The following is a 56,684-nucleotide window of genomic DNA, read 5'->3' as shown; positions in this document are numbered from 1 at the left end:
GGTTTCGCCGCCGGCATCATTGCGGCGGGCGGCACCCTCGGCATCCTGCTGCCGCCCTCGATCACCATGATCCTCTACGCGGTGGCGGCCGAGCAGTCGCTCGGGCGGCTCTTTCTCGCCGGCATCGGCCCGGGCCTGCTGCTGGTCCTGCTGTTTGCCGCCTACGCGGTCTGGCGCTTCCGGCGTGAATTCGCCATGGCGCGCGCCGCCTACGTCACCGGCGGGCCAGAGCACCCGATCCTGGCCGAAGACCGCTACTCGATGGCGCAGCGCTTCTCGACCCTGCCGCGGGTGCTGCCCTTCGTGGTTTTGCTCACCGGCGTCATGGTGGCGCTCTACGGCGGCTACGCCACGCCCTCCGAGACCGCCGGCCTCGGCGGATTGCTGGCGCTCGCGCTGATCGCCGCGATCTACGGCGTGTGGCGGGCTAAGGACGTCAGCCCGATCCTGATCGCGACTCTTCGCGAGTCGACCATGCTGATGCTGATCATCGGCATGTCGCTGCTCTACGCCTACGTGATGAGCTACCTCCACATCTCGCAGGCCGCGGCGGCCGCGATCGTGGCGATGCATCTCTCGCCGTGGCTCCTGCTGCTGACCATCCTGCTGCTGGTGGTGGCCCTGGGCTTCTTCCTGCCGCCGGTCTCGATCATCCTGATGACCGCGCCGATCATCCTGCCGCCTTTGCGGGAGGCGGGGTTCGACCTAGTCTGGTTCGGCGTGGTCATGACGATCACCATGGAGATGGGGCTGATCCACCCGCCGGTCGGCCTCAACATCTTCGTCATCAAGAACATCGCGCCCGACATCCCGCTCTCCGAGATCATCTGGGGCACCCTGCCCTTCGTGATCCTGATGGCCGTGGCGATCCTGGTCCTGTGCGTCGCCCCCGGCATCGCGCTGTGGCTGCCGGATCTCCTCTTGCCCTCGACCAAGTAGAGGCGCCACCATGGCAGAGCCGCCGCCGGGACCCGCCCGCGACACCCGGCGGCGGTCCTCCCTCCTCTCCGCTGCCGCAGCGGAGCCCTATCTGACAACGGGCGGCGCGACGGATCCGGGCAGCGGATCCCGGGCGTCCGCGCAACGTGACGGTGAGCAAGGCCCCATGGCGGCGATCTCGTTCCTCGGCGACCTCCTCCAGAGCATCTCGGACCGGGGCCGCGGGCTGATCGCCTTCGGCCGCGACGACCCCGCCAAGGCGAGCGTCGCCGAGGTGGTGAAGCTCTGCGAGGACCTGATCTCCCGGCGCGGCGAGGCCTCGGGCGTCGCGCTGGCTCGCATCATCCTCGACCGCTACGACAGCTTCGGTCGCGCCGACCGCCACGACTTCCTGCGCCGCATCGCCCTCGATTTCGGGGCCGACCACGCGGCGGTGGAGGGCGCCATCGCGGCCTACGCCAAGGCGCCGTCCCGGGCGGCCCTCGGGCGCCTGCACGAGGCGGCCGAGCCGCGCTCGCAGGAGCTGATCCGCCGCCTCAACCTCGCCCGCGACGGCACGATCGCCCTAGTGCGGATGCGTGAGGACTTGTTCACCTTGCGCGACGCCGCCCGCAAGGCCGACAAGCCGGACCCGGCCCTGGCCGAGGCCGTCGAGAGCCTGGACTCGGACTTCGAGCACCTGTTCGCGTCGTGGTTCAACCGCGGCTTCCTGGTCCTGCGCCGGATCGACTGGACGACGCCGGCCCATATCCTGGAAAAGATCATCAGATACGAGGCGGTCCACGCCATCTCGGACTGGGACGACCTGCGCCGGCGCATCGAGCCGCCGGACCGGCGCTGCTTCGCCTTCTTCCACCCGGCGCTCCTCGACGAGCCGCTGATCTTCGTCGAGGTGGCGCTCACCACCGGCATCGCCGCGGCGATCGCCCCGATCCTCGCCAACGATCGCCGGCCGACCGACACGCGCGAGGCGACGACCGCGATCTTCTACTCGATCTCGAACTGCCAGAAGGGGCTGGCCGGCATCACCTTCGGCAACTTCCTGATCAAGCAGGTGGTGGAGGACCTGTGCCGCGAGATGCCGGCGCTGAAGACCTTCGTGACGCTCTCACCGGTACCGACCTTCCGCACCTGGCTCGACCGCGAGCGCCGGGCCGACGCGCCGCAGGGGATCACCCGCGATGACGTCGAGACCCTGCGCCTCCTCGACCAGCCCGACTGGCACGCCGACAAGACGAAGGCCGACGCGGTGAAGAAGGCCCTGCTGCCGGCCGCCGCCTACTACTTCCTGCGCGCCAAGACCCCGCGCGGCAAGCCGGTCGATCCGGTGGCGCGGTTCCACCTCGGCAATGGCGCCCGGCTGGAGCGCCTGAACTTCCTCGGCGATGTCTCGCCGAAGGGCTTGGCGCAGGGCTACGGCCTGATGGTCAACTACCTCTACGACCTCGCGGCGATCGAGAAGAACCACGAGACCTACGCCAATCTCGGCACGGTCTCGGCCTCGCTCACCGTCAACCGTGAACTGCGCCAGAACCTGCCGCCGGCGCGGTCGGTGGCGCTGGCGGAGGCGTGAGCATTTTCTCCTCTCCCCGCGGGCGGGGAGAGGGTTTCGCCCCCCTCGTCGGGGGCGGAACGAGGCGGCAGCCGAGGGTGAGGGGGAGGTGCCGGATGTGGCCCTTTCGGAAACACCCACTCACCCTCGCCCTTCGGGCTTGCCGTCCCCTCTGAACGAGGGCACGGCCCTCTCCCCGCCCGCGGGGAGAGGAGAGACCCGCGTTCTTCGAGTGGACAGCGTGGCCGCTCATCTCGCCGACGACTGAAGAGTCCCCCATGTCCAACCACTTCTTCGACATCATCCGCTCCCGCCTCCCCGCCGATCCTTCGGCCAAGGTCTTTCTGGAGACCCCCGAGGGCCTGCGCTGGAGCTACGCCGACCTGATCGCCGAATCCGGCCGCTACGCCGCGGCTCTGGTCGGCCTCGGCGTCGCGCCCGGCGACCGGGTGGCGGTGCAGGTCGAGAAGAGCCCGGCGGTGATCGCGCTCTATCTCGGCTGCGTGCGGGCCGGCGCCGTCTTCCTGCCGCTCAACACCGGCTACACCCCGGCCGAGATCGCCTACTTCCTCGGCGACGCCGAGCCGGCCCTGTTCGTCTGCGATTCCAGCAAGCTTGACGCCCTGAAGCCCGTGGCCGAGGCGGCGAACGTCAGACAGGTCGGCACCCTCGACGCCAAGGGCGAGGGCACCATGGCGGCCGAGGCTGCGGGCCAGACCGGCGACTTCGCCGACGTGCCACGCAGCCCGGACGACCTCGCGGCGATCCTCTACACATCAGGCACCACCGGGCGCTCGAAGGGCGCAATGCTGACCCACGACAACCTGTCGTCGAACGCGCTGACGCTCGTCGATTACTGGCGCTTCACGCCGGAGGACGTGCTGATCCACGCGCTACCGGTGTTCCACACCCACGGCCTGTTCGTCGCCACCAACACGGTGCTGATGTCGGGCGCCGCGATGATCTTCCTGCCCAAGCTCGACCCGCCGCTGATCCTGTCGCTGATGGGCCGGGCGACCGCGCTGATGGGCGTGCCAACCTTCTACACCCGACTGCTCAAGGAGCCGGGCCTGACCCGCGAGGCGACCGCCGGCATGCGCCTGTTCGTTTCCGGCTCGGCGCCCCTGCTCGCCGAAACCCATCGCGAGTGGCAGGAGCGGACCGGCCACCCGATCCTCGAGCGCTACGGCATGACCGAGACCAACATGAGCACGTCGAACCCCTATGACGGCGACCGGGTCGCCGGCACGGTCGGGTTCCCGCTGCCGGGTGTCTCGCTGCGGGTGGTCGATCCGGAGACCGGCCGGGCGCTGGCGGCCGACCAGGTCGGGATGATCGAGGTGCGCGGGCCCAACGTGTTCAAGGGCTATTGGCGCATGCCGGAGAAGACCGCCGCCGAGTTCAAGGCCGACGGCTTCTTCATCACCGGCGACCTCGGCAAGGTGGATGAACGCGGCTACGTCCACATCGTCGGCCGCGGCAAGGACCTGATCATCACCGGCGGCTTCAACGTCTACCCGAAGGAGGTCGAGACCGAGATCGACGGGCTGCCCGGCGTACTCGAATCGGCGGTGATCGGGGTGCCGCACCCGGATTTCGGCGAGGGCGTCACCGCCGTGGTGGTGCCGCGCGGGGCGGAGGCCCCGAGCGAGGCCGCGATCCTCTCGGCGCTTGAGGGCCGGCTCGCCAAGTTCAAGCTGCCGAAGCGCGTCATCATCGCGGATGAGCTCCCCCGCAATACGATGGGCAAGGTGCAGAAGAACCTGCTGCGCGAGACGCACAAGGGGTTGTACGAGGGCTGAAGGCCCATTTTCTCTGCGCAACCATATCAACACTCTCCTGGTCATTCCGGAGCCGCGCAGCGGAGCCCGGAATCCAGAACCGCGGGACTTTGAGGATTGAGCGGGACGCTTTCCGCTTTATTCTTGCACACCCGAGTGTCTGGATTCCGGGCTCCGCTGCGCGGCCCCGGAATGACGCGGAGGATTATGAGATCGTCGAGGGCTATCCGAAAAGCCTCCGAGCTTTCTCGACCGGGAGTGCGAGCCCCCTTCACCCCACCCCCGCAAACTCCGCCTCCAAAGCCGGCACCAGCTCCCCCAAAAAGTCCTCCGCCGCGGCCGGCAGCGTGCGCCCGGCCTTGGCGATCAGGCAGACCGGCCTGGAAAAACTCGCCTCGGCGATCGCGCGCGAGCGCAAGTCGGGCTCGGCCCGGATCTCGCGGGCGGAGCCCGGCAGGATGGTGAGGCCGAGCCCGGCCCGCACCATCCCGACCGCCGTCATCATGTAGGTCGCCTCGCAGGCGGTCACCGGCAGCCGGCCGGCAGCCACGAAGGCGGCGTCGACGACGGCGCGCACGCTGGTCTCGGCATCCATCAGCACCAGCGGGTATTCCGCCAAGGCTTCCAAGGTCACGGTCTCGACCCCGCCGATCAGGTGACCCGCGGGATAGACCACGTGCAGGGCATCCGCCGCGCGGGCGAGCACCGTGACGTCCGGATCGCGCACCTCGCCGCCGGTGACCCCGAGATCGACCTCCTCGCGCCGCACCAGGGCCAGCACCCGCTCGGCGATGGCGTCCTTGACGACGAAGCCCATCCGCGGATGCGCCGCCCGGAAGGCCGCGATCGCGTCCGGCAGCACGCCCGCCGCCACTGAGGGCAGGGCCGCGATCCGCACGATGCCGTGGCGGCGCGCGGCGAGGTCGCGGGTGTCGATCACGACGCTGTCGAGTTCGCGCAGCACCCGCTGGAACACCGGCAGCAACTCGCGCCCGACCCGGGTCGGCTCGACGCTGCGGCTGTTGCGGTCGAGGAGGCGCACTGCGAGCGCCTCCTCCAGCCGGCGGATCTGCACCGTGAGCGCCGGCTGCGACACGTTCAAGAGGGCGGCCGCCCGGGTGAAGCTGCGCAGATGCGCGACCGACACGAAGGCCCGGACGTGGCGCAGGTTGAGATCCATAACGGATGATTATTGAGGCGATCCGATCTTTTCAATTGCCGGATCGCCGACCTCTTGGTGTGATCCGGGGATAGTGAACGACGCCACGTCCGAGCGCCGAACCCCCGGAGGAAACGATGCTGGCCCTGCTCGGCCTGTGCACGATCGCGCTGCTGCTCGCCGCCATCCTGACCAAGCGCCTGTCGCCCCTCGTGGCGCTGATCGTCATCCCGGTCGCCGCCGCCCTCGTCGGCGGCTTCGGGCTCGATACCGGCAAGTTCGTCCTCGCCGGCATCCAGAGCCTGGCGCCGGTCGTCGGGATGTTCGTATTCGCGATCCTGTTCTTCGGCATCGTCAGCGATGCCGGCCTGCTCGATCCGATCATCGACCGGATCCTCGCCACCGTCGGCACCCGGCCGAGCCGGATCGTCCCCGGCACGACCATGCTCGCGCTGCTGATCCACCTCGACGGCTCGGGCGCGGTCACCTTCCTGATCACGATTCCCGCGATGCTGCCGCTCTACGACCGGGTCGGGATCGACCGGCGCATCCTCGCCTGCGCGGCCTCGCTCGCCGCCGGCGTGAACTTCCTGCCCTGGACCGGGCCGATGATCCGCGCTTCCGCCGCCCTGAAGCTGCCGATCCCCGACATCTTCACGCCGCTGGTGCCGGTGCAGGCGGTCGGCCTCCTCTTCATCTTCGCCGTCTCCTACTGGCTCGGCCTGCGCGAGGAGCGCCGGCTGAAGCGCGCCGGTGCCGGCACCGGAGAGGCGGTCGCCGCCGGCGGGCGCGCGTTGAGCGATGCCGAGCGGTCGTTGCGCCGGCCCGACCGGTTCTGGCCGAACCTCGTCCTCACGATCGCGGTGCTCGGCACCATGGTGTTGATGGCCGAAAAGATCCCGCCGGCGCTGATGTTCATGCTCGGCACGGCACTCGCGCTGATCATCAACTATCCGAGCGTCGACGCGCAGCGCCAGCGCATCGACGCTCACGCGAAGGCGGCGATCCTGATGGCGTCGATCCTGCTGGCAGCCGGCGTGTTCACCGGCATCATGCAGGGCACCGGCATGCTGAAGGCGATGGCGCAAGGAGCCGTGGCCTTCGTGCCGCCCGGCCTCGCCCCGCACATCCCCTTCGCGCTCGGCCTCGTCTCGATGCCGCTCAGCATGCTGTTCGACCCGGATTCGTTCTATTTCGGCGTGCTGCCGGTGGTGGCCGAGGTCGCCCACCAGCTCGGCGTGCCGCCGCTCCAGGTGGCGCAAGGAGCGCTGCTCGGCCAGATGACCACCGGATTCCCGGTTAGCCCGCTCACCCCGGCGACCTTCCTGGTCTGCGGCCTGTGCGGCATCGACCTCGCCGACCACCAGAAATTCACCTTCCCGTTCCTGCTCGCGGCCTCCGTGGTGATGACCTTCGCGGCCGTCGCCTTCGGGGTGTTTCCGCTCTGAGCCGAGGAGACCGATGATGAAGACTATCCGCCTGGGCGCCGGGGCCGGTTATGCCGGCGACCGGATCGAGCCCGCGGTCGAGCTCGCCGAGCACGGCGCCCTCGACTACCTCGTCTTCGAGTGCCTGGCCGAGCGCACCATCGCGCTCGCCCAGCAGGCCCGCCTGCGCGACCCCGCCGCCGGCTACGACCCGCTGCTGGAGGCCCGGATGCGGGCGGTGCTGGCGCCGTGCCGCCGGAACGGCACCCGTATCGTCACCAATATGGGCGCGGCGAACCCCCTCGCCGCCGCGGAAAAAACCCGGGCGATCGCCCGCGACCTCGGCCTCACCGGCCTCAAGGTGGCGGCGGTGATCGGCGACGACGTGCTGGAGGCGGTGGGCGCCGGCGACTACGAGATCCTGGAGACCGGCGGCCGGGTGCGCGACCTCGGCAACCGGGTGATCTCGGCCAATGCCTATCTCGGCGCCGGCCCGATCGCCGAGGCGCTGGCCCAGGGCGCCGATGTCGTCATCACCGGCCGGGTCGGCGACCCGGCGCTCTTCCTCGCGCCGCTCATCCACGCCTTCGGCTGGGCCATGGACGACTGGGAGCGGCTCGGCCGCGGCACGCTCGCCGGCCACCTCCTCGAATGCGCCGGCCAGATCACCGGCGGCTACTTCGCCGATCCGGGGGTGAAGGACGTGGCCGGCCTCGCCCGCCTCGGCTTTCCCATCGGCATCGTCGACGAGGCGGGCGGGATCGAGATCACCAAGGTGCCGGGATCGGGCGGACAGGTGACGCTCGCGACCTGCAAGGAGCAGCTGCTCTACGAGGTCCACGACCCCGCCCGCTACCTCCAGCCCGACGTGGTGGCGGATTTCTCCGAGGTGACGATGGAGGCTCTCGGCCCCGACCGGGTACGGGTCACGGGCGGGCGCGGCGCGCCCGCGACCGGGCTCCTCAAGGTCTCGGTCGGGCTGATCGATTCCTATATCGGCGAGGGCCAGATCTCCTATGCGGGCCCGGGCGCCGCGGCCCGCGGCCGCCTCGCCCTCGACATCGTGCGCGAGCGCCTGGAGCTCACCGGCGTTCGGGTGAGCGAGCTGCGCTTCGACCTGATCGGCGTCGATTCCCTGCACGGCGCTCGTCTGGCGGGTGAGGCAGAGCCCTACGAGGTCAGAATCCGCGTCGCCGGGCGCTGCGACAGCCTCGGCGAGGCGGCCCGGATCGGCAACGAGGTCGAGACCCTCTACACCAACGGCCCGGCCGGCGGCGGCGGGGCCTGGAAATCGGCCCGCGAGGTGGTCGGCGTGCTCTCGGTGCTGGTGCCGGCCGCGCTCGCCCGGCCGAGCGTGCGGATGATCGAGGCGTGAGGGAGACGAATATGAAGCTGCGCGCGCTCGCCCATTCCCGCACCGGCGACAAGGGCAACACCGCCAACATCTCGCTGATCGCCCACGATCCGGCCGATTACCCGCGTCTGGAGCGCCACGTCACCGCGGAGCGGGTGCGGGCTCATTTCGCCGGTCTCATTCAGGGTGAGGTGACCCGCTACGCCCTCCCCCGCCTCGGCGCCCTCAACTTCGTGATGACGGGGGCCCTGGGCGGCGGAGTCACGCGATCCCTGGCGCTCGACGCCCACGGCAAGGGCTTGAGCGCGGCGTTGCTCGACCTGGACATCCCCGAAGAGGCATAAGGCTCCGACCGGGGGAGGCCACGATGATGTGGAGCGTGGCCGGTCGGGGATTGCCGGCCGGCCCGTGATCGCGTCCCATCACCGTCATGCGGATCGAGATCGCGCGCAGAGGACAGGTCGTCAACGGCGGCTCAAGCTTAACCGGCAGTGAGTCGAACCTGCGCGTTTCTCGGCGATCGTCACGGCTTTCGCTGACCAGCCGAGCAGAGCCCAGGGGTTCGTCTTGGCTCAGCTTCATTTCGGGCTGGATCGGCGGTAACGCGCATGTTACCCGACAAATACGGAACCGAATCGGTTCACCTCCCTCCTTATCCGGAACTGCCATGCTCCTCCGGTTTCATCTGGGCCGGATGGCCTGCCTGACGGCGGCCATTCTTGCCGGTCATCTGGTTGCGGCCCAACCCGCTTCGGCCTGCCCGGCCGCCTTGCCGGCGGCGGTGGAGCGGATGAGTCTCGACGTGACTGAGGCGCACGTGGCGCGGCGCGAGGCGGTGCGGGTGCTCGCCATCGGTTCGTCCTCGACCGAGGGCATCGGCGCCTCCGCGCCGGACCGAACCTACCCGTACCTGCTGCAGCAATCTCTGCGCGCCGCCTGGCGCGGCACCCCGGTCGAGGTCAGCAATGCGGGCATCGGCGGCGAGACCGCCGACCAGACCCTGGCGCGCCTCGCCGAGGCCCTGAACCAGACGGTCAAGCCCGACCTGGTGATCTGGCAGGTCGGCACCAACGACGCGATCACCGGCGGCAGCGAGGCGACGTTCCGGGTCCGGCTCGAGCAGGGCATCGCCCTCGTCCGCGCCGCCGGCAGCGACCTGATCATCCTCGACCAGCAATATTACCCGGCGATCCCCGACCACGCCCGCTACGAGCGCTTCGTCGGCCTGGTCGCGGCGGTGGCGACCGGGGCCGAGGTGCCGGTCTTCTCGCGCTACGCCCTGATGAAGGACTGGAACCGCCAGGATCCGGACCTGCTTGCCGGCATGCTGTCCTCCGACAAGTTCCACATGGGCGACCAGGGCTATGCCTGCCTCGCCCAGGCGCTCGGCCGCGACATCCAGGACGCCGTGACCCCGCGGCCTGACCCGCTCCAGGCGGTCGCCCGGGCGAAGCGCCAGCCGCTGCCGGGGAATATCGGGCTGAAGCGGGGCTGAAGCGAGCCTCATCGATCGGTGTGGTGGAGTGGCGCCCTCGGACGGATCCCGTCCGGGGCGTCGTGCATTTTGAGCTTTCCGACTGCCTTTCGGACGATCCCACCCGCAACCTCATCCTGAGAGCCGGGTTGAACGGATTGGCGGACCGAATTGCCACCCTCAATGTCATCCCGGGGCCGCGCAGCGGAACCCGGGATCCATAACCGCCGACGCTGCAGAATGAAGCGGATGGCGTTCAGCCCGAGGCTGCACCGTCAGCGGTTATGGATCCCGGGTTCTCGCCTGCGGCGAGCCCCGGGATGACGTCGAGAGTTGTCAGCTCATGCACCGAGAATGATCGAAACGGACTGCCAAGTAAACTTGGAGCGAGCTTGCGGGCGGGATGGCAACATTCTCTGTGAGATCATAGAGACGCTACACTTCCGGCCCTCGCAGGTGCCACTCCGTCGCGCCCTGATACGCCTGCCCGATGCGGAGCGCCGTCGCCTCGTCGTAGCCGCGGCAGACGATCTGGAGCGAGAGCGGCAGGCCGCCCGCCGTGAACCCGTTCGGCAGCGCCAGGGCGCAGAGTTCGAGCAGGTTGCCGAAGCGGGTGAAGCGCGAGGGCATCACCGTCTGGTCGACGGCGTCGAGGGGGATCGCCGCGCTCTCGGTGGTCGGGGTGAGCAGCGCGTCGATGCCCTCCATCGCCCGGGCGAAGGCAGCCTTCATCTCCTGCTGCATCCGCTTCGTGCGCAGGTAATCCTGCGCGCTCACGCCAGCGCCGGCCAGCGTGCGCAGACGGACATCCTCGTCGAGGCGCGAGGCGCGGTCCTCCGACAGGGCGCCGTTGAAGAAGTAGCACTCGGCCTGCACGATCGCCGAGGTGGTCACGAGGTCGGCGAAGCGGAACGGCAGGTCGACCTCGACGATCTCGGCGCCGAGCCGCGCCAGCGCCTCGAGAGAGGCGTCGTAGGCATCCAGCATCTCGGACGAGATCCCCGCCCGCTCGACGGCGGGCATCCGGGCGAGGCGCAATCCGCGCACGCCGCGATGCAGGACCGGCATCGGGTCCTCGGGGGGGATGCCCCGGGTGTTTGGGTCGCGGGGATCGGGGCCGGACAGGATCGTGTAGAGCAGCGCCACGTCCTCGACGCTGCGCGCCATCGGGCCCGGCGTGTCGAGGGTGGTGCTGAGCGGCACGATCCCGGCGGTGCTGACCCGGCCGATCGTGACCTTGAGCCCGGTCAGCCCGCAGAACGAGGCCGGCAGCCGCACCGAGCCACCGGTATCGGTGCCGATCGCCCAGGGCGCCATCCGGGCCGCCACCGCGACGCCCGAGCCGCTCGACGAGCCGCCGGGCGTGCGCGGCGTCGCGAGGTCCCAGGGGTTCCACGGCGTACCCATATGCTGGTTGGTGCCCCAGCCGCCATAGGCGAACTCGACCGTGTGGGTCTTGCCGAGCACGATCATGCCCTGCGCCAGCATCCGCCTGGCGATGGTCGCGGTCTCGGTGGCGCGGCGCTCGCGGAAATGCGCCGAGCCGCCGGTGGTGATCCGGCCCTCCAGGTCGATCAGGTCCTTGAGCGCCACCGGCACGCCGTGCAGCGGGCCGACGGCGTGGCCGGCGCGGATCATCCGGTCGGCGCCCTCGGCGGCGAGCCGCGCGTCGTCGCCGTAGACAGCGACGAAGGCCTGCAGCTTCGGCTCCAGCCGCTCGATGCGGGCGAGATGCGCCTCCACGGCTTCGACCGGCGAGATTGTTCGGGATGCGATGGCGCGGGCGAGCTGGTGAGCCGGAAGCTCGACGGGATCGGTCACGGTGCGACTCCTCACTGTACGCTGATCCGGGTCAGGTCGACGAACCATGACTGGGGCGAGACGAAGTTCTTGACCCGCGGCGACATTGCCCGCGGGTTGAGATCATGCACGATGTACAGCCAGGGCGGATCATCGACCAGGCGCTCATGCGCCGCCCGCGTCGCCGTAGCGATCGCCTCCGGGTCGGTCGCCCCGGCGAGGTCCCTGAGCGCCGCGTCGAAGCGGGCATCCGTCCATTGCGGAAAGTTGAAGCCCTTCGGCGAGACGTTGGCAGAGGAGAAGTAGCGCGCCATCACGGCGACGTCCGAGGAGGGCGAGGAGACGTTGAGGGCGTTCGCCCCCTGGAGCGACGGCGAATCCGGCGCTGCCCGCCCGGCATTGAGCAGCACCTGCCACTCGACCACGTTGAACGTGACGTCGACGTTGCAGGTCTGCTTCAGGTTCTCCTGCAGGAACTCGTTCATCGGCAGCGGCTGCATCTGCCCCGAGCCGGAGGTCGAGATCATCACCTTGAGCGACAGCGGCTTCTTGTCGGTGAAGCCGGCCTCGGCGAGCAGCGCCCGGCCCTTGTCCGGGTCGAGGCGGTAGCGGTTCTCAGGGGAGCCGAAATCCGGATCGGAGGCCTTCAGCCAACCCACCGCCGGCTCGGCGGTGCCGTTCAGGAAGGTCACGAGTCCCTCCCGGTCGATGCAGTAGTTGAGCGCCCGACGCACCCGCACGTCCTTCAGCGGGCTGTTCGCCGCCCCGATGTTGTAGAACCACGGCCAGACATGCGGGTAGGAGCCGGTGGTGATGGCGAAGCCCGCCTGGCGCAAGGAAGCGAGCCCGTCCGGCGCCGGCGCCTCGATCCAGTCGACCTGGCCCGCGCGCAACGCGGCGATGCGGGCATTGGCCTCCGGGATCGGCATCAGCCGCACCTTGTCGACCTTCGGCAGGTTCTCCCGGTCCCAATAATCCGGGTTGCGCGCGAGCTCGACCGCCTCGCGCGGCCGCACCCCGGTGATGCGGAACGGCCCGGTGCCGGCGGCCGGCAGCATCCCGACCTTGGCCCAGTCCCGCCCGGCCGCCTCGAACGAGGCCGGGGAGGTGAAGAGCAGGTAGACCACCATGTAGGGAAAGTACGAAGCCGGGCTCGCACTGGTGATGGCGACCGTGCGGTCGTCGATCTTGCGGTAGCTCGCGAGCAACGGCGCCCGCGCCCGGGTGATGCCAGCGGCCGGCGGCTCGTATTGCGGGCTGTCCTGCTTGAAGTAGCGGTCGAGGTTCCAGATCACCGCGTCGGCATCGAAGGCGGTGCCGTCGTGGAAGCGCACGCCCTGGCGCAGGTGGAAGATCCAGGTCTTCGCGTCGTCCGGCGCCTGCTCCCACCTCTCCGCCAGGCCCGGCCGCAGGGTCGCCAGCCGGTCGGTGCGCGAGAGGTCCCACAGCACCAGCCCCTCGAAGACCGGGTAGCCGAGGAAGCGCATCCCCTCGAAGCCGTTATTCGGCATGCCGGTGGTGGTCGGCACGTCGGCGGCAGTCATGCCGATGCGCAGGACCGACTCGGCCTGGGCCGGTGCGGCGAGGAGGAGCGCCGAGAGGGCGACGGAGAGGCAGAGCGAGCGGGGCATGGCGGCGGGCTCCGTGAGGGCTCGTCCGCCGCCGCAAGAGCCGGGCCAGTCCGGCTCTTGCGAAGTCGAGTTGTTAGCTTTTGAGCCGGTACCCCGTCCGGAAGATCCACGCCACCGCCGCGAGGCAGCCAGCCAGGAACACCAGAGCCATGACGACGCTCACCGCCGGGTTGACGTCCGAGTGGCCGTAGAAGCTCCAGCGGAAGCCGCTGATCAGGTAGACGACCGGGTTGACGAGGCTGACCGTCCGCCACACCGGCGGCAGCATGTCGATCGAGTAGAAGCTGCCGCCCAAGAAGGTCAGCGGGGTGACGATGAGCAGCGGCACCAGCTGCAGCTTCTCGAACCCGTCCGCCCACAGGCCGATCACGAAGCCGAACAGGCTGAAGGTGACGGCGGTGAGGACCAGGAAGAACACCATCACGAACGGGTGCTCGATGCGCAGGGGCACGAACAGAGCCGAGGTCGCCAGGATGATCAGCCCGAGCATGATCGATTTGGTCGCCGCCGCCCCGACATAGCCGGCGACGATCTCCACCGCCGAGATCGGGGCCGACAGGATCTCGTAGATCGTGCCGGAGAAGCGCGGGAAGTAGATGCCGAACGAGGCGTTGGCGATGCTTTGCGTCAAGAGCGTCAGCATGATCAGCCCCGGCACGATGAAAGCGCCGTAGGGCACGCCGTCGACCGAGGTGATCCGGCCGCCGATCGCGGCGCCGAACACCACGAAGTAGAGCGAGGTCGAGATCACCGGCGCGACGATGCTCTGGAGCAGCGTGCGGAAGGCGCGGTGCATCTCGAAGCCGTAGATGGCGCGGATGGCGGGCCAGTTCATGCGCGGTCCCTCACGAGATCGACGAAGATGTCCTCGAGCGAGCTCTGACGGGTCTGGAGATCGCGGAAACGGATGCCGGCGCTGGCGAGGTCGGTGAGCAGCGTCGTGATGCCGGTGCGCTCGGCCTTGGTGTCGTAGGTGTAGGTCAGCGCGGCACCGTCCTCCGACAGCGTCAGCGGATGGGCGGCGAGCGCCGGCGGCAGCACGCCGAGGGGCTCGTGGAGCTGGAGCGTCAGCTCCTTGCGGCCGAGCTTGCGCATCAGCTCGGCCTTCTCCTCAACCAGCACGATCTCGCCCTTGGCGATCACCCCCACCCGGTCGGCCATCTCCTCCGCCTCCTCGATGTAGTGGGTGGTGAGGATGACGGTGACGCCCTGCTCGCGCAGGCGGCGCACCATGCGCCACATGTCCTGGCGGAGCGCCACGTCGACGCCGGCGGTCGGCTCGTCGAGGAACAGGATGCGCGGCTCGTGCGCGAGCGCCTTGGCGATCAGCACCCGGCGCTTCATGCCCCCCGACAGGGTCATGATCTTCGCGTCGCGCTTCTCCCACAGCGAGAGGTCGCGCAAGGTCTGCTCGATATGGGCGGGATCGGGTTTGAGGCCGAACAGGCCGCGGCTGAAGCTCACCGTCGCCCACACCGTCTCGAAGGCGTCGGCGGTGAGCTCCTGCGGCACCAGGCCGATGAGGCGCCGCGCGGCGCGGGGCTCGGCCAGGATGTCGTGCCCGCCGACCGTCACCGTGCCGGTGCTCGGCGTGACGATGCCGCAGATGATGCTGATGAGGGTCGTCTTGCCGGCGCCGTTCGGCCCGAGCAGGGCGAAGATCTCGCCCTGGCGGACGGTCAGGTCGACGCGCTTGAGCGCGGCGTGACCCGAGGCGTAGGTCTTCGACAGGTTACTGATCGCGATGATGGGCGTCATCCGGTCCCGGGGCGTGCTGGGGCGAGCGGTGTCGCGCCTCACCTAGGCCGGAGGGGGCGGGAGCGCCACCATCCGTTGCCAGCAAGTGGTCGCGCTCGGGCCTGAGCGCGACGGGAGACCGGCTCGATGCAGCGCCGCTATGCGCCCCTTCCGCCGCCGGGTTGGTGCGCCAGCGCACTTGGCGGTGCCGGTCGATGGGCTGTGCCGGTCAGGCGGCCTTTCCGGGGCCGTCCCGATCCGGGCCGTCCTCGTCGTCGAGGTCGTCGCCGTCATAGGCGTCCTCGTCGGATTCCGGCCGCTCGTCTTCGTCGTCCTCCGGCGCCCCGGAATCGTCCCGGCTCCGGACCTTGGTGTAGAAGTTGCCGACCTGCAGCGCCTCGCCGGCGGTGACCATCGAGCTCAGATAGGCGTTGATGGTCGCCGGCGCGGCGTCGGGCAGCGCGCGCAGGATCTGCGGCTGCGACAGGCCCTGCGGCCCGGCGCCGTCGATCAGCGCCTTGAGGCGGCCCTTGGTCGAGTTCGCCCGCGGTCCCCGCGGCCCGCGCCGCCCGCCCGCGCGGGGCTCGCCGCGATCCGGACCGGCGGCCGGGCCCGCCGAGGGCAGCGACAGCCCGAGATCCTCGATCGGCGTATCCTCGATGATCGCCCGGAGCGCGTTCTCGGCGAGCCGGAGCTTGGCCAGCTCTGCCCCGATCCGCTCGTACTCGGCCTCGAGCGCCGCTCTCCGTTGGCTCACATCAGCCAAGGCCTTCATGAGCGCATCATTCCCCGACATTGCCCCTCCAGATCATCCGGGCAGGGGCTCCTTGCACAGGCGGTCACGCCCGTCAACGAACGGGGCGCCGAAGTTTTCGATCGAAGGTCGGCGCGCGTGATCCGTCCTGTGCCGATGCAGGTCCAAGAACGCGATGCAAAGTCGAGAAAAGTGGATTTGGACACAAGCTGACAATTTTGGACTTCACGGCCAGATGGCCGCAGTCCTTCAGCCGCCCAAGATTTTGTTAATATATATAAAAGTGGTGAGCGCGCTGGGACTCGAACCCAGGACCTACAGATTAAAAGTCCGTTGCTCTACCAGCTGAGCTACGCGCCCGCGCTCCAAGGATGGCGGCGCGGCGCTGGCGGGCCGGCCCAGATCCTGTTCGGAGCAGAGGCGGACATAGGGGGTTGACGCAGCCGGGTCAACCGGGAGACCACGGCCGCCCACACATGCCCGCATCGATGACGCCCGACACCGCCTCCCACGCCGATCCCGCCGCGCGCTGGCGGCTTTTCACGGGCCTCTTCCTCGGCGCGGCTGGGCTGGCCGGGCTCCTCGTGCTCGCCTTCGTGGCCGCCCTCGACCCCTACGGCCTGCGCGCCGCGCCCGGGCGGGCGCAGGGGCCGATCATGGATCTCAACCAGCGCTTCATGTACCCGCAGGTGGTGCGCGGCGGGGCGTACGACGCGGCGGTGTTCGGCACCTCGACCGCCCGCCTCCTCGATCCGCGTGCGCTCGACCGGGCCTTCGGCGGACGTTTCGCCAACCTCGCGATGAACGCCGCGACGCCCTGGGAGCAGACGCAGCTCGCCCGGCTGTTCCTGGCGCGGGCGCCCGCGACGGCGGTGCTGTTCGGTCTCGACGCGTCGTGGTGCGAGGCGGATGCGGACCGGAAGCGGCTGACCTTCCGGGCCTTCCCGCCCTGGCTCTACCGCGAGCCCCTGGCCTGGACCGCCGTGTTTCACCAGTGGAACCAGCAGAGCGTCGAGATCGCCGGGCGGGCGCTGCTCCACCGCCTCGGCCGCATGCCGGCCCGCATCCGCAGCGACGGCTACGAGGTCTTCACCCCGCCGGAATCGCGCTACGACGCCGCCCGCGCCGCGGCGCATATCCACGGCGACGCGCCTCGCCTCAAGGAGCGGCCCGAGGCGGATCCGGCCACGCCAGCCCTCCCCTGGCTCGACGAACTCCTCGGCCTCGCGCCGACGGAGGCGCGCAAGATCGTCGCGTTCATGCCCGTCAACGTGGTGGCGCAGCCCGAGCCCGGCAGCGCGGCGGCCGCCCGCGAGGCGGCCTGCAAGGCGCGGGTGGCGGAGATCGCCCGCCGGCACGGTGCCCTCGCGGTCGATTTCCGCATTCCGTCGGTCGTGACGCGGGACGACACCCTTTACTGGGACGCCCTGCATTACCGCCTGCCGGTGGCCGACCGGATCGTTTCGGCCCTGCGCCGAGCGGCCGAGGCGGGGCGCGACGACCCGGACGGGTTCTACCGGGTGCTCGCCGCGCCGCGGGCGGAGCCCTGAGGACGGTTCACGCCGCGCGGTCGCGCTCCGCCTTCTCCCAGCCCTCGCGGGTCTCGCCGATGAAGTCGTGGAGCCGCCCGGCCGCGATGGCCCGGCGCAGGCCCGCCATCAGGTCCTGGTAGTACGACAGGTTGTTCCAGGTCAGCAGCATCATGCCCAGGATCTCGCCGGCGCGGACGAGGTGGTGCAGGTAGGCCTTGCTGTAGAGGTTCGCCGCCGGGCAGGTCGATTCCGGGTCGAGGGGCGCATTGTCCTCGGCGAAGCGCGCGTTGCGCAGGTTGAGGCGGCCGTGGCGGGTATAGACCATGCCGTGGCGGCCGGCCCGGGTCGGCATCACGCAGTCGAACATGTCGATGCCGCGGCTCACCGCCTGCACGATGTCGTCCGGCGTGCCGACGCCCATCAGGTAGCGCGGCTTCTCCGTCGGCAGGTGCGGCTCGACGGTCTCGATCATCGCCAGCATCGTCGCCTGCGGCTCGCCGACCGCGAGGCCGCCGATCGCGTAACCCTTGAGGTCGAGACCGACCAGCGCCTTCGCGCTCTCGATCCGCAGGCCTGGGATGTCGCCGCCCTGCACGATGCCGAACATCGCCTTGCCGGGCTGGTCGCCGAAGGCGATGCGGCAGCGCTCGGCCCAGCGGAGGGACAGCCGCATCGCGCTCTCGATCGCCGATTCGGGCGCGGGCAGGCGCACGCACTCGTCGAGCTGCATCTGGATGTCGGAGCCGAGCAGGCCCTGGATCTCGATCGAGCGCTCGGGGCTGAGCAGGTGGGTCGAGCCGTCGAGATGCGACTGGAACCGCACGCCGGTCTCGTCGAGCTTCCGGAGACCGGCCAGCGACATGACCTGGAAGCCGCCGGAATCGGTCAGGATCGGGTAGGGCCACTGCATCATCGCGTGCAGGCCCCCTAAGCGCGCCACCCGCTCGGCGCCGGGGCGCAGCATCAGGTGGTAGGTGTTGCCCAAGACCACGTCGGCGCCGAGCGCCTTGACCTGCTCGGGATACATCGCCTTGACGGTGCCGGCGGTGCCTACCGGCATGAAGGCCGGGGTGCGGATCACGCCCCGCGGCATCCGGATCTCGCCGGTACGGGCGGGACCGTCGGTCGCCGCGACGGTGAAGCTGAACTGATCGGTCATCGCGTCTCCGCCCGGAAGAGCAGGCTGCTATCGCCGTAGGAATAGAATCGGTAGCCGCGGGCGATCGCGGCGTCGTAGGCCGCCCGCATCGGCTCGAGCCCGGCGAAGGCCGAGACGAGCATGAACAGGGTCGAGCGCGGCAGGTGGAAGTTGGTCATCAGCGCGTCGACCGCGCGGAAGCGGTAGCCCGGGGTGATGAAGATGTCGGTGGCGCCGGTCCAGGGCCGGATCGTGCCGTCGGGCTCGGCAGCGCTCTCGAGGAGCCGGAGCGCCGTGGTGCCGATGGCGACGATCCGCCCGCCCGCGGCACGGACCCGGTTCAGCGCTTCGGCGGCCTCGCCCGTGATCTCGCCGATCTCGGCATGCATCCGGTGTTCGTCGGTGTCGTCGGCCTTGACCGGCAGGAAGGTGCCGGCGCCGACATGCAGCGTCACCCGCACCTGCGCCAAGCCGGCGGCCGAGCAGGCGTCGAGCAGCGCGGGCGTGAAGTGCAGGCCGGCGGTGGGGGCCGCCACCGCCCCGGGCTCGCGGGCATAGACCGTCTGGTAGTCGGCGGCGTCCCGCGCGTCGGTCGGGCGCTTGGCGGCGATGTAGGGGGGCAGCGGCAGTTCCCCCAACGCCGCCACCGCCTCGTCGAGGGCCGGCCCGGCGAGGTCGAAGGCGAAGGTGGTCTCGCCCCCGTCCCCGCGCTCCACGATGGTGGCGTCGAGGCGGGTCATGGCGCAGGTTTCGCCCTCCCCGGTCCCGCCGAAGCTGACCCAGTCGCCGACCCGCAGGCGCTTGGCCGGCCGCGCGAAGGCGCGCCAGCGATCCGGCGCCTCGCGGAGATGCAGCATCGCCTCGAGGCGGACATCGGGGCCGTCCGGCCGGTGGCGCAGGCCGCGCAGGCGCGCCGGGATCACCCGCGTGTCGTTGAACACCAGGACGTCGCCGGGCCGCAGCAGGCCCGGCAGGTCGCGCACCACCCGGTCCTCCGGGGGGCGGCCGGGATGCAGCAGCATCAGGCGGGCGCCGTCCCGCGGCACCGCGGGCCGGAGGGCGATGCGGTCCTCCGGCAGGTCGAAATCGAACAGGTCCACGCGCATCCGGCCCTTCAGCCAGGATTCCGCCGCCGGATCAATGGGGCGAGTGCATTCCAGCTGATTGACAATAAGTTGTCGAATTGGCACCGTGTTGTCGAACGAGGGAAGGTCCCGTGTCCCGTGTCGAGACTGCCACCGCGCTGATCCTGGAGGTGTTTCGCCTCAATGGCGCCCTGCTCGCCGCCGGCGACGCACTCACCCGCGACCTCGGCCTCACCAGCGCCCGCTGGCAGGTGCTCGGCGCCGTCGCCCTGGCGGGGCGGCCGCTGACGGTGGCGGGCGCGGCACGGGCCATGGGGCTGACCCGGCAGGCGGTACGGCGCCTGGTGACCGAGCTGGCGGCGGACGGGTTCGTGGCGCTCGCGCCCAATCCGGATCACCGGCGGGCCGCCCTGGTGGTGCTGACCGAGGCGGGCCAGCGCGCCTATGCGGCGGCGCAGGCGCGCCAGGCCACCTGGGCCGCCCGCATGACGGAGGGATGCGCGCCCGCCTCCCTCCGGGAGGCCACGACCCTGCTCCGGCGCCTGCGCGCCGCGCTGGAGCAGGACGAGGAGAGTGGCGCTGCGGAGGCGGAGTCATGAGCGACGTGGTGCTGATCAATTCCTTCGAGGTCGCCCCCGGGGATGAGGCGGCGGCCATCGCCTACTGGGAGCGCGCGGCCGATCACCTGCGCCGGCAGCCCGGCTTCGTCGAGACCAAGCTGCACCGCGCCGTCGCGCCGGGCGCCCGCTTCCTGCTGGTCAACGTGGCGACCTGGCGCTCGGCCGAGGCGTTCCGGGCGGCGACCTCCGATCCCGCCTTCCGCGCCCTGGTCGGGCCGGAGATGGGGCGCTTCCCGCACCATCCCGGCCTCTACGAGGTGATCCGCAACTGACGGCGTGTCGATAGAGGAGACCTTGGCATCACGGGCCGGGCCGCCCCATCTGAGGCGTCACCGGTCCCGATCGTCGCGGAGTCTCTCGTCATGGCCAGCCATCCGACCCTCGATGCCGAGCTCGTCGTCTGGTGGGAGTGCGAGGCCGAGCGGCTGGAGAGCCTCGCGGCCTCCGCCCGTTTCGGCTTCACGCGCAACCACTACGCCCGCAAGGCTGCGGCGGCCCGGGCGCGGGCCCAGGTGAGCCGCCTGCGCGAGCAGGCCCGCGCGGGCGACCGGCCGGCCACCGCCTGATCGGTGAGGCGATCGGCGCGGGCCCGAGGGCTTGCGCCTACGCGATCGTCACGACGACCCGGCCGCGGGTGCGCCCGGCGAGGATCTCGGGCCCGCGTTCGATCACCTCGGCGAGCGGCACGGTGGTGGTCATCGCCGAGAGAGCGGCGGGGTCGAGGTCGCGGGCGAGCCGGGCCCAGGCCTCGCGGCGCAAGGGCAGCGGCGCCATCACGCTCTCGATGCCGTAGAGCGCGACCCCGCGCAGGATGAAGGGCGCCACCGAGGTCGGCAGGTCCATGCCGCCGGCGAGCCCGCAGGCCGCGACGGCACCGCCATACCGGGTCATCGCCAGGGCGTTGGCGAGGGTCGTCGAACCGACCGCGTCGATCGCGGCGGCCCAGCGCTCTTTCCCCAGGGGCTTGCCCGGCTGGCTCAGCTCGGCCCGGTCGATGATCTCGGCCGAGCCGAGGCCGCGCAGGTACCCGGCCTCCTCGTCCGCCCGTCCGGTCGAGGCGATGACGTGCCAGCCGGCGCGCGCCAGGAGCGAGACCGCCACCGAGCCGACGCCGCCCGCGGCCCCCGTCACCAGGGCCGGGCCGGATTCCGGGGTGAGGCCGTGGCGCTCCAGCGCCAGCAGGGCCAGCATCGCGGTGTAGCCGGCGGTGCCGACCGCCATCGCCTGCTCGGGTGTGAGGTTGGCCGGCAGCGCCACCAGCCAGTCGCCCTTGACCCGGGATTTTTCCGCGTAGGCGCCGAGATGGGTCTCGCCGGTGCCCCAGCCGTTGAGCACCACGGCGTCGCCCGGCTTCCAGTCCGGGTGGGAGGAGGTCTCGACCACGCCGGCGAAGTCGATGCCGGGGATCATCGGCCAGCGCCGCACCACCGGGGCCTTGCCGGTCAGCGCCAGCCCGTCCTTGTAGTTGAGGGTGGAGTGGGTGACCCGGACGGTGACGTCGCCGTCCATCAGCTCGGATTCGTCGACATCCTTGAGCGCGACGCGCTGCCCGCCCTCGCCCTTCTCGATCACCACCGCCTTGAACGTGCCCACGCTCCGCCTCCCTGATCGCGCGCGGCGCTCGAGCCGCGTTCGCTTCGCTCAGGGTTCTGGTGCGCGAGTGCCGCGGCGGCAAGGCTGAGCGGCTCCGAGAGACGGCCCGGGCATCCGCCCGGGCCGCGTGTCCACCTCAGTAGCCGTCGTAGACGCTGCCGCCGCCGAAGACGAGGCCGGTTCCGGCGCCGACCGCCGCGCCGGCGAGCCCGATGCCCGCCCCCGCGAGGCCGAGGCCCGCCCCGACGATCCCGCCGGGGGCCGGACCGGCGCCGTAGCCGCCGCCATTCGCCGGCACCCAGCCCGAGCGGCCGGGCTCGACCAGGACGCGGCGCTGGTAGGAGGCGTAGGCCGGGGGGATCACCTGCGGCACCACCTGGGCCGGGCGCACCAGCACGCGGCGGGTCTGGGTGGCGTAGCGGGCGGGAATCGTGACCCAGCAGCCGACGGTCTGGCCGTAGGCGTCGACGGATGTCTGCCACACGCGGCGGGCCGGCGCGACCAGCACCTGCTCGGAGACGGTGTCGTAGACCGGCGGCACGACGTGGCTCACCGTGCGCGGCGGGCGCACCATCACCTGCTCTGACACCGTGCCGTAGACCGGCGGGGTCGCGACGTGGCGGTAGCAATCGGTGGTGCAGCCGTAGCCGCCGGCGACGGCCGGGGCGGCGAAGAGCAGGCCCGCCGCGAGGGCGGTCGCGGCGGTGGCGCGGGTGGTGGCACGGGTGACCCGGGCGGTCATGGTCAGGCTTCCTCGAGGGGGGGCGCGGGGAAAGGGTCGGCGCGGGGCTCGCCAGCGCCACGCTTGCCCGTGAGAGAAGCCGCTCGGATGCCCTTCAGGCAAGCCGAAACCCGGAAGAGGGTAAAATTGCCCTCGGGATTTACTACGTATTTCGGGGGGTTGCGGAGGGATTCGCGCAAGCCTGAGAGTCGATCGGTAGGCGGGATTGCGGAACCGGAGACTTGTATGAATCACCTATAGTTACCGTAAACCTTGCAGCGACGATCGCGGCAGGTCCGCGCCGCCGCCCGATCGCGCAGGGCCGGCCCTTCGTTTCGCCCCTCCCCGCCCCTACGGTGCCGAGCCGGCCGGACGCCGCGAGGCCGACGGGCTGTATTGACGAGCAAGAGTGACGAGAAGGAACGACGATGCCACGCCTGCCCACCATCGGTCCGATCACCCTGCTCGCGTCGGTCGGAGCCGCGCTCGCCGGACCGGCGGCCGCCCTCGATCCCTCGGGAGCGCCGCGCCCCGGCGGCACCGGTCCCGCGGCGCTCCAGGAGCCCACCGCTTTCCGTGCGCGCACGCTGACGGCCTCGGACCGCCTCGCGGTCGGCACCGGCTGCGTCAGCTCGGACGGGGCCTACGCCACCGACGGGACACTGAGCTGGCAACCGAGCTGCCTCGGCGTGTTCGCCGCACCCGGCCAGGACATCGCCGTCTACCCGACCCGCGGTACGCCGCGCGGCCCTGACGGCAAGGCGATGGCCGACAGCACCACGACGCTCCTCGTCCAGGCCCGAGGCGACGGCGCCGTGGCGAAGGGGGCGAACGGCATCTTCGTCAACTTCGAGACGGTCGGCGGGCCGGAATCGAAGGCGCGGCTCGATACCACGAACGCGACCGGCCAGCTGATCTCGGTGCGCCAGCGCCCGGGTCCGAACGGGGAGAAGCCTCCATCGACCTGGGGCCACAACATCGATTTCCACATCGCGCCCGGCTCCGGCGGCGTCCAATCATGGGGCGTCGAGTACGACATGAACAACTTCAACCAGGATTGCGCCCCGAGCTCGACCTGCCTGTCGGCCGCGATGTTCTTCAACGGCATCAGCGGCCATCCCAACACCGCCTGGCTCTATTCCGGCGGCGGATCGACCAACACCTATGCGGGAACGGTCACGGTGGCGAAGAACACCGTCACCTGGGTCTCGGGCCAGAAATTCGTGCCGGCGATCTATCGCATCAAGCTCGGCGAGACCCTCTATCGGGCCCACTTCGTCAGCCCGACGCAGCTCGCGGGCGACGTCGCGATCCCGGACGCGCCCGGGCCGGTGGCCTACGCGGCGCAGAACGCCATGGTCCATAACGGCATCTACTTCCAGGGCGAGAACAACGTCTCGGACACCGACCTCCTCACGGCGACGAGCGCCTACAATGCGATCAACGTCGCCGGCCACCACCATGTCGGCCTGAACACCAGCGCCGATTCGACCCGGTTCGCCCTGCTCGCCAGCACCGGACAGGGCCTATGCCTCGACACTTTCGACGGCTGCCTGTCGCATGCAGGCGGCGGGCTGCAATACGCACAGAACGGCACGGTCGCGCTGCGGGTCGAGCCTGGCCGGACCACCACGCGCGGGGTCATCAACAGCCCCCTGTCGACGCCCGCCTCGTCCTCCGCCCCCTGCATGGCGGGCGACTGGGCCCACGACGCCGCCTTCGTCTATACCTGCGTGGCGACCAACACCTGGAAGCGGGCGGCGCTCTCGTCGTGGTGACGATCAAGAGCAGCGCGCGATAGAGCCTTCTCCGACGAATAGGTATCCACGTCGTCGGACCATGCTCCGGTCGCTCACGTCTGCCCCGGCCGCAGCTGGTAGAAGATGTGCCGGCCGATCACGTCCATCTTGCGCAGGCGGCGCGACCAGCGCGGCTTGACGTAGTCGGCGTGGTAATGCGTCGCCCCGCCGACATCGGCGAGGTAGGTGCGGCCCTCGACCACCGACTGGGCGACGCGGGTCGCAACCTGCCAGGAGGCATCGTCGGTGATGCGCAGCGACTTGCCCTCGCAGGCGAAGGAGAACTGGCAGCCCATGTAGCGGTGCCGGTTCTGGTAGACCACGCCGCAGATATTGGCCGGATAGAGGCCGCTCTTGGCGCGGTTGAGCACCACCTGCGCCACCGCGGCCTGGCCCTGCTCGGGCTCGCCCCGGGCCTCGAAATAGACGGCCTCCGCCAGGCAGCGCTGCTCCTTCTCGGCGTTCTCCGGGGTGATCAGGTCGGCGTAGCGGCGCCTGGCATCCTCGCTCGGCAGGGCCTCGGGGGCGATGCGGGCGGCGGTCGTGACGGCGGCGCGGGTGTCGCGGTCGAGGCGGGGCGAGACATCCAGGCGAGGGGAAATTTGGCCGCCGGCGGCGATCTCGACCGGCGTGGCGTCGGCCGGGGCCGGCGTCGTTGAGGACAGGGCGACGGCGCGGGGCACCGCCGGGGTGCTGCCGCCCTGGCTCCCGCGCTCCCGGGCCTCGCGGGCCGTGTCGGCGGTCTGCCCGCCGGCGGTCGCGCCGCGGGTCGGCGCCGACGCGCCGGCCGCCGGCGAGCTGGCGCCCGCCTCGCCGCCATCGGCCTCCGGGAGCGGGACGAAGCCCTCCTGCGGCTCGAGCTCGGGGTTCCAGGTCGCGGGGCCCGGGGTGAAGGTCGAGGCGACGCTCGGGCCGCTGCTGCCGAGCCAGCCGGTATTCAGCGGCGCGGCGCGGCCGGCGCCGCCGACCCGGGCCGGCACCAGGGCGTCGCCCTTGTGGGTGCGCTGGGCCTCCGGCCGGGTGCGGGCATCGACCTTCAGGTCCGGGCGCAGCGGCTCGGCGTCGAGGGCGAGGCGCGAGGAACCGGCAAGAAGGGGGCCCGTCAGGCTGAGTTGTGACAAGGACACTGGCGTGATCAGGCCGCGCTCCGGCAGCGGCGGCGTCATGCGCGGTACGAGGCGCGCCACCGCGCTCGATCCGAGCGAGGATTCGTAGCCGGCCGAGGCGGTGAAGGAAACCAGGACGCCGAGGCCGACGGCCCAGGGCGCGACGGCCGCGCCGAGCCAGCGCATCCCTTTCGTCCGCCGAGCCTGCCGTTGGCGCAGGTCGCGCTTGCGCAAGTACCGCCTGCCCACAGCCCCGACCTCACTCTCGCACGAGCCCACCCGGCCCGCGCGGGACCGAAAACCTAGGCGTGAGTGTCGCGAGGTATGGTTGAGCGTTGGTTAAGGCGACGCGGGCGCGCGCAACCGCCCGGCGAGGTCGGCGGCGCGCGGGGCGTAGATCACTGGAAGCTCGGCCCGTACGCCGCGCACCGCCACCGTCTCGACCCGCAGCCCGTCGAGGGCGATCCCCGCCCGCCCCGCGGCCTCCGCCGAGGCGACGAGCTGCACGTCGGCGGCCTTGGCGAGGGATTCGAGCCGGCTCGCCAGGTTCACCGCCGGGCCGATCACCGACATGCCCCGGCTCGCGCCGTGGCCGAGGCGGCCGAGCACCAGGGGGCCGGCATGCAGGCCCATCGCCATCCGGAGCGCCGCCGGCAGCTCGGCGGCGAGGCGCCGGTTGAGCTCGGCGACCGCGGCGTCGATGCGGCCGGCGGCCGTGAAGGCGGCCCGGCAGGCGGGGCCGGTCCCGTCGGGATGGGTGAACAGGGCGAGCAGCCCGTCGCCGGCATAGCCGCCGATCCAGCCCCCCGCCGCCTCGATCTCGCGGCCCGCCGCCTCGAAGAAGTGGTTGAGGATGAACACCACGTCGAAGGGCAGCTTGCGCTCCGAGAGCGGCGTGAAGCCGCGGATGTCGACGAACAGGATCGCCACCTCGCGCTCGATCCCGGCGACATCCGTATTGGTCAGGTGCTGGTCCGCGCTCTCGCGGCGCGCGTCGAGGATGCGCACCAGGGCCACGTCGCCGGAGGGCCGCGTCTGGCAGGCGAGGCGGACGTTGGCGGGCGCGCCGATCGCCCGCAGGGACGCGGCTTCCTGCGGGCTCGGCGCGGACAGGTTCCCCTCGCCGCCGACCACCAGCACGCGGCAGGTCGAGCAGCGCCCGCGCCCGCCGCAGACCGAGACATGCGGCACCCGGTTCGCCCGGCTGATCTCAAGGAGGGTCGGCCCCTCCAGGCTCTTCACCGTAGGTCCGCCGACATACGCGACGGTGAAGCGCCGGGCTCGCAGGCTCGCGGCCGCCCGGATCAGCACCACCCCGAGGGCCAGCGCCACTGCGGCGTAGATCGCCCCGGTGACGGTGTCGCCCCAGGCGGAGATCGCCGGGTCGACCTGCGGCACCGGCCAGCGGGCGTCGAGGTCGGGCGCGTCGAAGCGGCGAGCCAGCACCCGGTCCCGCTCCATGATGCGCCCCTGCGTGACGATGCCGGCGAGCGCCGCGGCCGGCAGGCCGAAGGCCGGCACGGCCAGCAGCGGCGCCATCCGCCGGTAGAGCGGCGACAGGCGCAGCCAGGCATGCAGGCCGAGGCAGCCGTGCAGCCAGACCACCAGCAGCAGGGCGGTCTGGTAGCCCATGCCGTCGGGCCAGATCCGGGTGATTACGTAGGCGTAGGTCGTCCGCGTGCCGTCCACCAGGTTGGCGACCCGGGTTCCCAGGACGTGCGGCACCAGCAGGAACGGGATCGCGAAGCCGAGGATCGTCTGCGCCGCCTCCCAGGGCGGCATCCGGAGCGTCCGTCGCTCCGCGAGCTTGACGAGCGAGAAGGCGACATGGGCCAGCAGCGAGAGGCCGAGGACCAGGCTGCCGGGAATCGAGCGCGTGACCGCGACCCGCCAGCGGGCGACGTCCATCATCGTGTCGAGGCCGACAAGGCCGAGGGCGTGGTTGGCGAAATGGGTGCCCGCGAAAGCGAACAGGACCAGCCCCGAGACCAGCCGCAGCCTTTGCTCGAGCGAGCCGCGCCACAGGCGGGCGCCGGCCCCAGGATCGGGACGGCCGGCGGGGGGCGGCTCGCGCATGGGGTTCTCTCGCAGGGCGGCAGGCCGTTCGGGAGGACGGCCTGCCGCTCGTGTCAGATCAGGCCTCGCCGCGGCCCTTCACCTTGAGCGCCGCCTGCGCCGCCGCGAGCCGGGCGATCGGCACGCGGAACGGCGAGCAGGAGACGTAGTCGAGGCCGGTATCCTGGCAGAAGGCGATCGAGGCCGGGTCGCCGCCATGTTCGCCGCAGATGCCGAGCTTCAGCTTGTCCCGCACCGCCCGGCCGCGCTCGGCGGCGAGCCGCACGAGCTCGCCGACGCCCTCCTGGTCGATCGACACGAAGGGGTCGGAGGCCAGGATGCCGCGCTGCGTGTACGGGCCCAGGAACCGGCCCGCATCGTCGCGGCTGATGCCGAGGGTCGTCTGCGTTAGGTCGTTGGTGCCGAAGGAGAAGAACTCCGCCGTCTGGGCGATGTCGCCGGCCCGCAGTGCGGCGCGGGGCAGCTCGATCATCGTGCCGACCTGGTACTCGACGTCGCTGCCGGTCTCGGACGCCACGGCCTTCGCCATGGCGTCGATGCGGGCCTTCACGAGGTCGAACTCGGTGCGGGTGAAGACCAGCGGCACCATCACCTCGGCGATGATCGGCGTGCCGGTCTGCTTGGCCGCTTCCACCGCCGCCTCGAAGATCGCGCGGGCCTGCATCTCGGCGATCTCGGGGTAGAGGATCGCGAGCCGGCAGCCGCGGAAGCCGAGCATCGGGTTGAACTCGTGCAGCTCGTTCATCCGGCGCCGCACCTTGTCCTCCTGGACGCCGGTGGCGGCGGCGACCTCGCCGATCTCCTTGTCGGAATGGGGCAGGAACTCGTGCAGCGGCGGGTCGAGCAGCCGGATCGTCACCGGCAGGCCCGACATGATGGTGAACAGCTCGACGAAGTCCTGGCGCTGGTACGGCAGGAGCTTGGCGAGCGCGGCGCGGCGGCCGTCGGCATCATCGGCCAGGATCATCTCGCGCATCGCCACGATGCGCTCCTCCTGGAAGAACATGTGCTCGGTGCGGCACAGGCCGATCCCTTCCGCGCCGTACTTGCGGGCGGTGCGGGCGTCGAGCGGGGTCTCGGCGTTGGTGCGGACCTTCATGGTGCGGACCGCGTCGGCCCATTCCATCAGCGCCGCGAAGTCGCCGGACAATTCGGGTTCGATCATCTCGACCGACCCCTGCATCACCTGGCCGTTCGAGCCGTCGATGGTGATGCGGTCGCCGGCCTTCAGCGTCACGCCGCCGACCGACAGGGTGCGGGCGGCGTAATCCACCCGGATCTGGCCGGCGCCCGACACGCAGGGCTTGCCCATGCCGCGGGCGACCACCGCCGCGTGCGAGGTCATGCCGCCGCGGGTGGTCAGGATCCCTTCCGCGGCGTGCATGCCGTGGATGTCCTCGGGCGAGGTCTCGATGCGGACCAGGATGACCTTGCGCTCGGCCTTCTTGGCCGCCTCGGCCTCCTCGGAGTTGAACACGATCTCGCCGGAGGCGGCGCCCGGCGAGGCCGGCAGGCCGGTGGCGATGACCTTGCGCTCGGCCTTCGGGTCGATGGTCGGGTGCAGCAGCTGGTCGAGGGAGGCAGGCTCGACGCGGCCGACCGCCTCCTCGTGGGTGATGAGGCCTTCCGCCGCGAGCTCGACCGCGATGCGAAGGGCCGCCTTCGCCGTGCGCTTGCCGTTGCGGGTCTGCAGCATCCAGAGCTTCCCGGTCTCGACCGTGAATTCCAGGTCCTGCATGTCGCGGTAATGGTGCTCGAGCATGCCGTAGATCCGGACCAGCTCGGCATAGGCCTCCGGCATCGCCCGCTCCATCGAGGGCTTGTCGGAGCCGGACTCGAGGCGGGCGACCTCGGTGATGTCCTGCGGCGTGCGGATGCCCGCCACCACGTCCTCGCCCTGCGCGTTGATCAGGAACTCGCCGTAGAGCGCCTTCTCGCCGGTGGAGGGGTTGCGGGTGAAGGCGACGCCGGTGGCCGAGGTCTCGCCCATGTTGCCGAAGACCATGGCCTGGACGTTGACCGCGGTGCCCCAGCTCGCCGGGATGTTGTGCAGCTCGCGGTACTTGTTGGCGCGCGGGTTCATCCACGAGCCGAACACCGCGCCGATCGCGCCCCAGAGCTGGGCCTGCGGATCCTGCGGGAAGTCCTGGCCGAGCTCGCGCTTCACCAGCGCCTTGTACTCGCCGATCAGGTGCTTCCAGTCGGCGGCGCCGAGTTCGGTGTCGAGGGTGAGGCCCTTCTCGTCCTTGTAGCGCTCCAGCACCTCCTCGAAGGAGTGGTGCTCCACGCCGAGCACCACGTTCGAGTACATGGTGATGAAGCGGCGGTAGCTGTCATAGGCGAAGCGCTCGTCGCCGGCGCCGCGGGCCAGCGCCTCGACGGTGGTGTCGTTGAGGCCGAGATTGAGCACCGTGTCCATCATGCCGGGCATCGAGGCCCGGGCGCCGGAGCGCACCGACACGAGGAGCGGCGACTCGGCATCGCCGAAGCGGCGACCGGTCAAGGAGCCGACCGCTTCGAGCGCCGCTGCGACCTGGCCCTCCAGCTCCGGCGGGTATTGCCGGCCGTGGTCGTAGTAATAGGTGCAGACCTCGGTCGTGATGGTGAAGCCCGGCGGCACGGGAAGGCCGAGATTCGACATCTCCGCGAGGTTCGCGCCCTTGCCCCCGAGCAGGTCGCGCATCGCCGACTTGCCCTCGGCCTTGCCGTCGCCGAAGGTGTAGACCCACTTCGCCATATCACTCGTCCGTTCGTAGCGGCTGCCGCCTGACGTCCCGTCGGGGTTGGACCATTCGCGACCCCAACGCAAGCTGAACGGCAGCGCCGTCCAGCGCCCCGTGCGTGGAGAAACCGTGAGCCCGGCCCCTGCCTGGATTGTAGCGACCGGCGATGGGTCAGGCGAGCTGGACGATGAGCCCGTTCTGGATCGTCACCCGCCGGTCCATCCGGGCGGCGAGATCCAGGTTGTGGGTGGCGATCAGCGCCGCGACCCCGGAGGCGCGCACCAGCGAGACCAGGATCGCGAAGACGTGTCCGGCGGTCTGCGGGTCGAGGTTGCCGGTCGGCTCGTCGGCGAGCAGCAGCCGCGGTCCGTTGGCGAGCGCCCGGGCGATGGCGACGCGCTGCTGCTCGCCGCCCGACAGCTCCGCCGGGCGGTGGCTCAAGCGCTCCTTGAGGCCGAGGAACGACAGGAGTTCCGAGGCGCGGGAGCGGGCCTCACGCGCCGACAGGCCGCGGATCAGCTGGGGCAGCACCACGTTCTCCAGCGCCGAGAATTCCGGCAGCAGGTGGTGCGACTGGTAGACGAAGCCCATTTCCTCGCGCCGCATCCGGGTGCGGGCGGCGTCGTCCATCCGGGCGCTCGGCTGGCCGCCGATATAGACCTCGCCGCCGTCGGGCCGCTCGAGCAGGCCGGCGACGTGGAGCAGGGTCGACTTGCCGGTGCCGGACGGCGCCACGAGGGCGACGATCTCGCCGGGCCAGATCGCGAGGTCGGCCCCGCGCAGGATGTCGAGATGGCCGGCCCCTTGCGCGTAGCGGCGCTCGACCTGGGCGAGAAAGAGGGCCGGAACCGGCTGCTGCTGGGTGTCGTCCGTCAAGGTCAGGCGCCCCTCGCTGACTGGCGCGGGACGGAAATCGGGGGATAGACGGGTCGCGGCATCCGGTGCGTACTCGGGAACAGGATCGGGGGGCGAGGGCCCGACGGATCAGCCGTAGCGCAGGGCCTGCACCGGGTCGAGCCGGGCGGCGCGCCAGGACGGGTACAGCGTGGCCAGCAGAGACAGCACCATCGACATCAGGACGACGGCCACGACCTCGCTGGCATTGGTCTCGGAGGGGATCTCCGACAGGAAGCGCACCGTCGGGTCCCAGGCGCCGGGAAACAGCGTGCGCTGGATCACCGTGAGGTTCGCCGAGAAGACCAGCCCGAGGACGAAGCCGGCGAGCGTGCCGAGGATGCCGATCGAGGCGCCGGTGATCAGGAAGACGCGCATGATCGCGCCCCGCGTCGCCCCCATGGTGCGCAGGATCGCGATGTCGCTCGACTTGTCCTTCACCAGCATGATCAGGCCCGACACGATGTTGAGCGCCGCCACCAGCACGATCAGCGTCAGGATGATGAACATCACGTTCCGCTCCACCTCGAGGGCGGAGAAGAAGGTGCGGTTGCGCTGGCGCCAGTCGGTGATCAGCACCGGGCGCTCGGCGGCGAGTTCCAGCTCGCCCCGCGCCTCGCCGACGGAATCGGCGTTGTCGAGGAAGATCTCGATCACCGAGACGTCGCCGTCGCGGTTGAAGAAAGCCTGCGCCTCCGTCAGCGGCATGTAGACGAAGGTGCCGTCGAACTCGGACATGCCAACCTCGAACACCGCCGCCACGTTGTAGCTCTTGATCCGCGGCGCGGTACCGAACGGGGTCGTGGCGCCCTTTGGCGTCGCCAGCGTGATCGTGTCGCCGGCCTGGAGCCCGAGGGATTCGGCGAGCCGCTTGCCGATGGCGACGCCGCCGCCGGTGTCGAAATTCTCCAGCGTGCCGCCCCGGATGGTCTTGGCGACGGACGGGATTTTTTGCAGGTCGTCGGCCCGCACGCCGCGCACCAGCACGCCGGAGCCGCCGAATTGCGACGAGGCGAAGGCCTGGCCCTCGACCATCGGCAGGGCGAGGTGGACGCCCGCCACCTTGCCGAGCCGGTCCGACAGGTCGGCGAAATCGGTCAGCGGCCGGTCGATCGGCGCGACGAAGATGTGGCCGTTGATGCCGACGATCTTGCTGAGCAGCTCCTTGCGAAAACCGTTCATCACCGAGAGCACGATGATGAGGGTGGCGACGCCCAGCATGATCCCGAGGAACGAGAACAGGGCGATGACCGAGACGAAGCCCTCCTTCCGCCGGGTGCGCAGGTAGCGCCCGGCGATCGTCCACTCGAAGGGCGCGAAGGGCAGCGTGGCGCCCCCGCCGAAGATGCGCCCGCCGAATTTCGGCAGGCGCTCGCGGATCGCGGCGAGGGCCATCGGCTCAACGAGTCCGGTTCTGGCGGAGGAACTCGGGCACCGCGTCGGGGGCCACGGTCTCGCGGGCGCCCGTCGCCCGGCGCTTCACCTCGACCTTGCCGTCGGCGAGGCCCTTCGGGCCGACGATGACCTGCCAGGGCAGGCCGATCAGGTCCGCGGTGGCGAACTTTCCGCCCGGCCGCTCGTCGCGATCGTCGTAGAGCACGGTGAGGCCGGCGGCCTCCAGCTCGCCCTGGAGCTTGGCGCAGGCCGCATCCGTGGCGGTATCTCCGACCTTGAGGTTGAGGAGCGCGACGTCGAACGGCGCCACCGCGTCCGGCCACACGATGCCGGCCTCGTCGTGGCCGGCCTCGATGATCGCCGCCACCAGCCGGCTCGGACCGATGCCGTAGGAGCCCATATGGACCGGGCGCTCCTGGCCGTCCGGCCCGGTCACCTTGGCGCCCATCGGTTCCGAGTACTTGGTGCCGAAATAGAAGATGTGGCCGACCTCGATGCCGCGGGCGGCCATCTGCTCGCCTTCCGGCACCTCGGCGAAGGCGGCGGCGTCGTGCATCTCGGAGGTGGCGGCGTAGCGCGAGGTCCAGTGGTCGACGGTGGCTTGCAGGCCTGCGACGTCGTCGAAGTCGGTCGCGGCTTCCGGCGTCGCGAAGTCGAGATAGGCGCGGTCGCAATAGACCTCGCTCTCGCCGGTCTGGGCCAGGATGATGAATTCGTGGCTGAGATCGCCGCCGATCGGCCCGGTCTCGGCCCGCATCGGGATCGCCTTCAGGCCGAGCCGCGCGAAGGTGCGCAGGTAGGCGACGAACATCTTGTTGTAGGAGTGGCGCGCGCCGGCCTGGTCGAGGTCGAACGAGTAGGCGTCCTTCATCAGGAACTCGCGCGAGCGCATCGTGCCGAAGCGCGGCCGCACCTCGTCCCGGAACTTCCACTGGATGTGGTAGAGGTTCTTCGGCAGGTCCTTGTAGGAGCGCACGGCCGAGCGGAAGATCGCCGTGATCATCTCCTCGTTGGTCGGCCCGAACAGCATGTCGCGCTCGTGCCGGTCCTTGATGCGCAGCATCTCCTTGCCGTACGCGTCGTAGCGGCCCGATTCGCGCCAGAGATCCGCCGACTGGATCGTCGGCATCAGGAGCTCGATCGCGCCGGAGCGGTCCTGCTCGGCCCGGATGATGTCGGCGACGCGGTTGAGCACCCGCAGGCCGAGCGGCAGCCAGGCATAGATGCCGGCGGCCTCCTGGCGGATCATGCCGGCGCGCAGCATCAGCCGGTGCGAGACGATCTCGGCTTCCTTGGGCGTCTCGCGCAGGATGGGCAGGAAATAGCGGCTGAGACGCATGTCGGACCTTGACGTGGCAGGCGGTGGCTTCGCCGGGGCGCTCCCCCGGGGAACGCCCTTTTGCACGCTTCCGGCCCCGTTCGCAAAACATGAAACGCGGACCGGCGCGCCATCCGCCCCGCCGCCCCCGCGCCCGGCGCGGGTCGGAGAAGGAAAATGCGGGGGCCATGCAAAAAAACGCATCAACCTGCTCAAAGCCAGGTGACAATGCGAATTCTTCTTCCTATAAGCGTCCTCGCGATGATGCGCAGGCAGGCCGAACGGCGCCGCGCAAGGTCCGAGTCTCGGGAGGAAAAACCAGCCTCAACGCCCCAACGGGTGAACAACATATCATCGGCTGGTCAAAACATTCAGAAAGCTATCAAGCAAGGCTTCCGAGCCTTGCTTTTTTATTTTGCGCTTACGCGCTGGAAGCCTGCACTGCCTTGGGGCAGGTCGCGACCTCGAACGGTCGCGGCCCGTCACAATCCGGCGAGCGGGAAGGCCGCGACCGCCAGGATGAACACCACGTCCGACACAAGCGTGGTCCACACCGCCTTGCGGCGCATCTGCGGCTTGTGCGGCGCGCCGAGGTCCTGCCCCGGCACGATCACCTCGGTGCCGTCGGGCGCCGCGCGGAACGGCAGCACCGCGAACAGCACCGTCCACCACACCACGAAGTAGAGCGCCCCCGCCCCGAAGCCGCTGAGACGGAAGCCCCAGACCGCCAGCACCAGCATCGGCAGCATCAGGAGCACGCACACCGCGAGGGTGCGCGGGATCGAGGCGGTGGCGCGGTCGAGGAGGGCGGTCACGCCTGCTCCAGCTCGACCAGGGTGCCGAGGAAATCCTTCGGGTGCAGGAACAGCACCGGCTTGCCGTGGGCGCCGATGCGCGGCTCGCCGCTGCCCAGGATGCGGGCGCCTTGCGCCTTCAGCTTGTCGCGGGCTGCCAGGATGTCGTCGACCTCGTAGCAGACGTGGTGGATGCCGCCGCCCGGGTTGCGCTCCAGGAAGGCGTTGATCGGCGAGTCGGCGCCGAGCGGCTCCAGCAGCTCGATCTTGCTGTTCGGGAGTTCGACGAAGATCACCGTGACGCCGTGCTTGGGCTGCGGCAGCGGGGCCGACAGGGTGGCGCCGAGGGTGTCGCGATACACCTTCGCCGAGGCCTCGAGATCCTTCACCGCGATGGCGACGTGGTTGAGCCGGCCGATCATGGGGATGTTCCTCCGTGTCCCTGGGGGTGTTCGTTGATTCTAGGGTGAGGCGCGGGGTGGCGCTACGGCAAGGATGGTCTTTGCCCTCGGCGTGAAGCGGGACGCCAGACCCCTCTCCCGCAGAGGCAGGGCTGTCTGGGGAAAGGAAATGGCGCGTCTCCCCTCTCCCGTTTGGGAGAGGGGCCGGGGGTGAGGGTGCTACGGTTCAGTTTAGAGCTCAGAGCGTCGAGCTGCGCAGCTCGACGCTCTGCGTTTCACACTGAAGCGTGTCACCCTCACCCCTACCCCTCTACCACTCGGGAGAGGGGATCCCACGTTTGATTTTTGAAGAGTTTTCCCCGGACAGCCCTGCGCAGAGGGGGGAGGGTTGGGCGTGGCCTCTCACCGACGCCCTGCCCTTCTCACACCTCCACCACCATCACATGGCAGGCCGGCTTCTTGCCCCACACCTCGTTGACGGCCGAGCGGATCGCCCGGTCGACGGCGTTCTCCACCGCCTCCGAATCCCGCCGCTTGGTCCGCGCCAGGCCGTTGAGCGTGCGCTCGACCGCGTCGCCGATGATGTCGATGATGACCTCGCCCTTGCGGCCGTAGCTCGGCAGGCCCATCAGGTCGATCGAGGGCTCGCCCTTGAGCTCGCCGTTGCGGTCGAGCGCGATCGCCACCGAGACGATGCCCGTGAAGGCGAGCTTGCGCCGCTCGGGGATGGCGCGATCGTTCGAATCGACGAGCACGTTGCCGTCCTTGTAGATCCGCCCGCTCTTGACGTGGGTGACGATCTCCGGCTCGCCCGGTGCCAGCCGGATCAGGGTGCCGTTGCGGGCCTTGACCACTTGGTCGACGCCCTGCTTGCGGGCGAAGGTGGCGTGCTCGGCGAGATGCAGGGCCTCGCCGTGCACCGGCACCGCGATGCGGGGCTTGGTCCAGCGGTACATCGCCGCCATCTCGTCGCGCCGCGGGTGGCCGGAGACGTGGACGAGCTCGGTGCGGTCGGTGATGACCTGGATGCCGGCCTCGATCAGGTCGTTGATGATCGCGCCGACCGCCCGCTCATTGCCGGGGATCGCCCGAGAGGAGAAGATCACCCGGTCGCCGGGCGAGAGCGCGATCTCCGGGTGCTCGTCGCGGGAGACCCGGGCGAGCGCCGCCCGCGCCTCGCCCTGCGAGCCGGTCAGCAGCGCCACCACCTTCTCCCGCGGCAGGTAGCCGTAGGCCTCGGCGCCGCGGATCTCCGGCAGCCCGTCGAGGTAGCCGCACTCTCGGGCGACGTCGATCACCCGGTCCATGGCGCGGCCGACCGCGACGACGTCGCGGCCGCAGGCCTGCGCCGCGAGGCAGACGGCGCGCATGCGGGCGACGTTCGACGCGAAGGTCGTGACCGCGACCCGGTGCGGCGAATTGCGGATCAGCTCGGCGAGGTGGTCAGCCACCTCCGACTCGCTCGGCGAGCGGCCCTCGCGGGTGACGTTGGTCGAATCGCAGACCAGGGCCAGCACGCCCTCCTCGCCGAGGCGGGTGAAGGTCTCCTCGGAGGTCGAATTGCCGGCGACCGGGGTGTCGTCGAGCTTCCAGTCGCCGGTATGGAGCACCATCCCGAGCGGCGTGCGGATGGCGAGGGCGTTCGCCTCCGGGATCGAGTGGGCGACCGGCACGTACTCGATCGAGAACGGCCCGAGATTCAGCCGGCCGTCGGCCGGGACCTCGCGCATGTCGACCTTGGGCGCGCCCGGCTCGCCGAGGCGGCGGGCCTCGATCAGGTTCTTGGTGAAGCGGGTGGCGTAGATCGGCACCTTGAGCTTGGGCCACAGCTCGCCGATGGCGCCGATATGGTCCTCGTGGCCGTGGGTGATCAGGATGCCGAGCAGGTTTTCGCGGTGCTCCTCGGCGAAGCTGAGATCCGGGTACATCAGGTCGACGCCCGGCATGTGCTCCTCGCTCGCGAAGCCCATGCCGAGATCGACCATGATCCACTTGCGGTGCTTCGGGGGGCCGAAGCCGTAGAGCGCGGCGTTCATGCCGATCTCGCCCACCCCACCGAGGGGCACGAAGATCAGCTCATCTCCCTTGTTCGACATGTCCAACCCATCATCACACGGACCGCCGTCGCGGTCCCACTCGAGGAACGGCCTCGTCTGCCGTCACGGTCACGGCGCCGTCATGTTGCGTGTGCGGCCGAAAACGGCCGCGCGGCGGCGGCGCCGTGAAGCGCCCCGCCGGGAAGACTTCGACCATGTCGGGGGAGAGCGTCGTCGCCGCGCGGGCGCCGGGCCGCTTCCCCGTCAGGCAGCGGTGGCCGCCGCTCCGAAATGCACCTCGCCGGCGGAGACCGCGACGCGGTTGCCCTCAGGCAGCCGGACGACCAGCCGGCCGCCCTCGTCGATCGTCTCGAACGTTCCCGTCACGACGCGGCCGCCGGACTGGACGCTCACCGGACCGCCGAGGCCCGCGGCGGATGAGAGCCAGGCCTCGCGAATCCGCGAGAAACCCCGTCCCTCGTCCCACAGCCGCTCGGACTCGACCCAGGCGCCGGTGAGCAGGCGGAACAGACCCGGCGCATCGACGGCGTAGCCGGCCTGGGCCAGCGAGGTCGCCGCGTAGGGCAAGCCGTCCGGCGCGCCGGCCACGTTGATGCCGATGCCGACCGTGACGACCGCGCCGCGACTCGGCAGCGTCTCCATCTCAAGCAGGATGCCGACGAGCTTTGCGCCTGCGAGCAGCACGTCGTTCGGCCATTTGAGCCGGAAATCGGGCGCGCGTCCGTCGGGACCCGGCCCGCACGCGCGGCGCAAGGCCCGGTCAACCGCCACCCCGGCGACGAAGCCGAGCGTCGCGACCCGGTCCGGCGCCAAGCCCCCCGGCACCGGCCAGAGCAGGCTCGCCGCGTGATTGCCCTGGATCCAGCCCCAGCCCTTGCCGCGCCGGCCGCGCCCTCCGGTCTGCTCCCGGGTCACGATCCAGAGCGGACCCGGCGCACCCTCGCGGGCACGGTCCAGGGCCTGCGTGCTCGTCGAGCCGAGGCTGTCATGGACCTCGATACGGTATCCCGCGGCGATGGCCGCGGGGTCGAGCACGAAGGTCATTCGCCTAGAACAGCGACTTGGCGGCGGTACCCGCGAGGCCGACCAGCGGGGCCGGCACCAGCCAGAACAGCAGCACCACCACACTCGACAGGCCGAGCACGATCCGCAGGCCCGGGCCCATCGGCTCGTAGGCCTCCGCCGGCTCGTCGAAGTACATCACCTTGACGAGGCGCAGGTAATAGTAGGCACCGACCACGCTGGTCACGACGCCGATCACCGCCAGCGTCACGAGGTTCGCCTTGATGGCCGCGGCGAAGACGTAGAACTTGGCGAAGAACCCGGCGAGCGGCGGGATGCCGGCGAGCGAGAACATCATCATGGCGAGCAGGAAGGCGACCCAGGGGTGGGTGCGCGACAGGCCCGACAGGTCGTCGATGGTCTCGTACATCTTGCGGCCGCGGCGCAGCGACAGGATCACCGCGAAGGCGCCGAGCGTCATGGCGAGGTAGATCGCCATGTAGATCACGACGCCGCGCACCCCCTCCTGCGTGCCGGCGGCGAGCCCGATGAGCGCGTAGCCGACATTGGCGATGGAGGAATAGGCCATCAGGCGCTTGAGGCTGCGCTGGCCGATCGCCGCGAAGGAGCCGAGCGCCATCGAGGCGATCGCCACGAACACGATGATCTGCTGCCATTCCGGCGTGATTACCGGGAAGGCGCCGATGAAGACGCGCACGGCCATCGCCATCGCGGCCATCTTGGGAGCCGAGGCGAAGAAGGCGGTGACCGGGGTCGGGGCGCCCTCGTAGACGTCCGGCGTCCACATGTGGAACGGCACGGCGGCGAGCTTGAACGACACGCCGGCGGCGACGAACACCACGCCCAGCACCACGCCGAGGCCCGAGCCCTCGCGGAGCGCGGTGGCGATGTGCGGGAACGAGACGGTGCCGGTGAAGCCGTAGACCAGCGAGGCGCCGTAGAGCAGCATGCCGGAGGAGAGGGCGCCGAGCACGAAGTACTTCAGGCCGGCCTCGGTCGAGCGCAGGTCGTCGCGGTGGAACGAGGCGATGACGTAGGCCGCCAGGCTCTGCAGCTCCAGGCCCATATAGAGGCCGATCAGATCGTTGGCCGAGGCCATGATCATCATGCCGATCGTCGAGAGGACGATCAGGATCGGGTACTCGAACCGGGCGATGCGCTCGCGCTCGAAATGCTCCTTGGCGAGGAGGATCGCGGCGGCCGAGCCGATGAGGGTCAACGCCTTCATCACCCGGGCGAACCCGTCGACGATGAAGGAGCCGTTGAAGGTGGTGATCTTGGCGCCGAAAGGCTGGCTGACCACGGCGAACAGGGCGAGGATCAGCAGAATCAGGGCCCCGACGCTGACGCCCTCGGTGGAGCGCTCGCCCTTGAAGGCCCCGTAGAGGATCAGCACCAGGACGCCGACCGACAGGATCAGCTCCGGCAGGGCGGGCCCGAGGGCGGGCATGACGATCTGAGCGGCGTTCATCGCGAAAAACTCAGTGCGGGACCGGCAGGGCCGCGGCAGCGGTCTGGGTCGTGGAGAGGGCGGCGCGCAGGCCTTGCATCAGCGCGTCGGTCGAGGGCGCGAAGACGTCGAGGATCGGGCCGGGATGGACGCCGTAGTAGATCGTCAGCACCACGAGCGGCGCGAGGATCAGCATCTCGCGGCGGTCGAGGTCGGTGATCCCCTGCAGGCTCGGCTTCTCGAGCTTGCCGTAGACCACCCGGGCGAACAGCCACAGGGCGTAGGCCGCCGACAGGATAATGCCGAAGACCGAGAAGAACGACACCATCGGGTTGGCCCGGAAGGCGCCCATCATCGCCAGGAACTCGCCGACGAAGCCCGAGGTGCCCGGCAGGCCGACATTGGCCATGGTGAACACCATCATGGCGACGGCGTAGAGCGGCATGCGCTTCACGAGGCCGCCATAGGCCGAGATCTCGCGGGTGTGCATCCGGTCGTAGATCACGCCGACGCACAGGAACAGCGCGCCCGAGACGATGCCGTGGGAGATCATCAGGAACAGGGCGCCCTGGATGCCCTGCTCGTTGAGGGTGAACAGGCCGAGCGTCACGAAGCCCATGTGGGCCACGGAGGAGTAGGCAATTAGCTTCTTGATGTCGGTCTGCACCAGAGCGACCAGCGAGGTGTAGATGATCGCCACCACCGACAGCGTGTAGACCATCGGGGCGAAGTAGTGCGAGGCGTCCGGGAACATCGGCAGCGAGACCCGGATGAAGCCGTAGCCGCCCATCTTCAGCAGGATGCCCGCCAGGATGACCGAGCCGGCGGTCGGCGCCTCGACGTGGGCGTCGGGGAGCCAGGTATGGACCGGCCACATCGGCATCTTCACCGCGAAGGAGGCGAAGAAGGCGAGCCAGAGCCAGATCTGCATGTTCGCCGGGAAGCGGGTCTGCAGTAGGGTCGGGATGTCGGTCGTGCCGGCCTGCCAGTACATCGCCATGATGGCGAGCAGCATCAGCACCGAGCCGAGCAGGGTGTAGAGGAAGAACTTGAACGACGCGTAGATCCGGCGCTTGCCGCCCCAGATTCCGATGATCAGGAACATCGGGATCAGGCCGGCCTCGAAGAACAGGTAGAACAGCACCAGGTCGAGGGCGCAGAACACGCCGATCATCGTGGTCTCGAGGACCAGGAACGCGACGAAGTACTCCTTCACCCGGTGCTCGATCGAGAGCCAGGATGCGCCGATGCAGAACGGCATCAGGAACGTGGTGAGCAGCACCAGAGGCATCGAGAAGCCGTCGACGCCGAGCTTGAACCGGATCGTGTCCGTCAGCCAGGCGTGGGTCTCGACGAGCTGGAACTGCGCGGTCGAGGCGTCGTAGCGACCCCAGGCGACGAGCGACAGGAGGAAGGTGGCGAGCGTCGCGATGAGCGCCGCCCAGCGGGCGTTGCGCCGGACCGACTCCTCGTCGCCGCGCAAGCTCAGGATGAACGCAGCGCCGACGAGGGGCAGGATGAGGAGGCCGGAGAGGATCCCGAGGCCGAGCATGATTCTCTGTTCTCCGGTCAGGTCAGTGGGTGGCCGCGGAGACGCCGGTCATCAGGTACCAGCTCACCAGGGCGGCGACGCCGACCAGCATCACGAAGGCGTAGTGGTAGACGTAGCCGGTCTGGAAACGGACCACGCCGCGGGTGATGTCGACGACGCGGGCGGCGATGCCGTTCGGGCCCATCCCGTCGATGATGCGGCCGTCGCCGACCTTCCACAGGAACTCGCCGAAGCCCTTGGCCGGGCGCACGAAGAGCCGGTCGTAGATCTCGTCGAAGTACCACTTGTTGAGCAGGAAGCGGTACAGCAGCGGCTGGCTCTGGGCGAGCTGGTTCGGCAGCTCCGGCCGGCGGATATACATCCAGAAGGCGAGGAGGAACCCTAAGACCAGCATTACGAAGGGCGAGTTCTGCACCCAGCCCGGCGCGTTGTGGATGTCGTGCATGATGTGGTTGTCGGGGCCGTGCGCCAGCGCGCCCTTCCAGAACTCGTCCATGCCCTCGCCGATGAACCGGTTCTTGAACACCAGGCCGGCGAAGAGCGCGCCGAGCGCCAGGATCGCCAGCGGGATCGTCATCACCCGCGGGCTCTCGTGCGGGGTATGGGCATGGTGGTCGTCGTGGTGCTCGATCGCGGAGTGCGAGGCCGGCTCGATGTCGTGGCCCTTGTCGTCGTGGGCGACGCCCTCGTGGTGGCCGGGCGCGCCGTCGGCCTGGGCCGCGGGATGCGCCACCGCCGGATGGTGGGCGGCATGCGCGTCGGCGTGGTGGTCGTCATGCCCATGGGCATGCGCGTTCTGCCAGCGGGCCTGACCCTCGAAGGTCATGAAGAAGAGGCGCCAGGAATAGAACGAGGTGAAGAAGGCCGCGATGACGGTCGCAAGGAAGGCCAGCGTGTGGCCCGGCCGGGTCGACATGTATGCCGCCTCGATGATGGCGTCCTTCGAGTAGAAGCCGGCAGTGAACGGGAAGCCGATCAGCGCGAGCGTCCCGATCGCCATCATGGCGGTGGTGAAGGGGATGTAGCGCCGCAGTGCACCCATGTTCCGCATGTCCTGCTCGTGGTGCATCGCGTGGATGACTGAACCGGCGCCGAGGAACAGCAGCGCCTTGAAGAAGGCGTGGGTGAAGAGGTGGAACACACCCGCCGCGTAGGCGCCGACGCCGAGCGCGACGAACATGTAGCCAAGCTGCGAGCAGGTCGAGTAGGCGATGACGCGCTTGATGTCGTTCTGGACGAGGCCGACGGTGGCGGCGAAAAAGGCCGTGATGCCGCCGATCACCGTGACGACGATGAGGGCGTTGGGCGCCGCGTCGAAGAGCGGCGACAGGCGGGCGACCATGAACACGCCGGCGGTCACCATGGTGGCGGCGTGGATCAGCGCCGAGACCGGGGTCGGGCCCTCCATCGCGTCCGGCAGCCAGGTGTGCAGCAGGAACTGCGCCGACTTGCCCATCGCGCCCATGAACAGCAGCAGGCAGCAGATGGTCAGCGCGTTCCAGTCGTAGCCGAGCAGGTGGAACGTCGCGTCCTTCACCTCGGGCACCTTGGCGAAGACGCCGTCGTAGGTCACCGCACCGAACAGCACGAAGCAGAGGAAGATGCCGAGCGAGAAGCCGAAATCGCCGACGCGGTTGACGATGAATGCCTTCATCGCCGCGGCGTTGGCCGAGGGCTTCTCGTACCAGAAGCCGATCAGCAGGTAGGAGGCGAGGCCGACACCCTCCCAGCCGAAGAACATCTGGACGAGGTTGTCAGATGTCACCAGCATCAGCATGGCGAAGGTGAAGAGCGACAGGTACGCGAAGAACCGCGGCCGGTGCGGGTCCTCGTGCATGTAGCCCATCGAGTAGAGGTGCACGAGCGCCGAGACGCTGTTGACCACGACCAGCATCACCGCGGTGAGCGTGTCGGCCCGGAAGGCCCAGTCGACCGTCAGGCCGCCGGCGGTGAACCAGGTCGCGACGTGGTGCTTGGTGGCGCCGTGGCCGTGCCCGCCGGTTACCTCGAAGAAGGCGACCCAGGAGAGCAGCGCCACGAAGATGAGGATGCCGGTGGTCACCACCTCGCTGGCCCGCGGGCCGATGCGGCGCCCGAACAGACCGGCGATGAGGAAGCCGATCAGGGGCAGGAAGACGATCGCGTGGTACATGCTCGGGGTCCGGCCTCGCGTGACGGGTGCCGCTGCGGCGCTGGTTCTTCAGGGAAAGGGCGTGAGGGCTCGAGGGCCGCGTCAGCCCTTCATCATGTTGACGTCCTCGACGGCGATCGAACCGCGGTTGCGGAAGAACACCACCAGGATGGCGAGGCCGATCGCGGCCTCCGCGGCGGCGACGGTCAGCACGAACAGGGCGAAGACCTGGCCGACGATGTCGCCGAGATGGGTCGAGAACGCCACCAGGTTGATGTTCACGGCGAGCAGGATGAGCTCGACCGACATCAGGATGACGATGATGTTCTTGCGGTTGATGAAGATGCCGAGCACCCCGAGGGTGAACAGGATCGCGGCGACCGTCAGGTAATGGCTCAAACCGATCATCGTGCCTCTCGACCGCGGGCGGCCGCCTTCGTGTCGCGAGGCGTGATCCGCCCCGCCGCTCGTGTCATCAGCCTCGCGAGGCTGGTTCAGCCCCGCATGAACTCGTTTCGACCGATCGTCCGGTCAGACCTCGACACCCTGCCTGGTCGGGACTTGGCGCACCTCGACGGCGTCGGCCTGGGTGCGGGCGTTCTGGATCGCGATGTCCTGGCGCTTGACGCCCGGCCGGTCGCGCAGGGTCAACACGATCGCGCCGATCATCGCGACCAGCAGGATCAACCCGGCGACCTGGAAGAAGAAGAAGTAGTTGGTGTAGAGAACGAGACCCAGCGCCTGCGTGTTGGTGATCGTCTCGGTTCCGGGCGTCACCGCCAGCGGGCCGTGGACGAGGCCCGGATCGATCGTCCAGGATCCGACGACGAGGAGCAGCTCGATCAGGAAGATGGCGCCGATCAGGCCGCCGACCGGCAGGTAGTCCTGGAAGCCCTGGCGCAGCTCGGCGAAATCGACGTCGAGCATCATCACCACGAACAGGAACAGCACCGCGACGGCGCCGACATAGACCACGACCAGGATCATGGCCAGGAACTCCGCCCCCATCAGCACGAACAGCCCGGCGGCGTTCACGAAGGCGAGGATGAGGAAGAGCACCGAGGTGACGGGATTGCGCGAGGCGATCACCATGAAGCCCGAGGCAACGGTGATCGCGGCGAACAGATAGAAGAAGGCGGCGGCTGCGGTCATGCGCTGAATTCACGCCGCCTGGCGGCGGCCTCCTGCCCGACCCCCGGGAGCATTCCGGCGGCCCGTCTATAGAACCCGCTCCCGCGGCGCACAACCGGGGGAGCGGCGAATGTGGCATCGATGTGGGGAGGATCAGCGCCCTCCCCGCTCGCGGGTCACGGGAGGACGAACCGCCCTCCCCCGATCGATCTCAGCGGTAGGGTGCGTCGGCCGCGATGTTGCGGGCGATCTCGCGCTCCCAGCGGTCGCCGTTCGCGAGCAGCTTGGCCTTGTCGTAGAGGAGTTCCTCGCGGGTCTCCACCGAGAACTCGAAATTCGGCCCCTCGACGATGGCGTCCACCGGGCAGGCCTCCTGGCACATGCCGCAATAGATGCACTTCACCATGTCGATGTCGTAGCGGGTGGTGCGCCGCGTTCCGTCGTTGCGGCGCGGGCCGGCCTCGATGGTGATGGCCTGGGCCGGGCACACCGCCTCGCACAGCTTGCAGGCGATGCAGCGCTCTTCCCCGTTGGGGTAGCGCCGCAGGGCGTGCTCGCCGCGGAAGCGCGGGCCGCGATGGCCCATCTCGAAGGGGTAGTTGATCGTCGCCTTGGGCTTGAAGAAGTAGCGCATCGCCAGGGCGAACCCGGTGACGAACTCCTTCAACAGCAGGCCGCGGGCGACCTGGTCGAGCTTCATGGCTCGTTCTCCGACGGTTGGGGTCAGGAGACCGGCGCGAGGCCGGTCAGCTTCAGGACGAAGGCGACGACGAAGACCATGACGAGCGAGAGCGGAAGGAAGACCTTCCAGCCCAGCCGCATGAGCTGGTCGTAGCGGTAGCGCGGCACCATGGCCTTCACCATGGCGATCATGAAGAACAGGAAGCTGGCCTTGAGGGCGAACCAGATCAGGCCCGGCACCCAGGTGAAGGGCGCGAACGGGATCGGCGAGAGCCAGCCGCCGAGGAACAGGATCGTGCCGAGCGCGCACATCGTGACGATGGCGACGTACTCGCCGAGCATGAACAGTAGGTACGGGGTGGAGGAGTACTCCACCATGTAGCCGGCGACGAGCTCGGACTCGGCCTCGGGCAGGTCGAAGGGCGGGCGGTTCGTCTCGGCGAGCGCCGAGATGAAGAACACCACGAACATCGGGAACAGCCAGAGCCAGTACCAGCCGAGGATGCCGAGCGAGGTGTCCTGCGCCCGCACGATCTGCGACAGGTTGAGCGAGCCGGCGCACATTAGGACCGTGATGATCACGAAGCCGAGCGAGACCTCGTAGGACACCATCTGGGCCGCCGAGCGCAGCGCGCCGAGGAAGGCGTACTTGGAGTTCGAGGCCCAGCCGCCCATGATGACGCCGTAGACGCCGAGCGACGAGATCGCGAAGATGTAGGTCATGCCGACATTGATGTCGGCGATGGCCCAACCGTCGGCGAGCGGGATCACCGCCCAGGCGGCCAGCGCCAGGGTGGCGAAGATCAGCGGCGCCAGGAGAAACAGGCTCTTGTTGGCGCCCGCCGGGATCACCGGCTCCTTCAGCACGAACTTCAGCAGGTCGGCGAAGGATTGGAACAGGCCCCAGGGCCCGACCACGTTCGGGCCGCGGCGCAGCTGCACGGCCGCCCAGATCTTCCGGTCGGCGAGCAGCGCGTAGGCGATGAAAACGAGCAGTGCCACGAGCAGCACGACGCTCTTCAGCGCAACGAGGAGGACGGTGCCCAGCACCTCCCAGACGGTCATCGGTCGGCGCTCCTCATTCGGCCGCTTCGAGGGCTCGCCCGCGGGCGAGACCCGAGCACTCGGCGAGCACCCGCGAGGCGCGGGCGATCGGGTTGGTCAGATAGAAATCGGCGATCGCGGCCCGGAACGGCTCACGGCCGGGCTCGCCCGAGAGGCCGGCGAGCGTCGTCAGTGCGGCCGCACCATCGGCCGGCGCCACTTGGTCGATGCCGGCGAAGTGCGGGTGGGAGGCGTAGAGCGCCTTGCGCAGGGCGCCGAGCGAGTCGAACGGCAGGCGGTGGCCCAGCAGGTCCGACAGGGCGCGCAGGATCGCCCAGTCCTCGCGGGCGTCGCCCGGCGGGAAGGCGGCGCGGTTGGCGAGTTGCACCCTTCCCTCAAGGTTGACGTAGGTCGCCGACTTCTCGGTATAAGCGGCGCCCGGCAGGATCACGTCGGCGCGGTGGGCGCCCTTGTCGCCGTGGGTGCCCTGGTAGATCACGAAGGCGCCCGGACCGACCTCGACCTCGTCGGCGCCGAGGTTGAACAGCACGTCGAGCGCGCCGGCCTTGGTCATCTCGGCGAAGGTCAGCCCGCCCTCCCCCGGCACGAAGCCGAGATCGAGGGCGCCGACGCGGGCGGCCGCGTTCTGGAGCACGCCGAGGCCGTTCCAGCCCTCGGCCTTGGCACCGAGGCTCTGAACGAGCTTGGCGACTGCGGCGAGCAGGGCTGCGCCGTCCGGACGGGCGAGCGCTCCCTGGCCGACGATGACCAGCGGCCGCTCGGCGGCCTTGAAGGCTTCCGCGAAGCTGTGACGGGCCGCCGACACCTCGGCCAGCGTCTCGGGCCCGGCGCCCACATAGGTGTGGGGATAGGTGAGGTCGACATCCTCGCCGATCACGCCGATCTGGATCGGCGAGAGCCGCCAGCGCTTGCGGATGCGGGCGTTCAGCAGCGAGGCTTCGGTGCGCGGGTTGGCGCCGACGATCAGGATCGCATCCGCCTGCTCGATGCCAGCGATGCCGGGCCCGAAGGTGTAGGCGGCCCGGCCCCAGGCCGGATCGATCATCGCCCCGTCCTGGCGGCAATCGAGGTTCTGGACCTTGAGCGACGCCATCAGGGTCTTGAGGGCAAAAATCTCCTCGACGCCGGCGAGGTCACCGACGATCGCGCCGACGCGCTTCGGGTCGGCACCCTTCAGCTTCGCCGCGATGGCCCCGAAGGCCTCGGCCCAGGAGGCCGGGCGCAGGCGGCCGTTCTCGCGCAGGTACGGCCGGTCGAGGCGCTGCAGGCGCAGGCCGTCGACGATGTGGCGGGTCTTGTCGGAGATCCACTCCTCGTTGATCGCCTCGTTCACCCGCGGCTCGATCTGCATCACCTCGCGGCCGCGGGTGTCAACGCGGATCGCCGAGCCGACCGCGTCCATCACGTCGACAGACTCGGTCTTGTTCAGCTCCCAGGGGCGGACGTTGTAGGATTGCGGCTTGTGGACCAGCGCGCCGACCGGGCACAGGTCGGCGACGTTGCCTTGCAGCTCCGATTCCATCGCGCGCTCGAGGTAGGAGGTGATCTCCATGTCCTCGCCGCGGCCGATGGCACCAAGATCCGGCACGCCGGCCACTTCCGCCAGGAAGCGGACGCAGCGGGTGCAGTGGATGCAGCGGTTCATCGCGGTCCGCACCAGCGGGCCGATATACTTCTCCTCGACGGCGCGCTTGTTCTCGCCGTAGCGGGTCGAGTCGACGCCATAGGCCATCGCCTGATCTTGCAGGTCGCAATGGCCGCCCTGGTCGCAGATCGGGCAATCGAGCGGGTGGTTGATGAGGAGGAACTCCATCACCCCCTCGCGGGCCTTCTTGGTCAGGGCCGACTTCGTCGATACCGCCGGCGGCTCGCCGTTCGGGCCCGGACGGCAGTCGCGCACAGCCCAGGCGCAGGAGGCGACGGGCTTCGGCGCGCCCTTCAGCTCGACCAGGCACATGCGGCAATTGCCGGCGATCGACAGCCGCTCGTGGAAGCAGAAGCGCGGGATCTCGGCACCCGCGACCTCGCAGGCCTGAAGCAGGGTGTAGTCCGGCGGGACATCGACCTCGATGCCGTCGACGAGGATCTTGGTCATGCGGTCAACTCTCGGGCGAGGTCCGCGGGGCGCGCGTCTCCGCGCGCCGGGCCGGCGAACCGGGAAGGCAGGTCATGACGGGTGAGACGCGGCACCGCTTCACTCCGCCGCCATCGGCACCGGGGTCGGGTGCGGGTTGGCAGTGTAGCGGTCGATGCGCTTCTCGATCTCGGGGCGGAAGTGCCGGATCAGGCCCTGGATCGGCCAGGCCGCGGCGTCGCCCAGCGCGCAGATGGTGTGGCCCTCGATCTGCTTCGTCACGTCGAGCAGCATGTCGATCTCGCGCTTCTGCGCCCGGCCTTCCGCCATGCGCAGCATCACGCGCCACATCCAGCCGGTGCCCTCGCGGCACGGTGTGCACTGGCCGCAGGACTCGTGCTTGTAGAAGTAGGCGATGCGGGCGATCGTCGCGACCATGTCGGTCGACTTGTCGAACACCATCACGGCGGCGGTGCCGAGGCCCGACTTCAGGTTCTTCAGCGTGTCGAAGTCCATCGGCGCGTCGATGATCTCGGCCGCCGGTACCAGGGGCACCGACGAGCCGCCGGGGATCGAGCAGAGCAGGTTGTCCCAGCCGCCGCGCATGCCGCCGCAATGCCGGTCAATCAGCTCGCGGAAGGTGATGCCGAGCTCTTCCTCGACGTTGCACGGCTTGTTGACGTGGCCCGAGATGCAGAACAGCTTGGTGCCGGTGTTGCCCGGCCGGCCGAGGCCGGCGAACCATGCGCCGCCGCGGCGCAGGATCGTGCCCGCTACCGCGATCGACTCGACGTTGTTCACCGTAGTCGGGCAGCCGTAGAGGCCCATATTGGCCGGGAACGGCGGCTTGAGCCGCGGCATCCCCTTCTTGCCTTCCAGGCTCTCGATCAGCGCCGTCTCCTCGCCGCAGATATAGGCACCGGCGCCGTGGTGGACGTAGATGTCGAAGGGGTAGTCGTGGATGTTGCTCTGCCCGACCAGGCGGGCTTCGTAGGCCTCGTCCACCGCGCGCTGGAGGGCGTGCTTCTCGGCGACGTACTCGCCGCGGATGTAGATGTAGCAGGCATGCGCGCCCATGGCGAAGCACGCCAGCATGCAGCCCTCGATCAGGAGATGCGGGTCGTGCCGCATGATCTCCCGGTCCTTGCAGGTGCCGGGCTCCGACTCGTCGGCGTTGACCACTAGGTAGTGCGGCCGCCCGTCGGACTTCTTCGGCATGAAGGACCACTTCAGGCCGGTGGGGAAGCCGGCGCCGCCGCGGCCGCGCAGGCCCGATTTCTTCATCTCCTCAATGATCCAGTCCCGGCCCTGCTGGAGCAGGAACTTGGTGCCGTCCCACGCGCCGCGTTTTTTCGCGGCCTCGAGACCGGGGGAGTGGAGACCATAGAGGTTGGTGAAGATCCGATCCTGATCGGCGAGCATGGCGATCGTCCTACAGGCCTGCTGTGAAAGGGGACATCATAGTCGAATATTACTGCTTCGGCGCCGGGTCGGCCTTGGGGCCGGGTGGGCCCTTGTCGGCCGCCTTGTCCGCGTTGGTGATTCCGACGGGCTTGGCCTGCGATCCGTCGGTCTTGCCCGCGGCGTTCGCCGGCTCGGCGCCGGCCTCCGGCGTGGTGCCCTTGGCGCCGGCCACGGGGCGGCCTTCCTCGGGCTTAGAGGGCGTCTCGGTGTAGGAGCGGCCGCTCTGCGGCGTGCCGACAGATTCCGGCCCGGTGCGCGGTGCCGCGACGGTGGTCCGCTCGGGAGCCGACTGCCCCTTCCCGGCTTCCGGATCGACGGCCGGCTTGCCGTCGGCCGCACGCTGGGCCGGGGTGGCGGCCGCAGCGCTCTCGTTCGGCCGGCCGGCATCGGGGCGGGCGGCTTTCGGGTTCGTCGCCGCCGAGGCGTCCGTGCGGGCCTTCTCGCCGGTCGTGTCGGCGCCCTGCTCCTTCAGCCCCTGTTCCTCGAAGCGCTTGCGCCAGGCGCCGACGCGGGAGCCGTCGAACAGGGTCTCGTCCTTGAGGGTCGTGACGGCGTCCTTGGGCTCGGACGAGGTGCGGCCGATCTGCGAGCCGACCTTGACCGGGCGGCCCGCCGCGAGGTCGTCCATCAGCTTGCCGAGGAGCTCAGGCGTTAGGTCCTCGAAGTAGTCGTGGTTGATCTGCGCCATCGGGGCGTTGCAGCACGCACCCAGGCACTCGACCTCAAGCCAGGAGAAGTTGCCGTCCGGGCTGACATGGCCGGAGGGGCCGAGGCGCTCATGAAGGTACTGCTTCAGCTCGCGGGCGCCGCAGACGTCGCAAGGAGCCGTGCCGCAGACCTGGATCCAGTAGCGGCCGACCGGCTCGAGGGCGAACATGGTGTAGAAGGTCGCGACCTCCAGCACCCGGATATGCGGCATGCCGAGCTGGTCGGCCACCGCCTCGATCGCCTTCTGCGGCAGCCAGCCGCCATTCTGCTCCTGCGCCTTCCACAGGAGCGGGATCACGGCCGAGGCCTGACGCCCCTTCGGGTACTTGGCGATCTGCCCCTTGGCCCATTCGGCGTTCTCAGCCGTGAACGCGAAGCTCTCGGGCTGCTCGGAAACCGGGGCAAGTCTGCGGTTGGCCATGTCTCAAACGTCCATGTTCATACGTCTCCGGCGGGGGCGGGCGGGGGCGCGAGTCCCCTACCGGTCGACCTCGCCGAACACGATGTCGAGCGTGCCGAGGATGCACGACACGTCCGCCAGCATGTGGCCGCGGCACATCCAGTCCATTGCCTGGAGGTGGGCGAAGCCCGGAGCGCGGATCTTGCAGCGGTACGGCTTGTTGGTGCCGTCGGCGACGAGGTAGACGCCGAACTCGCCCTTGGGCGCCTCGACCGCGGCGTAGACCTCGCCGGCCGGCACGTGAAAACCCTCGGTGTAGAGCTTGAAGTGGTGGATGAGCGCTTCCATCGAGCGCTTCATCTCGCGCCGCGGCGGCGGCGCCACCTTGCCGTCCTGCGTCGCGATCGGCCCCTGGCCGGCCGGCTCGCGCAGCTTGGCGATGCACTGCTTCATGATGCGCACCGACTGGCGCATCTCCTCCATGCGGATGACCTGGCGATCGTAGGTGTCGCCGTTCTTCCCCACGGGGATGTCGAAGTCCATCTCGTCGTAGGCCTCGTAGGGCTGCGACTTGCGCAGGTCCCACGGGATGCCGGAGCCGCGCACCATCACGCCCGAGAAGCCCCAGGCGAGCGCCTCCTCGACGGTGACGATGCCGATATCGACGTTGCGCTGCTTGAAGATGCGGTTGGCCATGACGAGGTTGTCGAGGTCGTCGACTACCTGCGGGAAGGTCTCGCAGAATGCCTCGATGTCGTCGATCAGGCTCGGCGGCAGGTCCTGGTGGACGCCGCCCGGCCGGAAGTAGTTGGCGTGGAGGCGCGCACCGGAGGCGCGCTCGTAGAAGATCATCAGCTTCTCGCGCTCCTCGAAGCCCCAGAGCGGGGGCGTGAGGGCGCCGACGTCCATCGCCTGCGTGGTGACGTTGAGAAGGTGCGACAAGAGCCGGCCGATCTCGCAATAGAGCGTGCGGATCAGCTTGGCGCGGCGCGGCACCTCGATGCCGAGCAGGCGCTCGATGCCGAGGCAGAAGGCGTGCTCCTGGTTCATCGGCGCGACGTAGTCGAGCCGGTCGAAATAGGGCGTCGCCTGGAGGTAAGTCTTGACCTCGATCAGCTTCTCGGTGCCCCGATGGAGCAAGCCGATATGCGGGTCGACACGCTCGACCACCTCGCCGTCGAGCTCCAGCACGAGGCGCAGCACGCCGTGCGCCGCCGGGTGCTGCGGGCCGAAATTGATCGAGAAGTTGCGGATGCTGTGCTCGCCCATGTCGGCTCAGCCTTTCGCCGGTGCCTTGTCGGCCTTCTCGTCGCCCGGGAGCACGTAGTCGGTGCCCTCCCAGGGGGACAGGAAGTCGAAGTTGCGGAATTCCTGCGTCAGTCGCACGGGCTCGTAGACCACCCGGGCCTCGTCCTGGTCGTAGCGGACCTCGACGAAGCCGGTGAGCGGGAAGTCCTTGCGGAGGGGATGGCCCTCGAAGCCGTAATCGGTGAGCAGACGGCGCAGGTCCGGATGGCCCGAGAACAGGATGCCGTAGAGGTCGTAGGTCTCGCGCTCGAACCAGTTCGCCGCCGGGAAGACGGGAATTGCGGACGGGACCGGAGTGCGCTCGTCGGTCTGCACCTTCACGCGGATGCGCCGGTTATGGCGCATCGAGAGCAGGTGGTAGACGACGTCGAAGCGCTTCGCCCTGGCCGGGTAGTCGGCGCCGCAGATGTCGATGAAGGTCGAGAAGGCGCAGGCCGGATCGTCGCGCAGGTGGGTCAGCACCCGCAGGATCTCGGAGCCCTCGACGACGAGCGTCAGCTCGCCGAAGGCAATCGCCCGGTCGGTGATCGCGGCGCCGAGCGTCTCGGCGAGAGTATCGGAGAGGCGCGCGAGGGCGTCTTCGCCCTGCTCGCTCTGGGTGTGGGCGCGGATGGTGATGCCGTTGCTCATGGCCAGCCTCAGCGCTCGATCGTGCCGGTGCGGCGGATCTTCTTCTGTAGCAGCAGCACGCCGTAGAGCAGGGCCTCGGCGGTCGGCGGGCAGCCCGGGACGTAGATGTCGACCGGCACCACCCGGTCGCAGCCGCGCACCACCGAGTAGGAGTAGTGGTAGTAGCCGCCGCCGTTGGCGCAGGAGCCCATCGAGATGACGTAGCGCGGCTCCGGCATCTGGTCGTAGACCTTGCGGAGCGCGGGCGCCATCTTGTTGGTCAGCGTGCCGGCGACGATCATCACGTCGGACTGGCGCGGCGAGCCGCGCGGCGCGAAGCCGAAGCGCTCGCAATCGTAGCGCGGCATCGACATCTGCATCATCTCGACGGCGCAGCAGGCCAACCCGAAGGTCATCCACATCAGCGAGCCGGTGCGGGCCCAGGTGATGAGGTCGTCGGCGGTGGTGAGCAGGAAGCCGCGATCGGCGAGCTCGTCGCTGATCGTCAGGAAGGTCGGGTCGTTGGCGCCGATCGGCTTGCCGGTCGCCGGGTCGAGGATACCCTTCGGCTGCGGCGCGATCGCGGGGGCGCGGACGGTGGTGAGGGCCATGGTGGGGTCCGGTTCCTACGTCTCGGGGGCGGCTCTACGCGTCAGTCTGCTAGTCCCACTCGAGGGCGCCCTTGCGCCACTCGTAGACGAAGCCGACGGTGAGCACGCCGAGGAAGAGCATCATCGACCAGAAGCCGAACCAGCCGAGATCCCCGAACGTGATCGCCCAAGGGAACAGGAAGGCCACTTCGAGGTCGAAGATGATGAACAGGATGGCGACGAGGTAGAACCGCACGTCGAACTTCATGCGCGCGTCGTCGAAGGCGTTGAACCCGCACTCGTAGGCCGAGAGCTTCTCCGGGTCCGGGCTGTTATATGCCACCAGGAACGGGGCCACGAGGAGCGCCGCCGCGATGAAGAGAGAGACGCCGATGAAGATCACCAGCGGCAGGTAATCCGACAGGAGGCCGTTCATCGAGCATCCTCAAGGGTTGGCGCGAGGCCTTGGGTGAGCGCGTGCCCGGGTGGAACCCGGCCGCCGGGGCCGTTCTCGGAACGGTTCCAAAGCCCGGAAGGTGCGCGAGGCTTAAACGAGCGGGTATTGCGAAACAAGGGGCGTTCGCACCGCACAAACCGCGAACGTCTGCACGCAAGATAGGGGCCCATGCCCTGCGCACAACGCCCGGAAGAGTCCGATGGGCGGGGAGGATCGTCGCAGGGCCCTGCCCTTCCGGGGTGTTTTGTGCGTTTCGGCCCGATTCCGCGTTGCGGCAGCGCTTGTCAGCCGTCGGACAGGATCAGCGCCCAGAACCGCTTGTAGCGGCTGCCGGGGGCGTCCACCCGGGCGATGCCGACGCGCCGGACCTGCGGCATCAGCATGTTGCGATTGTGCTCCGGCGAGACCTGCCAGCGCTTCAGCACGTCGTCGAAGGTGGCGGAGCCCGCGCTCAGGTTCTCGGCGGCGTAGCGGCCGCCGAACCCGGCGCGCTTGAGCCGTGCGTCGAAGGTGCCGCCGACCTCGTGCGAGAGCTGGCCGGCCCGGGCATTGGCCTCGGCCTGGTAGGAGGCGGCACGGATCAGCGAGGAATCGATTACCACCGGCCCGAGGCCGTGGCTCGCCCGGTAGCGCGAGATCGCCGCCGCCGCCGCGGCCTCGTCGAGGATCACCGGCGTGGTCGGCAGGTCGGGCGCGGGAAGGATCGCCGAGCCGCTGCAGCCGGCGAGCGCCAGCGCCGAACCGATGAGTGCGAGTGTGACGAGGCCGCGCCGCGTCGCCCCCGCGTGGGGGGAAGCGGGAACCGTCGAGCGGAACGGATGCGACATCGTCTTTCGAAGCCCTGGACACGCGGCGGCGTGCGAGGGCGCCACCTGTCGGGCGATTGTGGAGATTTTCGGGGCGGCGCACGTCCGCTAAGGCGATCGGGACTCAGGCCGCCCGCAGGGTGGCGAGGAAGCGGTTCACCTCGGCACCGAGGCTGGCCGATTGCCGCGCGACGGTGTCGGCGGCGGTGAGCACCTGCCGGCTGGCCTCGCCGGTGGCCTCGGCATCGAGGGCGAGCCCCTCGACGGAGCCGCTCACCAGGGCGGTGCCGGAGGCGGCCTGCGCCACGCCCGACACGATCGCCTGCGTGGCGCCAACCTGCGCCTCGACCGCCGTGGCGACCCGGGCCGAGACGCCGCTGATGGCGCGGGCCTGGGCTGCGACCTCGCCCATCGCGCTCGCCGCCTGTCGGGTCGTGTCCTGGATCGCCGCGACCTGGGCGGCGATCTTCTGCGTTGCTCGGTCGGTCTGGCCGGCGAGCTGCTTGACCTCCGCCGCGACCACCGCGAAGCCGCGGCCCGCCTCCCCGGCCCGGGCCGCCTCGATCGTGGCGTTGAGCGCCAGCAGGTTCGTCTGCGCGGCGACGCCGGCGATCACCGAGACCACGTCGCCGATGCGGGCGGCGGCCTCGCTGAGGCTCTGCATGACGGCCGCCGTACGGTCGGTCCCGGTCACCGCGTCCCGCGCCATCGCGGCCGCCTCGCGCACGTCCGCGCCGACCGCCGCGACCGAGCGCCCGAGCCCGTCGGCGGCCTCCGCCAACCCGCCGGCCTCGCGGGACGCGTCCGCCGCCGAACTGGCCGCCGTGCCGGCCCGTCCGGCGGCCTCGGCGGCGGTGCCGGACATCGCCCGCGCCGTCGCGTCGAGGTCCCGGGCGGCGGCGTCGACCTGTGCCAGCACCTCCGCCACCTTGCTCTCGAAGATCCGCACCTCCTGGCTGACTTGCGCGGCGCGGCGGGCCTGCGCTTCGCTGGCATCGCGCTCCGCCGCCAGCGTCTCGCGCTCCATCAGCACCAGCCGGAAGCCGTCGATGGCGCGGGCGATGCCGCCGATCTCGTCGCGCCGCCCGGTGCCCGGCACCGCGAGGCCGTAGCGGCCTTGCGCGAGCGCCGCGGTGGCCCCGGTCAGGCCTTCGAGGCCGCCGACGATGGAGCGCCAGCCGAGCACGCCGAATACGCCGACACCGACCAGAGCCGCGCCCGCGATGGCGCACAGCCATAAAGCTTGCTGCCAGAACGCGGCGTCGATGTCGTCGATGTAGACGCCGGTGAAGACCGAGACCTTCCAGGGAGCGAAGCCCTGGATGTAGCTCAGCTTCGGAACGTGGGCGGTGCCGCCTGGGCGCTGGAAGGCGTAACGGAGGGTGCCGGGCGTGCCTGACCGGGCGATGTCGGTGATCGCCTTGACGAGAAGCATGCCGCTCGCGTCCTTCAGGCCGCTCATGTCCTTGCCGACCCATTCGGGCTTGGGCGGGATCACCAGGGCGGTACCCGAGAAGTCGTAGACCGCGATGTAGTTGTCACCCTCGTAGCGCATGTCGTTGGCGCGGGCGCGGAACGCCGCCAGGGCGGCGTCGCGGCTCATCGTGCCGGCGGCGACCTGCGCCTCCAGGCTCGTGGCGGCGGCGAGCGCCAGGTCGGACAGCGCGCGCATCTTGGCGACCCGCTCGGCGAGCAGGCTGTCATGGTTGGCCCGGAGGGCGTAGGCCACCACGGCGGAGAAGCCGATCACCGCCGCCGCCATCATCACGGCGAACTTCCGGCTCACGCTCATGTTCGACCAAGATACCCCAGACCAAGTCATCACCGATCCCCGCCTCGTTCGATGAGACGTTAGGCCAGAGATGCTTGATGCTGCCTTAGCGTCAGGCTCTTACGCCGACACTTTCGCCTAGTAGATCGAAGAAGGCTGCGGTGAGTGGCGCGGGCGACGGGGCTCGAACCCGCGACCTCCGGCGTGACAGGCCGGCACTCTAACCAACTGAGCTACGCCCGCGCGGCGCGCTCGCATGAACCCTGCAGCTTTGGGCTGCCCTCCTCCGGAGAGGAAGTGGCGCGGACGACGGGGCTCGAACCCGCGACCTCCGGCGTGACAGGCCGGCACTCTAACCGACTGAGCTACGTCCGCACAGGGCGCTATGCACTACAGAAACGCCTTTCCGATGAAGGAAGTGGCGCGGACGACGGGGCTCGAACCCGCGACCTCCGGCGTGACAGGCCGGCACTCTAACCGACTGAGCTACGTCCGCCCGGCGTCTCGCAGTGCTGCGATGGCCGCGGTGTATGGGGAGCCCCCTACCCTGTCAAGCCGCCGGCTCAAGAAAGTCGGGAGGGGGTGGGCGGGGGTGGAGGCCGGG

At 69.9% G+C, this 56,684-nt stretch carries 48 protein-coding genes and 4 tRNA genes (1 of these 52 running past the window's edge); 12 read left to right on the top strand and 40 right to left on the bottom strand.

Annotated features, from left to right (window positions below; all coding sequences use genetic code 11):
• The 3 genes from ABZT49_RS22400 to ABZT49_RS22390 form a co-directional block, all read left to right on the top strand.
• Positions 1–939 carry the 3' portion of a TRAP transporter large permease subunit gene (locus ABZT49_RS22400; protein ID WP_355289084.1) on the top strand. Its footprint begins 414 nt before the window's first position, so the window shows 939 of its 1,353 coding nt (coding positions 415–1,353); its start codon lies off the left edge, out of view; the stop codon is at positions 937–939.
• A 166-nt stretch (positions 940–1,105) separates the two neighbouring features.
• The gene (locus tag ABZT49_RS22395; protein ID WP_355289082.1) at positions 1,106–2,512 is read left to right on the top strand and encodes a malonyl-CoA decarboxylase; all 1,407 of its coding nucleotides are present in this window, start codon (positions 1,106–1,108) and stop codon (positions 2,510–2,512) included.
• Positions 2,513–2,769: 257 nt separating this feature from the next.
• Positions 2,770–4,293 (top strand): malonyl-CoA synthase, encoded by a 1,524-nt coding sequence (locus ABZT49_RS22390; protein WP_355289080.1) that lies wholly within the window; start codon positions 2,770–2,772, stop codon positions 4,291–4,293.
• Between the two features lie 250 nt (positions 4,294–4,543).
• Here the strand turns inward: ABZT49_RS22390 and ABZT49_RS22385 are convergent, their stop codons facing one another.
• Positions 4,544–5,452 carry a LysR family transcriptional regulator gene (locus ABZT49_RS22385; RefSeq protein ID WP_355289078.1) on the bottom strand — a complete coding sequence of 303 codons (909 nt, stop codon included), beginning with the start codon at positions 5,450–5,452 and terminating at the stop codon, positions 4,544–4,546.
• A 116-nt stretch (positions 5,453–5,568) separates the two neighbouring features.
• Between ABZT49_RS22385 and ABZT49_RS22380 the strand changes: the two genes are divergently transcribed.
• The 4 genes from ABZT49_RS22380 (at position 5,569) to ABZT49_RS22365 (ending at position 9,707) form a co-directional block, all read left to right on the top strand.
• A complete protein-coding gene (locus tag ABZT49_RS22380) occupies positions 5,569–6,879 on the top strand; it encodes a citrate:proton symporter (RefSeq protein ID WP_355289076.1) in 1,311 nt (436 codons plus the stop codon).
• Between the two features lie 16 nt (positions 6,880–6,895).
• Positions 6,896–8,233 carry an acyclic terpene utilization AtuA family protein gene (locus tag ABZT49_RS22375; protein WP_355289074.1) on the top strand — a complete coding sequence of 446 codons (1,338 nt, stop codon included), beginning with the start codon at positions 6,896–6,898 and terminating at the stop codon, positions 8,231–8,233.
• An 11-nt stretch (positions 8,234–8,244) separates the two neighbouring features.
• The gene (locus ABZT49_RS22370) at positions 8,245–8,556 is read left to right on the top strand and encodes a hypothetical protein (RefSeq protein ID WP_355289072.1); all 312 of its coding nucleotides are present in this window, start codon (positions 8,245–8,247) and stop codon (positions 8,554–8,556) included.
• 323 nt (positions 8,557–8,879) lie between these two features.
• On the top strand, positions 8,880–9,707 hold the full coding sequence (locus tag ABZT49_RS22365; protein ID WP_355289070.1) for an SGNH/GDSL hydrolase family protein: 828 nt from the start codon (positions 8,880–8,882) through the stop codon (positions 9,705–9,707).
• Between the two features lie 414 nt (positions 9,708–10,121).
• On the opposite strand, the gene ABZT49_RS22360 is transcribed toward ABZT49_RS22365, so the two are convergent.
• The 6 genes from ABZT49_RS22360 to ABZT49_RS22335 form a co-directional block, all read right to left on the bottom strand.
• Positions 10,122–11,507, bottom strand: coding sequence for an amidase (locus ABZT49_RS22360; RefSeq protein ID WP_355289068.1), 1,386 nt, complete (start codon positions 11,505–11,507; stop codon positions 10,122–10,124).
• An 11-nt stretch (positions 11,508–11,518) separates the two neighbouring features.
• Complete coding sequence (locus tag ABZT49_RS22355; RefSeq protein ID WP_355289066.1) at positions 11,519–13,117, bottom strand: ABC transporter substrate-binding protein; 1,599 nt, start codon at positions 13,115–13,117, stop codon at positions 11,519–11,521.
• A 73-nt stretch (positions 13,118–13,190) separates the two neighbouring features.
• On the bottom strand, positions 13,191–13,952 hold the full coding sequence (locus tag ABZT49_RS22350) for an ABC transporter permease (RefSeq protein WP_355289064.1): 762 nt from the start codon (positions 13,950–13,952) through the stop codon (positions 13,191–13,193).
• The gene (locus ABZT49_RS22345; protein ID WP_355289062.1) at positions 13,949–14,875 is read right to left on the bottom strand and encodes an ABC transporter ATP-binding protein; all 927 of its coding nucleotides are present in this window, start codon (positions 14,873–14,875) and stop codon (positions 13,949–13,951) included. The genes ABZT49_RS22350 and ABZT49_RS22345 overlap by 4 nt, the downstream gene beginning before the upstream one ends.
• A 208-nt stretch (positions 14,876–15,083) precedes the next feature.
• Positions 15,084–15,611, bottom strand: coding sequence for a hypothetical protein (locus ABZT49_RS22340; protein ID WP_355289060.1), 528 nt, complete (start codon positions 15,609–15,611; stop codon positions 15,084–15,086).
• Positions 15,612–15,892: 281 nt separating this feature from the next.
• Positions 15,893–15,968 (bottom strand) — tRNA-Lys (locus tag ABZT49_RS22335).
• Between the two features lie 116 nt (positions 15,969–16,084).
• Between ABZT49_RS22335 and ABZT49_RS22330 the strand changes: the two genes are divergently transcribed.
• Positions 16,085–17,158, top strand: coding sequence for a hypothetical protein (locus ABZT49_RS22330; protein ID WP_355289058.1), 1,074 nt, complete (start codon positions 16,085–16,087; stop codon positions 17,156–17,158).
• A 7-nt stretch (positions 17,159–17,165) separates the two neighbouring features.
• Here the strand turns inward: ABZT49_RS22330 and tgt are convergent, their stop codons facing one another.
• A complete protein-coding gene (gene tgt, locus ABZT49_RS22325) occupies positions 17,166–18,299 on the bottom strand; it encodes a tRNA guanosine(34) transglycosylase Tgt (protein ID WP_355289056.1) in 1,134 nt (377 codons plus the stop codon).
• On the bottom strand, positions 18,296–19,384 hold the full coding sequence (gene queA / locus ABZT49_RS22320; protein ID WP_355289054.1) for a tRNA preQ1(34) S-adenosylmethionine ribosyltransferase-isomerase QueA: 1,089 nt from the start codon (positions 19,382–19,384) through the stop codon (positions 18,296–18,298). The genes tgt and queA overlap by 4 nt, the downstream gene beginning before the upstream one ends.
• A gap of 110 nt (positions 19,385–19,494) precedes the next feature.
• Between queA and ABZT49_RS22315 the strand changes: the two genes are divergently transcribed.
• The 3 genes from ABZT49_RS22315 (at position 19,495) to ABZT49_RS22305 (ending at position 20,549) form a co-directional block, all read left to right on the top strand.
• Positions 19,495–19,962: a helix-turn-helix domain-containing protein gene (locus ABZT49_RS22315; RefSeq protein ID WP_355289052.1), complete on the top strand. Its 468-nt coding sequence runs from the start codon at positions 19,495–19,497 to the stop codon at positions 19,960–19,962.
• Positions 19,959–20,255 carry an antibiotic biosynthesis monooxygenase family protein gene (locus ABZT49_RS22310; protein ID WP_355289050.1) on the top strand — a complete coding sequence of 99 codons (297 nt, stop codon included), beginning with the start codon at positions 19,959–19,961 and terminating at the stop codon, positions 20,253–20,255. Before ABZT49_RS22315 ends, ABZT49_RS22310 begins: the two co-directional genes overlap by 4 nt.
• Positions 20,256–20,345: 90 nt before the next feature.
• A complete protein-coding gene (locus ABZT49_RS22305) occupies positions 20,346–20,549 on the top strand; it encodes a hypothetical protein (RefSeq protein WP_109971818.1) in 204 nt (67 codons plus the stop codon).
• A 37-nt stretch (positions 20,550–20,586) separates the two neighbouring features.
• On the opposite strand, the gene ABZT49_RS22300 is transcribed toward ABZT49_RS22305, so the two are convergent.
• Both ABZT49_RS22300 and ABZT49_RS22295 read right to left on the bottom strand, forming a co-directional pair.
• Positions 20,587–21,576, bottom strand: a complete 990-nt coding sequence (locus tag ABZT49_RS22300; protein WP_355289048.1) for an MDR family oxidoreductase — start codon at positions 21,574–21,576, stop codon at positions 20,587–20,589.
• A 136-nt stretch (positions 21,577–21,712) separates the two neighbouring features.
• The gene (locus ABZT49_RS22295) at positions 21,713–22,318 is read right to left on the bottom strand and encodes a hypothetical protein (protein WP_355289046.1); all 606 of its coding nucleotides are present in this window, start codon (positions 22,316–22,318) and stop codon (positions 21,713–21,715) included.
• Positions 22,319–22,725: 407 nt separating this feature from the next.
• On the opposite strand from ABZT49_RS22295, the gene ABZT49_RS22290 reads away from it, so the two are divergent.
• A complete protein-coding gene (locus tag ABZT49_RS22290; RefSeq protein ID WP_355289045.1) occupies positions 22,726–24,075 on the top strand; it encodes a hypothetical protein in 1,350 nt (449 codons plus the stop codon).
• A 74-nt stretch (positions 24,076–24,149) separates the two neighbouring features.
• Here ABZT49_RS22290 and ABZT49_RS22285 read toward each other — a convergent pair whose 3' ends face one another.
• From ABZT49_RS22285 to ABZT49_RS22145, 29 genes are all read right to left on the bottom strand, one after another.
• Entirely contained in the window at positions 24,150–25,388 is a 1,239-nt protein-coding gene (locus ABZT49_RS22285; RefSeq protein WP_355289044.1) for a cell wall hydrolase, read from the bottom strand.
• 153 nt (positions 25,389–25,541) lie between these two features.
• Positions 25,542–27,278, bottom strand: a complete 1,737-nt coding sequence (locus tag ABZT49_RS22280) for an adenylate/guanylate cyclase domain-containing protein (RefSeq protein WP_355289042.1) — start codon at positions 27,276–27,278, stop codon at positions 25,542–25,544.
• 58 nt (positions 27,279–27,336) lie between these two features.
• Positions 27,337–30,015 (bottom strand): pyruvate, phosphate dikinase, encoded by a 2,679-nt coding sequence (gene ppdK, locus ABZT49_RS22275; RefSeq protein ID WP_355289040.1) that lies wholly within the window; start codon positions 30,013–30,015, stop codon positions 27,337–27,339.
• 157 nt (positions 30,016–30,172) lie between these two features.
• Positions 30,173–30,877 carry an ABC transporter ATP-binding protein gene (locus ABZT49_RS22270; RefSeq protein WP_109971813.1) on the bottom strand — a complete coding sequence of 235 codons (705 nt, stop codon included), beginning with the start codon at positions 30,875–30,877 and terminating at the stop codon, positions 30,173–30,175.
• A gap of 108 nt (positions 30,878–30,985) precedes the next feature.
• Complete coding sequence (locus tag ABZT49_RS22265) at positions 30,986–32,290, bottom strand: lipoprotein-releasing ABC transporter permease subunit (protein ID WP_093570649.1); 1,305 nt, start codon at positions 32,288–32,290, stop codon at positions 30,986–30,988.
• Positions 32,291–32,294: 4 nt separating this feature from the next.
• On the bottom strand, positions 32,295–33,629 hold the full coding sequence (gene proS / locus ABZT49_RS22260) for a proline--tRNA ligase (protein ID WP_355289038.1): 1,335 nt from the start codon (positions 33,627–33,629) through the stop codon (positions 32,295–32,297).
• A 461-nt stretch (positions 33,630–34,090) separates the two neighbouring features.
• Entirely contained in the window at positions 34,091–34,423 is a 333-nt protein-coding gene (locus tag ABZT49_RS22255; RefSeq protein WP_355289037.1) for a DUF1467 family protein, read from the bottom strand.
• Complete coding sequence (gene mce, locus ABZT49_RS22250) at positions 34,420–34,824, bottom strand: methylmalonyl-CoA epimerase (RefSeq protein ID WP_355289035.1); 405 nt, start codon at positions 34,822–34,824, stop codon at positions 34,420–34,422. The genes ABZT49_RS22255 and mce overlap by 4 nt, the downstream gene beginning before the upstream one ends.
• A 401-nt stretch (positions 34,825–35,225) precedes the next feature.
• Positions 35,226–36,899: a ribonuclease J gene (locus tag ABZT49_RS22245; RefSeq protein WP_355289033.1), complete on the bottom strand. Its 1,674-nt coding sequence runs from the start codon at positions 36,897–36,899 to the stop codon at positions 35,226–35,228.
• 204 nt (positions 36,900–37,103) lie between these two features.
• The gene (locus ABZT49_RS22240; protein WP_355289031.1) at positions 37,104–37,904 is read right to left on the bottom strand and encodes a biotin--[acetyl-CoA-carboxylase] ligase; all 801 of its coding nucleotides are present in this window, start codon (positions 37,902–37,904) and stop codon (positions 37,104–37,106) included.
• 4 nt (positions 37,905–37,908) lie between these two features.
• Entirely contained in the window at positions 37,909–39,354 is a 1,446-nt protein-coding gene (nuoN, locus tag ABZT49_RS22235; protein ID WP_355289029.1) for an NADH-quinone oxidoreductase subunit NuoN, read from the bottom strand.
• Positions 39,355–39,364: 10 nt separating this feature from the next.
• Positions 39,365–40,885 (bottom strand): NADH-quinone oxidoreductase subunit M, encoded by a 1,521-nt coding sequence (locus tag ABZT49_RS22230; protein WP_093570655.1) that lies wholly within the window; start codon positions 40,883–40,885, stop codon positions 39,365–39,367.
• Positions 40,886–40,907: 22 nt separating this feature from the next.
• Entirely contained in the window at positions 40,908–43,037 is a 2,130-nt protein-coding gene (gene nuoL / locus ABZT49_RS22225) for an NADH-quinone oxidoreductase subunit L (protein WP_355289027.1), read from the bottom strand.
• Positions 43,038–43,118: 81 nt separating this feature from the next.
• Complete coding sequence (nuoK, locus tag ABZT49_RS22220; protein WP_048425446.1) at positions 43,119–43,424, bottom strand: NADH-quinone oxidoreductase subunit NuoK; 306 nt, start codon at positions 43,422–43,424, stop codon at positions 43,119–43,121.
• Between the two features lie 123 nt (positions 43,425–43,547).
• Positions 43,548–44,168: an NADH-quinone oxidoreductase subunit J gene (locus ABZT49_RS22215; protein ID WP_355289025.1), complete on the bottom strand. Its 621-nt coding sequence runs from the start codon at positions 44,166–44,168 to the stop codon at positions 43,548–43,550.
• 190 nt (positions 44,169–44,358) lie between these two features.
• Positions 44,359–44,847 carry an NADH-quinone oxidoreductase subunit NuoI gene (nuoI, locus tag ABZT49_RS22210; RefSeq protein ID WP_048447551.1) on the bottom strand — a complete coding sequence of 163 codons (489 nt, stop codon included), beginning with the start codon at positions 44,845–44,847 and terminating at the stop codon, positions 44,359–44,361.
• 23 nt (positions 44,848–44,870) lie between these two features.
• Complete coding sequence (gene nuoH / locus ABZT49_RS22205; RefSeq protein ID WP_109959551.1) at positions 44,871–45,893, bottom strand: NADH-quinone oxidoreductase subunit NuoH; 1,023 nt, start codon at positions 45,891–45,893, stop codon at positions 44,871–44,873.
• Positions 45,894–45,906: 13 nt separating this feature from the next.
• Positions 45,907–47,988, bottom strand: a complete 2,082-nt coding sequence (gene nuoG / locus ABZT49_RS22200) for an NADH-quinone oxidoreductase subunit NuoG (RefSeq protein WP_355289022.1) — start codon at positions 47,986–47,988, stop codon at positions 45,907–45,909.
• A 99-nt stretch (positions 47,989–48,087) separates the two neighbouring features.
• Positions 48,088–49,389, bottom strand: coding sequence for an NADH-quinone oxidoreductase subunit NuoF (gene nuoF / locus ABZT49_RS22195; protein ID WP_355289020.1), 1,302 nt, complete (start codon positions 49,387–49,389; stop codon positions 48,088–48,090).
• A gap of 49 nt (positions 49,390–49,438) precedes the next feature.
• Positions 49,439–50,560 carry an NADH-quinone oxidoreductase subunit NuoE gene (nuoE, locus tag ABZT49_RS22190; protein WP_355289018.1) on the bottom strand — a complete coding sequence of 374 codons (1,122 nt, stop codon included), beginning with the start codon at positions 50,558–50,560 and terminating at the stop codon, positions 49,439–49,441.
• A gap of 57 nt (positions 50,561–50,617) precedes the next feature.
• Positions 50,618–51,808 (bottom strand): NADH-quinone oxidoreductase subunit D, encoded by a 1,191-nt coding sequence (locus ABZT49_RS22185; protein WP_355289016.1) that lies wholly within the window; start codon positions 51,806–51,808, stop codon positions 50,618–50,620.
• Between the two features lie 6 nt (positions 51,809–51,814).
• Positions 51,815–52,477, bottom strand: a complete 663-nt coding sequence (locus tag ABZT49_RS22180; RefSeq protein WP_355289015.1) for an NADH-quinone oxidoreductase subunit C — start codon at positions 52,475–52,477, stop codon at positions 51,815–51,817.
• Between the two features lie 8 nt (positions 52,478–52,485).
• Positions 52,486–53,067: an NADH-quinone oxidoreductase subunit B family protein gene (locus tag ABZT49_RS22175; protein ID WP_355289013.1), complete on the bottom strand. Its 582-nt coding sequence runs from the start codon at positions 53,065–53,067 to the stop codon at positions 52,486–52,488.
• A gap of 49 nt (positions 53,068–53,116) precedes the next feature.
• Positions 53,117–53,482 carry an NADH-quinone oxidoreductase subunit A gene (locus ABZT49_RS22170; protein WP_048453080.1) on the bottom strand — a complete coding sequence of 122 codons (366 nt, stop codon included), beginning with the start codon at positions 53,480–53,482 and terminating at the stop codon, positions 53,117–53,119.
• A 305-nt stretch (positions 53,483–53,787) separates the two neighbouring features.
• Positions 53,788–54,330 (bottom strand): CAP domain-containing protein, encoded by a 543-nt coding sequence (locus ABZT49_RS22165; RefSeq protein ID WP_355289011.1) that lies wholly within the window; start codon positions 54,328–54,330, stop codon positions 53,788–53,790.
• Positions 54,331–54,433: 103 nt separating this feature from the next.
• On the bottom strand, positions 54,434–56,101 hold the full coding sequence (locus ABZT49_RS22160; RefSeq protein ID WP_355289009.1) for a cache domain-containing protein: 1,668 nt from the start codon (positions 56,099–56,101) through the stop codon (positions 54,434–54,436).
• 145 nt (positions 56,102–56,246) lie between these two features.
• Positions 56,247–56,323, bottom strand: a tRNA-Asp gene (locus ABZT49_RS22155).
• A 55-nt stretch (positions 56,324–56,378) separates the two neighbouring features.
• A tRNA-Asp gene (locus ABZT49_RS22150) sits at positions 56,379–56,455 on the bottom strand.
• 44 nt (positions 56,456–56,499) lie between these two features.
• Positions 56,500–56,576, bottom strand: a tRNA-Asp gene (locus ABZT49_RS22145).
• Between the last annotated feature and the right edge of the window lie 108 nt (positions 56,577–56,684).

The sequence above is a fragment of the Methylobacterium sp. EM32 genome (assembly GCF_040593685.1).
Taxonomy (GTDB): domain Bacteria; phylum Pseudomonadota; class Alphaproteobacteria; order Rhizobiales; family Beijerinckiaceae; genus Methylobacterium.
The sequence above is the reverse complement of the archived record's forward strand: the minus strand, read 5'-3'. Positions and strand labels throughout refer to the sequence as shown.

Excerpts from the sequence above, each read along its gene's own strand:
- ABZT49_RS22310 (WP_355289050.1), top strand. The coding sequence starts at position 19,959 with ATGAGCGACGTGGTGCTGATCAATTCCTTCGAGGTCGCCCCCGGGGAT.
- ABZT49_RS22355 (WP_355289066.1), bottom strand. The coding sequence starts at position 13,117 with ATGCCCCGCTCGCTCTGCCTCTCCGTCGCCCTCTCGGCGCTCCTCCTC.
- nuoL (WP_355289027.1), bottom strand. The coding sequence starts at position 43,037 with ATGTACCACGCGATCGTCTTCCTGCCCCTGATCGGCTTCCTCATCGCC.
- ABZT49_RS22305 (WP_109971818.1), top strand. The coding sequence starts at position 20,346 with ATGGCCAGCCATCCGACCCTCGATGCCGAGCTCGTCGTCTGGTGGGAG.
- ABZT49_RS22350 (WP_355289064.1), bottom strand. The coding sequence starts at position 13,952 with ATGAACTGGCCCGCCATCCGCGCCATCTACGGCTTCGAGATGCACCGC.
- tgt (WP_355289056.1), bottom strand. The coding sequence starts at position 18,299 with ATGACCGATCAGTTCAGCTTCACCGTCGCGGCGACCGACGGTCCCGCC.
- ABZT49_RS22265 (WP_093570649.1), bottom strand. The coding sequence starts at position 32,290 with ATGGCCCTCGCCGCGATCCGCGAGCGCCTGCCGAAATTCGGCGGGCGC.
- ABZT49_RS22330 (WP_355289058.1), top strand. The coding sequence starts at position 16,085 with ATGCCCGCATCGATGACGCCCGACACCGCCTCCCACGCCGATCCCGCC.
- ABZT49_RS22380 (WP_355289076.1), top strand. The coding sequence starts at position 5,569 with ATGCTGGCCCTGCTCGGCCTGTGCACGATCGCGCTGCTGCTCGCCGCC.
- ABZT49_RS22185 (WP_355289016.1), bottom strand. The coding sequence starts at position 51,808 with ATGGGCGAGCACAGCATCCGCAACTTCTCGATCAATTTCGGCCCGCAG.
- mce (WP_355289035.1), bottom strand. The coding sequence starts at position 34,824 with ATGATCGGCCGGCTCAACCACGTCGCCATCGCGGTGAAGGATCTCGAG.
- nuoF (WP_355289020.1), bottom strand. The coding sequence starts at position 49,389 with ATGCTCGCCGATCAGGATCGGATCTTCACCAACCTCTATGGTCTCCAC.
- nuoI (WP_048447551.1), bottom strand. The coding sequence starts at position 44,847 with ATGAAGCTCGACCAGGTCGCCCGCGGCCTGCTGTTGAAGGAGTTCGTC.
- ppdK (WP_355289040.1), bottom strand. The coding sequence starts at position 30,015 with ATGGCGAAGTGGGTCTACACCTTCGGCGACGGCAAGGCCGAGGGCAAG.
- ABZT49_RS22295 (WP_355289046.1), bottom strand. The coding sequence starts at position 22,318 with ATGACCGCCCGGGTCACCCGTGCCACCACCCGCGCCACCGCCGCGACC.
- ABZT49_RS22345 (WP_355289062.1), bottom strand. The coding sequence starts at position 14,875 with ATGACGCCCATCATCGCGATCAGTAACCTGTCGAAGACCTACGCCTCG.
- nuoK (WP_048425446.1), bottom strand. The coding sequence starts at position 43,424 with ATGATCGGTTTGAGCCATTACCTGACGGTCGCCGCGATCCTGTTCACC.
- proS (WP_355289038.1), bottom strand. The coding sequence starts at position 33,629 with ATGCGTCTCAGCCGCTATTTCCTGCCCATCCTGCGCGAGACGCCCAAG.
- ABZT49_RS22240 (WP_355289031.1), bottom strand. The coding sequence starts at position 37,904 with ATGACCTTCGTGCTCGACCCCGCGGCCATCGCCGCGGGATACCGTATC.
- ABZT49_RS22175 (WP_355289013.1), bottom strand. The coding sequence starts at position 53,067 with ATGGCCCTCACCACCGTCCGCGCCCCCGCGATCGCGCCGCAGCCGAAG.
- ABZT49_RS22230 (WP_093570655.1), bottom strand. The coding sequence starts at position 40,885 with ATGCTCGGCCTCGGGATCCTCTCCGGCCTCCTCATCCTGCCCCTCGTC.
- ABZT49_RS22390 (WP_355289080.1), top strand. The coding sequence starts at position 2,770 with ATGTCCAACCACTTCTTCGACATCATCCGCTCCCGCCTCCCCGCCGAT.
- ABZT49_RS22395 (WP_355289082.1), top strand. The coding sequence starts at position 1,106 with ATGGCGGCGATCTCGTTCCTCGGCGACCTCCTCCAGAGCATCTCGGAC.
- nuoH (WP_109959551.1), bottom strand. The coding sequence starts at position 45,893 with ATGACCGTCTGGGAGGTGCTGGGCACCGTCCTCCTCGTTGCGCTGAAG.
- ABZT49_RS22215 (WP_355289025.1), bottom strand. The coding sequence starts at position 44,168 with ATGACCGCAGCCGCCGCCTTCTTCTATCTGTTCGCCGCGATCACCGTT.
- ABZT49_RS22290 (WP_355289045.1), top strand. The coding sequence starts at position 22,726 with ATGCCACGCCTGCCCACCATCGGTCCGATCACCCTGCTCGCGTCGGTC.
- ABZT49_RS22285 (WP_355289044.1), bottom strand. The coding sequence starts at position 25,388 with ATGCGCTGGCTCGGCGCGGCCGTCGCGCCCTGGGCCGTCGGCCTCGGC.
- ABZT49_RS22245 (WP_355289033.1), bottom strand. The coding sequence starts at position 36,899 with ATGTCGAACAAGGGAGATGAGCTGATCTTCGTGCCCCTCGGTGGGGTG.
- ABZT49_RS22370 (WP_355289072.1), top strand. The coding sequence starts at position 8,245 with ATGAAGCTGCGCGCGCTCGCCCATTCCCGCACCGGCGACAAGGGCAAC.
- nuoN (WP_355289029.1), bottom strand. The coding sequence starts at position 39,354 with ATGAACGCCGCTCAGATCGTCATGCCCGCCCTCGGGCCCGCCCTGCCG.
- ABZT49_RS22280 (WP_355289042.1), bottom strand. The coding sequence starts at position 27,278 with ATGCGCGAGCCGCCCCCCGCCGGCCGTCCCGATCCTGGGGCCGGCGCC.
- ABZT49_RS22365 (WP_355289070.1), top strand. The coding sequence starts at position 8,880 with ATGCTCCTCCGGTTTCATCTGGGCCGGATGGCCTGCCTGACGGCGGCC.
- ABZT49_RS22385 (WP_355289078.1), bottom strand. The coding sequence starts at position 5,452 with ATGGATCTCAACCTGCGCCACGTCCGGGCCTTCGTGTCGGTCGCGCAT.
- nuoG (WP_355289022.1), bottom strand. The coding sequence starts at position 47,988 with ATGACCAAGATCCTCGTCGACGGCATCGAGGTCGATGTCCCGCCGGAC.
- ABZT49_RS22165 (WP_355289011.1), bottom strand. The coding sequence starts at position 54,330 with ATGTCGCATCCGTTCCGCTCGACGGTTCCCGCTTCCCCCCACGCGGGG.
- ABZT49_RS22170 (WP_048453080.1), bottom strand. The coding sequence starts at position 53,482 with ATGAACGGCCTCCTGTCGGATTACCTGCCGCTGGTGATCTTCATCGGC.
- nuoE (WP_355289018.1), bottom strand. The coding sequence starts at position 50,560 with ATGGCCAACCGCAGACTTGCCCCGGTTTCCGAGCAGCCCGAGAGCTTC.
- ABZT49_RS22180 (WP_355289015.1), bottom strand. The coding sequence starts at position 52,477 with ATGAGCAACGGCATCACCATCCGCGCCCACACCCAGAGCGAGCAGGGC.
- ABZT49_RS22375 (WP_355289074.1), top strand. The coding sequence starts at position 6,896 with ATGAAGACTATCCGCCTGGGCGCCGGGGCCGGTTATGCCGGCGACCGG.
- ABZT49_RS22160 (WP_355289009.1), bottom strand. The coding sequence starts at position 56,101 with ATGAGCGTGAGCCGGAAGTTCGCCGTGATGATGGCGGCGGCGGTGATC.
- queA (WP_355289054.1), bottom strand. The coding sequence starts at position 19,384 with ATGCGCGTGGACCTGTTCGATTTCGACCTGCCGGAGGACCGCATCGCC.